This window comes from Blastocatellia bacterium (assembly GCA_035573895.1).
Taxonomy (GTDB): Bacteria; Acidobacteriota; Blastocatellia; order HR10; family HR10; genus DATLZR01.
The window spans coordinates 1-51,285 of record DATLZR010000173.1 but is presented as its reverse complement, the minus strand read 5'-3'; the positions used below and the strand labels follow the sequence as shown (position 1 = coordinate 51,285).

Genomic DNA, 51,285 nt, shown 5'->3' with positions numbered 1-51,285 from the left:
GGCATTGTCCGGGACTAACCGGCAGAGAGGCGTCCTCGTCGCTCCATCACTCGCTCAAACGCGAGCAGCGACGGAGGGGGAAAGGAGATCATCGCCGCTCCACTCACGTCGGACGACGGCTGCTTGCCCCTTGCCTCTGGCTCGCTCATCTTCCGCTTCCTGGAACCAATGCGATACCAGCTCAACCAGTTCCTCGCGGAAGAGATGACCTGGTTCTTCCCTTAAGCCGACATCATCCCTGTCTCTTTTATCAATCTCCGGTCCCCTTTTTGTGCGGAAGATATTTTCTCCCGGAGGTGTGACCTTCTCTCCTTGTTCTTCAGCGGGAATTGCTGACGGGGTAACTCCTGAGGTTATTTTTGCAGCACGGTCTTCCTGCACAATTGGTCTCCCGGTAATCCGTCACCACTGACCGGGGAGTTACGTGGGGAAAAGGGATGAGAGCGCCTGGAACAGCGCTCTCATCGAATGACCGGCACGAGCAACAGAGTTTTTTGGTGTAGGAGGAACGCCTCCATCTGTGGCGACAGATCAGAAATTAAACCTCAGGGCCAGTTCAATGCGCCGAGCCGGCATGGCCGAATTGGCGCGGCCGAAGAAAGGCGATGTGAGCACGCCGCTGTAGTTGGTGAAGTTGACCATGTTGAAGAGATTGTTGAATCGCACCGAGAGCGTGAAGCTATAGCGGTATTCGCCTCCGCCGAACCCTTCAAATCCACCGCCACCGAAACCACCTCCGGGACCGCCACCCGGACGGCCCTGGCCACCACCGAATCCTCCACCGCCACGACCAGGACCCCCACCCGGAGGCCCTTGAGGGAATCCTCCACGCCTACCGAATTCACCGGGTTGTCCTCCCGGAGACGACACTTGACCCGCCGGCCCCTGCGGTGGCATCGGTCCTTGCTGACCCAGTTGGGGAGAGGGGGTTCGTCCACGCGGCTGGCCGAAGCCAAATGTGCGGCTGATTTCCATGCTCACGTTCTTGAAGTTCGGTCCGATGCCGAAGTTGCGTGGGATGATCTTCTCTCCCGGCTGAGGATTCGGATTGAAGGCGCCGAAGGGAGTGACCACAGCTCCAGGCATGGACGGATCCACCAGTGACGGTCGGTCAGAAAACAGCGTATCGAAGTTATTGTCACGGCCCGTGGTGATGTTAAACGGTCGGCTCGACCGGAAGGTGATCAGCGGGGAGACGCGCCACTTCCAGGGCAGATTGATGAATCCGCCCACGAAGATCTGATGACGAGAGTCGAAGGAGGCGCGGCCCCATTCGCTTCGGAGGTCGTACTGATTGGCCGGAGTGGAGCCGGAACCATCGGCATCGTTGCGGTTCCAGGACAGGACGTAATTTCCAAAGACGGTGAACGTGCGACTAATCTGTCGTCGCACTCCCACTCTCAGCTCATGTCGTTTTGAATTAGCCGTTGACTCGTATTGCAGGATGGCTTCCTTCTCGGGGATCGGGCGAAGGAGGCTTCCCGGCAGGGGAGCATTGATGTTGCGGCTGCGGTAGAGATGCACGCCCCGAATCCACGTATACCCGGTGCTCAAGACAAAACCGCGCGGAAGTTGACGGTCAAGCTCGACAGTAGCCTGAAGCGTATAAGGGGCATTCAGGTCGGCAGCCAGCGTGCGCAGGCTCGTTGGACGAATGAGCTGCTCCCCGTTGCCGCTGAAGGGATCGGGGAAGCCCGGATTGAGAATGATGAGTTGCTGCTGGCGCTGCCCATCCAGACGGATCGTCGAGAGGACAAGTCCCTGTCCCAGCGCATCATAAAAGAGACCGGCCCCCCCGCGCACAACCGTCGTGCGACTGTTGCGCGGCGACCAGGCAAAGCCGATGCGCGGTGCGAAATTGACTTTATCGCGGAGCCAGGTCTGAAACTCGTGCCGCACTCCCAGCGAGAGCGTCAGATTCGAGCGCACGCGCCAGTCGTCCTGAATGAACCAGGCGAATTCCCACAGCGTGAGCCCCGCCAGCGGATCGCCCCGGTTGATGGAAAATTGTGACGGTCGCGCTCCCGGAACACCGAGGAGCACATCCCGATACTGGTCGAGGCTGGAGAAGGTGAACGTCCCGCCAAAATTCGAGCGGCTCTCCTCCACCAGGTGTGAGGCTTCTACTCGAACGCCCATCTTGAGCGTGTGACGACGATGTGCAATGGAGAGATTGTTGGTCATCTCCAGGTCATCGCTGGAGCGACGGCTGAAAAGCGAGCCCTGATTGCCTCCGCCGCTGAAGGCATCGAGGACAATGATGGCGGGCTTGTCCGAGAGAGCCCGGCTGCCGGATCGTTCTCGTTCGAGCTGAAGTCGCAATTCATTGACCATGCGCTGATGAAAATACGAGGTCAGGGAGAAGCGGAGCGTGTGTTCGCGGTCCTCGCTGGTGGCGGCACGTTCGGGAAGATTGAATCCACCGACACCTTGATTTTCCCACGTATTGATCCCGTATCGGTAACTGACGCCCATGGTGTGGGACTTCGCCAGTTGCCACTCCGTGCGCAGGTTGAAATCGGTCATGCGCTGCGGCGTTTGAACGACGGTCGCAAACGGTGTCGGCAAGAGCGTGATCGGGTCGAGTACCGTGGCGCTGACGGTTTCGTTCTCGTCAATCTCCCGACGCTGCACGTCAGCGAAAAAGGACGAGCGCCGACGCAGCAGAGGCCCGCTCAGCGTCCCTCCATAGCGACGCACCTGAAGCGGCGCTCGCACGGGGGCGAAGGCATTGCGGGCGTTGAGCGCTTCGTCGTTGAAGTTGAAGAAACCGCCCGCGCGAAACTGATTCGTTCCCGGTCGGGTGAGGATCTCGATTCGTCCGCGTCCCGGCTCACGAAACTCCGCCGAGAAGGGATTGGAATTGATGCGGATCTCCCGAATGGCATCGCGGGGAGGAATGCGCCCCTGCTCGCGAAAGCCGTTGACGAAGAACTGAGCCCCTCCCGGCCCCGCACCCGGACCGGCCATCTCGCGCAAGACCTCGGCCAGTTGTTCGGGATCGTCGGGTAAGGCTTCCAGGTCTTCGCCTTTGATCACAACAGCGGACATATTGCTGTCGGGTTCGACCGAGATCTGGGTCTCGTTGGTCACTTCGATCTGTTCCTTAATGATCACCGAGAGGGTGATCACCAAAGGATAGGGCTGCACAGCCGCCTCCGGACCGAAGCGAACAACAGTTCCCGAGGGTCCCGCCTCAATGAGGGTATCGGCCTGGTGAAAAGCCTCAAATCCTTCCGCCGTGACGATCAGGTCATAGCGACCCGGCGTGAGATTGGGGAAGCGAAACTGGCCCCGACTATCGGTCGTGACTGTGATCCGGTGACCCTGCGCGTCGGTCAGATGAACAGTCGCTCCGACGATCAAAGCCCCCTGCTGATCAACGACCTGCCCGTGCAACTCGACCGAAGAGCGAGTCCCTTGCGCCCAGGTGCTCATCGGCGTCCCCATCATCGCCGCGAGGAGTACCCAGCAAAGGACACGGCACGCCCGTTTGGCTATACCGCGATGCCATGTCGCTCCTTCTCTCCTCTGATACCGCATTCTCTTGTTGTTCATCACGACTGCCACTCCTTTCTCGCCCCGTGTCGCTGTTGAAAATCGCGCCCGCTTCTGGCGGCGCTTCTCATTTTTTCCGCCGAGGCTGATGCGTGCCATCAGCCCTTCTCTCGCTCACTGGCAAAAGACGAACTGATCGGCCCATCGGTTTCAAAAAAAGCCACGTTCCCGATCTTACTGGACGTTCCGCTTCGAGCCCACCAGATTCGGCCTCGGGAATCAACCACAGGTGGCACACGGCCGTGCCGGGGGTCGGGATGGGAGTGGGGGTGAAAAAATTCGGTCCTGGGGCTGAATCACATCATTTTGCTGGCTCCGAATTCGTCATATCAGATGATGTCCCTCTGATCCGACGCAAATCCCATAGGGCCAGGACGTCGGCCCCGATGGCGAGGGTCACTCCCTGGCTTGAGAGGTGACGGGATCGAAGCGGCCGAGCCGTCCGCCCTGAAAATCCGTGTACCAGACGGCATCGTCGGACGCGATGGCGATGCGGTGGGGACGCGCATCGGCGCGGGGCAAGGTGAACTCCGTGATCTCTCCCGTTGCCGGATTGACGCGGGCGAGCTTATGTGTCCCGAACTCGCAGAACCAGGGATTTCCCTTGGAGTCAATCATGAGCCCATAGGGTCGAGAGCGCGGCGTGGGAAACCGTATTGAGGGTGATCTGACCCGTCGCGGGATCGAGCTGGCCGATGCGATTCGCCTGCTTGAGGGTGAACCAGAGGATTCCCTTTGGGGTTGAAAATCGGTGCGCGAAGATCACGAGCCGCCGGATCCGGCAACGGGTATTCGACGATCTCACTCGTTTTAGGATTCCGCTTTCCGATTTTTCCCACGAAGTTTTCGGTGAACCAGATATTCCCCCCACGGTCAGCGACCAACCCATGCGGTTCCCGAATCGGGTGCGGGGATGGGATATTCTCTGAACTCGGCGGTGGCCGGATCGAACCGCCCGATCCTGTTGGCGTTCATCTCGGTTGCCCTCCCGATGTGGGGTGGCATCCACCGCCGGATCCTGAGGCGGGGAATTCGGTGTGGGAACGTCATACTCGGTGACCTTGAATTCACCTGCTGAAGAGAACGTGCGACCGGCGACGTCATCGTGATGCGCCACGCCCGACAGTCCGGATGCGGCCCTCAAGACGCTCCCGCCGCGAGCATAGCGGGAGGTCGGATTCTCGCTTCCGTCGAGCAATAACGCTCAAAGGACGACCACAATGCTGTTTCGTACCTCGGGGGAATCATTCATGTACTCACGCACGTCACGAACGATGGGGCGCTTGGAGAAGGCGTATCTGGCAGGCCAGAGGCCCGCACTCCCGGGAGATTTTCGGAGGGGATCGAAGTGCTCCACCGCCGAGCTTTCGTCGGCGCACTCGAAAAGAGAGGCCCTCTCCTGCGAGCACCATTGGGAGAAGGATCAGCAACTGCCGTAAAGAAGCCGAGCGTCCGATTGACAGATGCACTGACTCTCGGATAAAACCCAAAGGTCATGAAGATTTTGATCGCCGATCAGATTGCGCAGGCCGGCGTTGATCTGCTTCGAGCCGAAGGATGGACCGTTGACGTGAGGCCGACCATCTCCTTCTCAGAGCTTCGAGCGATCATCGGCGGCTATGATGCACTCATCGTTCGCAGTCGAACGCAGGTATCGGCTTCGGTGATCGAAGTGGCTTCGCGCCTCAAGGTGATCGGTCGGGCGGGAGCTGGGGTGGATAACATTGACGTTGACGCCGCCACCCGTCGAGGGATCCTGGTGATGAACACGCCGGGAGGAAACAGCGTCAGCGTGGCCGAACATACCTTCGGATTGATGCTCTGCCTGATGCGTCACATCGTTGAAGCCGACGCTTCGCTCAAGCGCGGGGAGTGGGAGAAAAAGCGATTCACCGGAAACGAGCTGAAGGGAAAGGTGCTCGGCCTCATCGGACTGGGAAAAATCGGGCAGGAAGTAGCGCGCCGGGCCCGGGCTTTTGGAATGCAGGTGATCGCTCACGATCCCTTCATCTCCGAACGTGTCGCGCGCGATCTCGATGTCGCGCTGGTGGACCTCGATGAGCTGTATGCTCGATCGGATATTGTGTCGCTCCACGCCGCGCTGACCCGAACGACGCAGGGGATGATCGGTCGGGAAGCGATCGCCCGGATGAAAGACGGCGTCATCCTCATCAACTGCGCACGCGGTGAGCTGGTGGACGAAGCGGCCGTGCTCGACGGCCTGAATTCGGGCAAGATCGCCGGAGCCGGGCTCGATGTTTTTGTCGAGGAGCCTCCGACCCGGTGGGAACTGGTGAAGCATCCCCGCGTGGTGGCGACGCCGCATGTTGCCGCTTCGACCGTCGAGGCCCAGGAGCAGGTCGGTATTGACATCGCCATGTCTGTACGGGAGTACCTGCGCTCGGGCGTCATCACGACGGCGGTCAATTTCCCCGCCATCACGAGAGAGGAATTTCAGCGCCTCCGCATTTTCCTCCTGCTGGGAGAAACGCTCGGCTCGTTCATCGCTCAGGTCGGGCGCGTCCGGGTGAGCGAGATCGGTATCCGCTACTACGGTGAGCTGACTCATCTCACCGTTGATCCGATTTCCAGCGCCGTCGTGTGCGGCGTGTTGAGTCATACCCTGGGCGAAGAGGTCAATCTCATCAACGCGCGGGCGAAAGCCGGCGAGCGACAGATCGAAGTCATCGAGACGCGGAGCACGCGACCGCGCAGCTACTCCAATCTCATCAGTGTTCAACTGCGCGATGGGCAAGGCCATACCGATTGGGTCGAGGGAACCGTTCTTCATCAGGGAAGCCTGCGGTTGGTCTCGATGGATGGAGTTGATGTGGAGATCCCCCTCGCTCCCTACATGTTGGTAGTGCGAAACGAGGATGTCCCCGGCGTCATCGGGCGGATCGGAACGATCCTCGGAGATGCCCGGGTGAACATCGGCAATTTCGCTCTCGCTCGCAGCGATGGCGAAGCGATCGGAATCCTCACGGTTGATTCCCCTTTGAGCGAGGATCTGCTTCGGGCCATTCGGTCTGTCCCGCCGATTAAGGACGCCAAGTTTGTGACGCTGACGCGACTGGGAGACGCGCTGTCAAAAACCCCCAGCGCCCGACCGGATGTCGAGCGCTGAGGGGAATATTCCCGAGCAGGCTTCTCTCGATGATCCGCGGTCGAGCCGGGAAGGTCAACCGCGCGCCACTGGGCTACCGAATCGGTCCGGGGTCTTCTTCCACAACGACGGTGGTGGTCAGTTCCTTCCCATCCACCGAGAGTTTAACCAGATAGACTCCGGGAGCGACGGGTTGACCCTGAGCGAAACCACCAAATCCCCCGCCGCCTCCACCACCACCAAATCCCTGGGGCGGAGCCCCTGCCGGGCGTGGCGGTGGCTCACCGCGCAGGTTCCACTGAACGCTATTCACCCCCGGATCCTTACTGCCGGTGAGCGTGCGCACGACTTTGCCGGTGATGTCGGTGATGGTGATCTTGACCTCTCCCGAGGCCGGCGCTTTCAGATAGTAGCTGATGGCCGTCCCCGGCGGGGGATTGGCTCCCCGGAAGTGCTTCGCTCCGCCCATGTAGCGGCTGAGCGTGACATCCTGGACCCATTGCGTTCCCGGTCGCACGGCGAACAGATGGACGTCGCTCGCGATGACAGCATCGCTCAACTGTTGCAGCGGGGTGATGTCATCCATGATGTAAATGCCTCGCCCATGCGTGCCGGCAATGAGGTCATTGTCACGCGGATGGACGAGAATGTCATCCACCCGCACCGTCGGCATCCCGTTCATGAACCGATGCCACTCGGCTCCCCCGTTGAGCGAGATGTAGAAACCGAATTCCGTTCCCACGTAGAGGAGATTCTTGTTCTTCGGATCTTCGCGGATGACATTGACATTTCCCATCGGAAGATTACTGGAGATTGAGGTCCAGGTCTTGCCGAAGTCGCGGGTGACGAAGACGTAGGGTTTGAGGTCGTCGCTCCGATGTCCATCAATGCTGACATAACAGGTGGCCGCATCGAAATGCGAGGGTTCCACGCGAGAGATCTGATACGTCTGCAACGCCGGGGGAAGCGTCTCGGCAACATTGGTCCAGGTCACCCCGCCGTCGCGGCTCAATTGAATGTTGCCGTCATCCGTTCCCACCCAGAGGACGCCGGGAAGGACGGGCGATTCGGCGATGGTGGTAATGTTGCCGTAATTGAGCGTGCCATCGTGCTTGGAAGGCATCGGTTGGTCGCCCGGAACGCCCATGATGGGTAGCGTGTTGCGATCAATCTTCTTGGTGAGATCGGGGCTGGCCGTCCAGGTCTCTCCACGGTCAACGGACTTGAACAGCTTGTTGGCTCCAACGTAGACCGTGCGCGGATTATGCGGAGAGAGATGAATCGGCGTGCTCCAGTTGAAGCGATACTGCTCGCCCGGTGGCGGGGGAGGAACGATATTGCTGGTCGCCGGCTGGAACTGGCCGAATCCCTGAGCCGGTGAGGGCTGGTTCGACCCGGATTCACCCTGCGCCGATTGTCCCGCACCGCGCGGCTGCTGAGGAGGACGTGCCGACCGGGGTCGAATGTTGACCGTTCGCCCCGTCTTCAGATCGAGGCGATTCATGTTACCGTTTTGCGACTCGACGTAGATGGTGGTGTAGTCGGTCGGATCAATCTGCACGTAGAAGCCATCGCCTCCACCGATGCGATACCAATCGGCATTAGTGATGCCCGCCGGATTGCGCGTCGCGCTCGGACCACACCAGCTCCCATTGTCCTGCAACCCGCCGCACACGTAATAGGGCTTGCGCATGTCCACAGCAATGGCATAGAACTGGGCCGCCGGAATCGTGTTGAGGTGCTCCCAGGTCGCCCCCTGATCGTAACTGACGGCGAGTCCCCCGTCGCTTCCAACGAGGAGGTGATTGCTGTTGCGCGGGTTGATCCAGATGGCGTGATGATCGCTGTGCGGCAGTCCTTGAACGACCTGAAAAGTCTTGCCTCCATCGGTGGATTTGAAGAACGGAGCGCCGCCGGTGTAGACAATATCGGGGTTGTTGGGATCAACGCGAATCTGGCTGTAGTACATGGGGCGGTTGTTCTGATTGCTGACGATCCGCCAGGTTTTCCCTTTATCGTCCGAGCGCCAGATGCCGCTGCGGGTGGGATCCGGAGGACGCGGCGGCTGCTGTGCCTGCTGGCCGCCCGGGCCGCCCCCTCCGCCCGGGCCGCCCACTCCACTGCCCGTTCCCGGACTCGGCCCGACTTCGATCTGCGCATAGACGATGTTGGGGTTCGAGCGAGAGACATCTAATCCGATGCGACCGAGAATCCCCGACGGCAGGCCGTTGCCCGTCAGTCGCGTCCAGGTCTTCCCGGCATCGGTCGTTTTCCAGATCCCGCTGCCCGGCCCCCCTCCGTTGAATCCCCACGGCGTCCGACGCCGCTGATAGGAGGCCGCATAGAGCGTCTTGTTATCCACCGGATCCATCACAATGTCGGTGAAGCCCGTGTCCTCATCAATGAACTTCACCAGCGTCCACGTCTTGCCTCCATCGGTTGTTTTGTAGATCCCCCGCTCCGGATTGGGGCCGAACAGATGGCCGAGCGCGGCGACATAAACGGTGTTACAATCCTTCGGGTCCACCACGATGCGCGCAATCGTTTGAGTCTCCCGCAGTCCCATGTGGGTGAAGGTCTTTCCGCCATCGGTGGATTTGTAAATGCCATCGCCGAAGGAGGAGCTTTGCCGATTATTCGGCTCGCCCGTTCCCACCCACACGATGTTCGGGTCCGACGGGCAGAGAGCGAGGTCTCCGATGGACGCGCTCGAATACGTATCGAAAATAGGCTCCCAGGTTGTGCCGTTGTTGACCGTTTTCCACACACCGCTTGTGGCGAAGCCCACATAGATGATCGAGGGATCGCTCTCGACCACAGCGATGTCGTCAATGCGACCTCCCATGCTGGCCGGTCCGATGGATCGCCAGCGGAAATTCTTCAGCAGGGGATGATCGGATTGATTGATGATCGGTTGCGGCGGCGGAGGCGATGGCGCCTGAGCCCATGCTCCCGCCGAGACCACCACGAGGTGTACAAGACACACCACTCCGAGTGCAAACCGTATTCTCATTTTCATAGGCGACTCCCTTTCCCGATGTTAATCGTCGTGTAGGAGTACGACAGTCTGACTTACCCGGTCACAGGAAATCAACCCGGAATCTTGTAATGACCTGAGGGGACGGAGGACGTGGATCCCCTCCACAGAGGCGACGCCGTGATCCCCCGCCTGCCGGTCCTGACGACAGAACGGCTCGGATCGGCCTCCCGTCAAAAAGATTCGTGAGACCCCTCAGGCGGGGCCCACGTGCGTGGCAACACGAGAGAGCTGCGCCCGTCGTGTGCAGGCGAAACATTTTTCTTCCCGCGCGGGCCGGAGCTTGCGGCGGCCGCTAGAGATCGGGCCCCCTTCGGGCTGCCGCCACGCAAGCGGAGGATTCCCCTCACTCGTTGTACATGTCTTTACGACGACGGGATGACGGTGAGCGCGTCCACCTTCAGATACCGCTTGCCTTCCTGTTCACGAACAGTTCCCTTGGCCTCTACCTTCTTTCCGATATAGGCGAGCCATCCTTTCTCGGTTTTCTGCAGCTTTCCGTATTCGAGCAGATAGAGCGTCGTCCCGTTCTCATCGGTCACGGCCAGTGCTGTAGGAACACCCCGTTTGCTGCACGCAGTGGCGCATTGAATGTCGGCTTCACTGCCGTAAGGTTTTGTCTTGCGATCCGCTTCAAACCAACAGGACGAGCACACAACCTGCCCCTTCAGAGTGACCACCTGGCTTTGAGCCAGGATCCGGAACGTCAGCAGACCCGAGAGGGCGATCACGGTACTTATAACGATCGTTCTCCTCATAGCTCACCTCCGCTCGATGTTCTTTTTCGAGAGCGGTCGAGTCTACGATTCGTGAAAAGAACAGTCAAGCTCCAGGACCGACCTTTGAGCAAGGCTCGTTGAGACCGTGCGACCCTCTGCTTCCATTCGCGTGGAGGACGTGGGCTTCACCCCCGACATTTAATTGTGCTTGCGGAAGTGAGTTCGTCTGTTTTTTCTCAAGCCGGAAGGCCCTCCGGGAACGGTTCGTGCTATACTACAGGCTCGGAACTCGCGATGATGTGGGGCATCTACATTCACATTCCGTTTTGCCACTACAAATGCATCTATTGCGACTTCGATTCCGGCGTCTACTCCCCGTCGCTCATCGCCGATTATCTTGCGGCCCTGCAGCAGGAGATTCTCCGGGCGGGAGAAGATGACGCGCTCTCCGGTCTTGTGGCCGACACGATTTATTTCGGCGGGGGCACGCCATCGGTCCTCAGGGGCGAGGACATCGAAGAGATTCTCGATACGGTGCGCCGGTGTTTCGCCCTCCGCGAGCCGATGGAAATCACTCTGGAAGCGAACCCCGGAACGCTGACGCGAGAGAAAGTTCGCCGATATGCCTCCGCCGGAGTCAATCGCGTGAGCGTGGGCGCTCAATCGTTTCATGACGAGGAGTTGAAGATGCTCGGTCGGATTCACACGGTGGAGGAGGTTCATCGGTCGGTGGACGTTCTGCGCGACGCGGGAATCGAAAATATCAACCTCGATGTGATCGCCGGACTCCCGCACCAGACGATGGACCGATGGCAGCGCACAATGGATGCGCTTTTCGCTCTGCATCCGCCGCATGTCTCGATGTATCTGCTCGACGTACATGAGGAGACGGCATTGGCGACTCTCATTCGCAAAAACGTTCTCCCTCCCCCCGATGAGGATCTCATGGCGGCCTTCTATTACGCCTTCGTGGATCGAGCGACGGCCGAAGGCTATGAGCATTATGAGATCTCCAACTTCTGCCGGCCGGGACATCAGTCGCGACACAATCTGAAATACTGGTCTGACCAACCCTATCTCGGATTTGGCTGCAGCGCCCACTCTTACGATCTGACCCGCCGATGGTGGAATATTCCGACGCCGACGGCCTATATTGGAGCAATGCGAACGCAGGGGATCGCTCGCGCGGGGGTCATTCCCCTCACTCCCGAAGAGCGCGCCCGCGAGGCTCTCTTTCTCGGATTGCGGCGGCGAGAGGGAATCAACCTGTCGGATTTTTCTCAGCGATATGGTGTGGATGTCCTGACCCGCTACGGTCCCGATCTCGAAAGCTTGAGGGAACACGGCCTGATCGAGTGGGAGGGCGGGCAATTGAAACTGACGCGGAAGGGGCTCATCCTGGCCAATGAAGTGTTCACCGTCTTCGTCTGATACCACGTCCAGGCCGCTATTATTGTCCCGGAGGAGCCGAGTGCGTGAGTGGATGATGCAGCCATCGGTGATCGTCCCTCATGCCGAATTCCAGCGACCTCTCGGCACAGACGCCTTCGTTGGAAAAGGGCCGGTCTGGAAGGATTCAGTACTTCTTCAGCCTGAGCCCTCGAAGGAGCCAGGGAAGCGCCCTGATTTTTTCGATAAGCGACGGCGAGGTGAAGTATCGCGCCAGGGCGATGAACAGCCGGTAAACTTCTTCTGAGTAGCCGTACCACCAGAAATCCTTCAGCCGGGGGAAGCGATTGATGTGAACGTGTTCGAGACGAACAAGCTCCCTCAATCCCAGCGGCGAATGGGTGATTCCGATGCCACTGCTTTTGATCCCGCCCCAGGGAGTCTGCGCCAGCGCGTAGGTGTAGGTGCATTCGTTGATCATGACGGTACCGGCTTCGATGCGAGCGGCCAGTTTCTTGGCCCGTTCGATATCTTTCGTCCAGATGCTGGCCGTCAATCCGTAAGGGCTGTCATTGGCCCAGCGAAGAGCCTCCTCCTCGGTGCGAAAAGGAATGATCGGCAGGACCGGTCCAAACGTCTCCTCCCGAAGCAGGGTCGCCTCAAGATCCACATCGGTGAGCACAGTGGGTTGATAGAAGAAGCCTTCCCGGGCGCGATTGCGCTCGCCGCCACAGAGGACGATAGCCCCGCGTCGGACGGCCTCATCCACGTGCTGTTGGACCAGACGCAATTGACCCTCGCTGATCATGGCTCCGACGTCCACATCCGGATCGTCGGGACTTCCCTGTCGGAGCCTCCTCGTTTTCTCCACGACCTTAGCGATGAACTGGTCGGCGATGGTTTCATCAACATAGCAGCGTTCGACGGAGGCGCAGACCTGCCCGGAATTGCAGAAAGCTCCCCAGACGGCGGCGCTAGCAGCCGCCTCCAGGTCGGCATCTTTGAGCACGATCATGGGATCCTTGCCGCCGAGTTCCAGAATGACGGGCGTGAGCGTGCGAGCGGCAGCCGCCGCGACCTTCTTCCCCGTCGCCACGCTCCCGGTGAAAATGATCTTATCCACTCCGGCTTCCACCAGCGCCGCTCCGGTCGAACCATCCCCCTGAAGGAGAGTCAGCACTCCCTCGGGGAGTCCGGCGGTGCGAAAGAGTTCTCCGATGAGAAATCCCACAAGCGGCGTATGCTCGCTCGGTTTGAGCACCACCACGTTACCCGCCATCAGCGCCATCACAATCTGGCTCAGGGGAATGCCCAGGGGAAAATTCCACGGCGCGATGATGCCGATGACGCCCAGCGGATGAAAGCGAAGAAACGACGTGCGCCCGAGAAGATGATATTTGCCCAGGCCGATCCGCTGCGGTTTGAGAATCCGTTCGGCTTTTCGAGCGAAAAAAGTTATCGCTTCCAGCGCCGGGATAATGTCACAGGAGAGCGCTTCCACCTTCGGCTTGCCCGTCTCCATGGTGATGAGCGTTGCAATTTCCTCGATCTGGCCGAGTATTCGTTGACGCACGTTCAGGATGATCCGGCGCCGTTCGGCGAAGCTCGACTGCGCCCATTCCGGAAAGACCCGACGGGCCCGGGCGACGGCATCGTGTACTTCCTCCGGCGTCGTGATACGGACGTTGCCCAACAGTTCCCCCGTGGCTGGGTTGATGCACCGGAGAACATCTGTTATCTCGATGCAGCTCATTCTCCCCTCCGAAAAATGTCGCGTGGACTCTCAGCCTGCGCTTTTTCGCGGACTCGAAAGTCCGCGCTACGTCTCCTCCCGAAATTCACCACCAGAGGCGCGCGGATCGTGTGACGGATCGGCCCCGATCCATCCGCGAGAGGGGTTCGGGGTATGACCGGCGTGAAAAAACTCCTCTCAAAGAGCATGCCGCTGCTTGCGTCCTCACATACGCCCGAGCTGGAAGCGCCCACCGTAACAAATTTCCTGAAAGAAGCAACGCTCGCATTTTCGCCGGTCGGTCGTCATGGGGAAATTCTCAATGCGTCCGCGATTCTCGCGCGGATCATCGAGCAGGGCGAGCATCTCGGCCGCGCTCTGGAAAATTTCTTCCTTGGTGTTGATGATCTCCTCGGCTGTGAGCGTATACTCGCGGACCGCATTCTCCCGGAGATAGAACGGAACGATGGTGATCCGATCGGGAGGGATACCCCATTGGTCAACGGCATAAAGCGCATAGCATACGAGCTGTTTCCGATCCTCTTCGTCTTCCCTTCCCGATTTCCAGTCGTAGATGAAGAGGTGGCCCTGATCGAGGAGCGCGAAATCAATCTTGATCCAGATGGGGATTTCACCCAGGCGAAAGCGAGTGAGCTGTTCGATGGCTTTCCAACCGCTGCGATCAACCGAGCGAATGAACCGGAGGACCGGCGAGTTCCAGAAGTTCTCCAGGCAGGCCAGGACGCGCGCTTTCAACTCCGCCGTGCGTTCGGGGGAAATCTCGATCCGGTAGTAATGCTCGAACAAATTGACGAACTTTTTGGGATTTTGCTCCCAGAGCCGCTCTTTGGACTGCGTCCATCCGTCGCGGAGGTGCTTGATGGCCTGCTGCTTCATCGCATCGAGGTTGGGCGATTGTCCCTGCCACAGGCGCTTGAGCGCCGCCGCAATCGTGCGGTGAATGATGTCACCCGCCCAGCTATCGAGGGTGTGCATCTTGGTGAAGAGATAACACTTTTTGGCCTGCTCATCGGCTCCGTACTCCCAGCCGCCCCAGTGGGCATAATGGTGGAGAAAATACAGCCGCCGACAGGTTTCAAAGGCGCGATGTCGGCTCACAGACCAACTGAATTCGTTCTTCAGTTCGGTCATCGAACGAGCCTGATGAGGGTGATCTCCGGCGGCGCATTGAGACGGACGGGGGGCCCCGTCGTCCCCAGCCCCCGACTGACGTAGAGTTTGGCTCCTCCGTGTTCGTAGAGACCGGCCACGTAGGGGGTGATCAATCGCGCCGGGGAGAGGCGAATCCCGGCGAGATCGGCCACCATCTGGCCCCCATGCGTGTGACCGGCAAGCGTGAGATCAATCGCGCGCCCGGCCGCTTGAGGAAAGACGTTCGGTTGATGCGACAATAGGATCGAAGGTCCCTCCAGGCGAAGCCCTCGAAGAGCCCGAGCAAACCCCCGCCCCGATTGCCCGATATAGTCAATCCCGATGAGATTGATCCGTCCTCCAGGGGTTCTCACCCACACCTGCTCGTTGTAAAGAATCTTCATCCCGTGTCGGGCAAATCCCTCGACAAGCAGCGGCACCGCCTCGGTGAAGCGATCGTGATTGCCCAGGCTGCCGAAGACGCCGTACCGCGCGCGCAACTCCGCCGCCCCCCGCACAAAGGGAATCGCCGAGCGTGCCGAGGATGCCACATAATCTCCCGTGAGGACGATCAAATCCGGTTCCAGCCGATTGACCACCCGCACGTACTCGCGCCATCGCTCTTCGCTCATGAACGGCCCGACATGGATGTCGGTCAGATGAACAATCGTCAACCCGACGAGCGCATCCGGCAGATTCGGCAGTGGAATATCCACGCGCTCGATGACGAACTGATCGGCGGCTTGAATCGCTCCATAAGCGGAGGCGATGTAGGGCAATGTGGCGATGCTCACGCCCGCCGTTTGGATGAACCGCCGTCGGGACAGAAGGAGCCGAGATTCTTGCCCAGACGGCCGTTCCTCCGGTCCCTGTCCGTGCCCGTGCGGAGCGGAGTAAGACGCGGTGACAGTCAGCTGCTCAGGGGAGGTTCCTGCGCCTCCCTCCGGCTGAGGAGGCACAGCCGCCATGCTCCTTGGCCACCGACCGAGGAATCGAAGAGCCGCTCGACTCCATCGCCAGATCATTCGGACAACGTCGAGGACTACCAGCACGACAAAAGCGATCACCGAGCCGTATTGCCAGACCGCAAACGGATAGACCACATAGGACGCCCACGATCCTAACCTCTCCCACGAGGAAAAGAGCGACCAATCCAGCAGGAGTGACCCACCGATTCCGATCACCCAGGGGAGGTTCATGATCAGCAACAAGACGCGAAGGATGAGCAACACCCGTCGTTGCCCCAGAGGACTCACCCCCATCGCCTGGAGATGTCGCCGCGCTCTCACATAAAGCCGATACTGGATGAGAAAAAGAACCGTAGCGATCACCAAGCCAAACAGGGCGAAGCGTGACAGGCGCATCCACATCAGTATCATGGCCATTCTCCTCACAAGCAAAAACAAAGCTACCAGCAGCCGTTTTTGAACGTCAAGCAGCAGCTATCATGCCCGGCCCTGACCGAACCGGGGAACCTTTTCTTGGGACAAGCCACCAATTCCCTCGGCGTGTGCTTGTTAGTGCCGGCGGTTTTGGCCTATACTCTGGCCCTTGCGGTGGACCTTTTGAATAAGGAGTGCTGAGAGCCAAAGGGAGTTTCCCTCCCGGCAGGCCTGCAGCACTCACCGCTTCCAGAGGGCTGACCGAGCACATGGCATCGCACGTTCTGCCGTGCGTTCAGTATAAACCAGAGAGAAAGGAGTCCAACGTATGAGACTCTTCGTCCCGTTGCTTCTTCTCGCTCCTTCGTTGATGATCCTCTTCCTCCCATCTGTCCGAGCCGATGACCTCGATCATGCCGCCATCGAGGGATTCGTTCGAGATCCTCGCGGCGATGTCATCGTGGGAGCGATGATCACGTTGACGGAGAAAACAACGGGTTCTCGTCGCTCGGCGCTGACACGAGAAGACGGGTGGTATCGGATCACAAGCGTCAACGCGGGGACTTATAGCGTGCGGGCAGAGGCCCCGGGATTCACCGCCCAGGAGGTCACCGATATTATTTTGCGGGCCGGTCAAACCTATCGCCGGGATTTTCAGCTCTCCGTGGCTCCGGTCACCGAAGCCGTCGTCGTTCTTCAGGCCGATCCTCCGATGATTGATCCCACCCGCACGGTCGTCGGTTTGACTCTCGACGGTCAGGAGATCGCCCGTCTCCCCCTCAATGGTCGGAATCCGCTCGACCTCGTCTTCCTTTTTGCCAATGTGCAGGCGGAACCGTTCGAACTGCGTGATCTGGGGGATCCGGCCACCGCGGATGCGTTGCCGGAGACGCCCCAGGAAGCGGGCATCTTTTCTCTCTCCGGGGGACGCGCCTACTCCAACAACATCACCATTGATGGTCTGGATAACAACGACGACCGCCTGGCGCGAGAGCGAACGAGTCCGAGTCTCGAATCCATCGCCGAGGTCCAGATCATCACCAACCAGTTCTCCGCCGAGTACGGACGTGCTTCAGGCGGACGGATCAACTTCCTCACCCGTCGTGGCGGCAATCAATTTCGCGGCGCGGGCTTTGGCGACTTTCAGGACGAGAGTCTGAATGCCAACAGCTTCTTTCGCAATGCTCGCGGTCAGAAGCGACTACCGTTTCAACGACGCGAGTACGGCGGTCGCCTCGGGGGACCACTCCTCAAGAATCGCCTCTTTTTCTTCGGCGTCTACGAACGGCGCGATGAACCCGATACCGATTCGATCGTGGCGCTGCTGCCCGTTGATCCACAGGCCAACCCTCGCTATCCCTTGAGAGAGGTTCCGACCGGAAGGCCTTTTGTCCGCGACGGCGTTCCCGTGGCTCTGTTCGAGGAAGACGTCAACACGCCGGGCCGCCATTCGTATGTGAGCGGTCGGCTGGATCATACGCTGTCAGCCGATCACACGCTGACCTTTCGCTTTGATGCGACGCTGACGAATCGGCTGCGGGGGCGCGATCAAGGAGCGACCCTGTTCGAAGGTCTCCTCGACCGCCGCCGCAACTCGTCCAGCTATGCCGTTCATGATACGCTCGTCCTCGGTCAGAGGGCGGTCAATCAATTTCGCCTTCAGTATTCCCGGCTGGATCCACGCAACAGTCCCGCGACGGAGCGACCGGGTGTGATCGTCGGCAGCAGTCGGGGATCGAGTCTGCCATTCGCCAGTGGATTCATTGCCGGGGTGTCGGGATTTCCCGACGCCCGGGCCGAACGGAGATGGCAGGGGACGGAAACGCTCCAGTGGCAAATCCACCGGCACACCATCAAAGTGGGCGGGGATGTCATGCGTCTGCGCTCGGCGACGCGGCAGGAGAGTTTCTTCTTCGGCTTTTACAACTTTCCCAGCTTCGGCGAGTTCGTCGCCGGCACGCCCTCGCGCTATCGCCAGCGCATCGGCCAATCGGAACGGACCCTTGTGAACACCATCCTCGGACTGTTCGCGCAGGATGAATGGCGCATTCACCCCACGGTCACCCTCAGCCTCGGCGTGCGCTATGACCGCGAGACCCTCATCAACCACGACGACAATAATGTCAGTCCCCGCCTGGCCTTCGCCTGGGATGTACAGGGCCATCATCGCACAGTCGTTCGAGGCGGGTTCGGCGTCTTCTACAATCGCGTCCTGCTGCGCACCTATGAGGACTTCGCCGTCCAGTCCCGAGTCTATGAGATTGATCTCGGCAGCGGTCCCGGATCAACCGGCCCGATCGAGGAACTGATGCGGATCGGCGGATTTCCCCGGGTCTTTCCCAACGATCCGACGCATCCTCTCGTTCGTGACCTCATTCGCCCGCTCGGGACGGCGCGGAGCATCAACCCGAACCTTCGCATTCCCTACAGCCTGCAAGCGAGTTTTGGTCTCGAACGGGAGATCGCGCCCCGGCTCGCCGTCGAAGTGAGCTATGTCTTCAACCGCACGGTGAAATTGTGGCGGGATCGTAATCTCAATGCGCCGATTCCTCCACCCGGAGGGCTCGTCTCCTTTTTGCTCGCCCCTCCCGCTGGGTTTCCCGGAGTCGTCATCGCGCCCGACGGAGGCACGGCCTTCGACAACAGTTCTCGCCAGATTGTTGATGTCGGCGTGCGGTTCGTCCGTTTTGATCTGAGCGCTCAACGATTCCGCGATGTCGGCAGCGGAGCCAGTCGCATCCGCATCTTCGGATTGAACGGCCAGGGCGGTGGGGCGACGACGACCGATCCTGTTCTGGCCGCCCTGAATGCCGTTCGGTTTCTCCGACCAAACCCAACACTGGGCGAGGTCGAACAACTTCAATCCGACGGACAGGCGACCTATCACGGATTGAACGTCATCGTCACCCGGCGCTTTCACCGAGGATTTTCGCTGCGCGCGTCGTATACCCTGTCCAAGCTCATTGACACGGTGGACGTCAATACCAGTTCACCACAAGACGAGTTCAACCTCCGTCTGGAGCGCGGTCTCGGTCGAACTGATGAGCGCCATCGTCTCGTGGTCACGAGCACGGTTGAGCTGCCGCGATTTCTCGGCGGCATCGAGCTGACGTCAGTCGTGACGCTGTCGTCGGGGCGTCCGTTTACCATCACCACCAATGGCCAGGATCGTAATCTCAACGATAACGAAACGGACCGCCCGACCTTCCTCGGCATCGGCCCCATTCGCTTCATTCGGCCTGGTCGGATCGTCGAATCGCAGGCGATGGCCGGACAGTTCTCTTTTGCGACGATTGGCACCAATGGAACGCTCGGCCGGAATGTCGCTCAGGGACCGGGGCAAAAGCGATGCGACGTGAGGTTTGGGCGCCGGTTTCGTCTGACCGACGGGTGGGAGCTTCAGCCCTGGATCAACATCTATAACCTCTTCAACACGTCGAATTTCATCATGGCCGGATTCATCGGACCGCTCGATACGCGGGATGGCGTCTCCGTCTTTCTTCAACCACGGGCAACGCGGCGCCCGCGCACGCTGGAACTCGGCCTGCGGCTCGAGTTTTGATGCTCTCGTCTCAGGCAGGAGAACTCATCCGAAGGCAGCGGGCGGTTGGGATCCCGTGTTCAGGTCGTGGAGCGCAGCACGTTCCTTCTCGTTCGGAACACAAGAAAAGTGCGGAGTGACAGCGCGCCTTCCTTCGGGGACTGGATTCCGCTAGCATATCCACCGATGACCGAGCGACTTTACTACACGGATTGGCGACTGCTCACATTTACCGCGCGCGTTGAGGATCTCATCACGATGGGGGATCGAACCGCCGTCGTACTGGATCGCACGGCGTTCTACCCAACCGGAGGAGGTCAGCCTCATGATGTCGGTCTTCTCGGCGGGCTTCGTGTCGTTGATGTCGTTGAGGATTCGCAGGGGGAGCGGATCCTCCATATCGTTCATGGCCGACCCGAATTCACTCCGGGAGATGAGATCACCGGTGAGGTTGATTCCCGGAGACGGACCGACTTCATGCAACAACACACGGGCCAGCATATTCTCTCGCAAGCTTTCCTGCGGGTGGCCGGAGCGGAAACGCGCAGCGTACATTTCGGCGAGGAGACGTCCACGATTGACCTCACCCTGGAGTCGCCGGACGAAGACGTGATCCGACGGGCCGAGGAATTGGCCTCGCAAATCGTCTTTGAGGATCGTGAGGTTCGTTGTCACATCGTGGCGCCGGAACAACTCGTGCAGTTTCCTCTGAGAAAAGAGCCCGCCGTGACCGGATGTGCTCGCATCGTTGAAATTGCCGATTTCGATTGGTCGCCCTGTGGAGGCACTCACGCGCATCGAACCGGCGAAGTGGGGTTGATCGCCGTTCGCGGCTGGGAGCGAGCCAAGCGAATGTGCCGCGTTGAATTCGTCTGCGGCGGTCGTGCCCTGCGCGACTATCGCCGGGCCAACGACGCGGCCAGAGCCGTCGCTTCCCTGCTCACGACCGGACGGGAGGAGATTCCCGCCAGGGTCGCTCATCTCCTCCAAGAGCACAGACACTCGCTCAGGCGATACGCGAACTGACGCGACGGCTCGCCGAAGAGGAAGCCGAACGACTGACCCAGGAAGCCTCGATGATCGGTGCGATCCGGCTCGTGGTTCGCACCTTTCGTGATCGAACAAGTGATGACGTTCGCCTGCTCGCTCGCACTCTCATCAAACACAATCAGATCGTTGTCCTGCTTGGCGTGTGCGAGCCTAACGGCGCTCGGCTCATCTTCGCCCGGTCAGCGGATCTCCCCGTGAACATGGTTGAATTGCTTCGATCCGTGTGCCTGTCGCTTGGAGGAAGCGGTGGCGGCGCGCCCGACTTCGCTCAGGGGGCGATCAGAGATGGTGACCGGGTTGATTATGCCCTCGGCCTTGCTCTGGACGCTATCAAACGGGACCTCTCTTGATGCGCGGATCGAGAGCGAATCACCACTGCGCACTCGACGCGAGATACGATCCCCCGGATCAGGCAGAGGAAGCTTCACTCTCGTCCGGCGGTTAAGGGGAATCGCCTAGTTTCCCTGAAATCTCTCCTCGCGGATTGGTGGGCACTTTTCCATCCGTCGGGAGGACTCTCATTCTCGGTTTCCGGGTGTCGCGGCAGTTGTCCACTGGCGCACCACGCGCAGCTTTTCGGAAAATCACGGCGGTGTACGCGGATGTGCGGGGATTGTCTCACTGCTCCGTGCATCTGTGACGATCGGTGGTGAGATTTTCCTCGGTTCCGGACACGCAGTCTGCCTTCCGTGAGGATCCCCTCTCTTTGGAAGGTTCATTCCGAGCGCTTTTCTGCTAAAGCTCCCGGCTTTTTTGAGGACGAGGAATTCCCGTCATGAGCCGGAAATTCCCTTTCTCGAGCCCCACAGGGCGCAGGCCGCACTCTCACCGGCGGAGGCCCCCCACACCCTCTTGATCGTCGGGGATGCCCTCAGTAACGGCCATATCCACGCTCTGGGTATACGATAAAGGGTTCCCGGTCTGAGCAAAAGGGGTTGACAGTCCATCGAGTTTGAGATAAAGTGGAATTGAAAACCGTTTTCAATTTCTTAGAGGAGGGACGCGAAAATGAGATGCAGAGGGTGGTGGTTGATCGGCCTCATCTTCATATGGGCAAGCAACTCGAACAGGGCTCAGGTCCGCTGGGGAGAGATCAGCGGACGCGTGCTCGATCCGGCTGGCGCCGTCATCCCGGCAGCCAGCGTTCAGCTCTGGGAACAGGAGAAAGGGGTTCACCGGATGGTTCAGACAGATCCTTCCGGAACCTTTCGATTCGAGCGGCTCAGTCCGGGCCACTACCATATTCAGGTCTCGGCGGAAGGCTTCGCCACTCAATCCCGCGATCTCACGCTCACATCCGGCGCCCATCCGCACGTCGAATTCGCACTCTCGACACAGCCTCTTGTCGAGGAAGTGGCCGTGCTCGCCAGCTCCATCGTGGATACGCCCGAAGTGCTCACGCGGGTTCCCGGATCGGTTGAGATTCTGGATCGGCGAGCGCTCGATGCGAGCCGCGTCTTCACCGTGAACGAGGCCCTCCGCAAGGTCACCGGCGTGTTCGCCCGCGACGAGGAAGGGTTCAGCCTGCGCCCGAATATCGGCATTCGCGGACTCAATCCCACGCGCTCGACGAAAGTCCTGCTCCTGGAGGACGGCATCCCGCTCACCTATGCCCCCTATGGCGACAATGCCTCGTACTATCACCCTCCGGTGGATCGGTTCGAGAGCATCGAAGTCATCAAAGGATCGGGGCAAATCCTCTACGGCCCGATGACCATTGGCGGCGTCATCAACTACATCACGCCGAATCCCCCCGAGAAACCACGCGGCGCTCTGACGCTCATCGGCGGCAATCGCGATTACCTCAATGGGCACCTCACCTATGGCGGGACGTGGGGGGGCACCGGATTGCTCTTCGATTACATGCGCAAGCAAGGCGAAGGCGCGCGCGAGAACACGCGCACGGGTCTCAATGATGCGAACGTGAAGATCGTCACGGCGCTCGGCTCCAGGCACGCCCTGACGATCAAGGGGAATTACTACGGCGAGAACTCCCAGGTGACCTATTCGGGCCTGCGGCTCGATGAATACCTCGCCAACCCGCGTCAGAATCCGTTCCTCAACGATCGCTTCCTGGGAGATCGGTACGGGGCGTCCGTCACTCACGCCTATGTCCTGAAGAACGACGTCGTGCTCACGACGAGCCTCTACGGCTCGATGTTCTTCCGCGACTGGTGGCGACAGTCGAGCAATTCCGGTCAGCGCCCGAATCGGCGAGGCGATCCGGGCTGCCGCGGCATGGAGGACTTGCTGACGACCTGCGGCAACGAGGGGCGGCTGCGCAAATATTACACCTGGGGGATCGAACCGCGCGTGCGCGCCTTCGACCGAATCTTGGGCATCCGGGGCGAGACCGAGTTCGGATTCCGGGCGCACTTCGAGCGGCAGGATCGCAAACAGATGAACGGCCAGGCGCCGACGGCCCGCACGGGCATCATCGTTGAGGACAATGAGCGGAAGAACCAGGCCTATTCGGGATTCCTCCAGCATCGGTTTCTGCTCGGCCGATGGACGATCACGCCGGGCCTGCGCCTGGAGCACGTGCGCTATGAGCGCACCAACCGATTAGCGAATCGCGGGGCGGGCGCCGCCGGGCGCACGCATCTGACGGAGGTCATCCCGGGCATCGGCATCACGTTCGCTCCAGCGTCGCACACGACGATCTTTGGCGGGGCGCATCGCGGATTCGCTCCGCCGCGCACCGAGGACATCATTGACAACGCGGGGGGAACGATTGATCTCGATCCCGAGCGGAGCTGGACCTATGAGGTGGGCGTGCGAAGCTGGCCCATCTCCGGCTTGAAACTCGAAGCCACCTTCTTCCGCATGGATTTCGAGAATCAGATCGTCCCGGCGAGCGTCGCCGGCGGCCTCGGCGCGACCTTCACCAATGCCGGAGAGACTCTCCATCAAGGAATGGAATTCACCGGCCGGGTGGACATGGGATCGCTGCTCAGGATGACGCACAATGTCTATGCCCGCGCCGCCTACACCTATGTCCCGACGGCGAAGTTCGTCGGCACGCGCCTGAGCAGCATTCCCGGCTTCGGTACTGTGAGCGTGAGCGGCAATCGCCTCCCCTATGCGCCGAAGCACCTTGCGAATCTCCAGTTCGGATATGCACATCCGCGGGGATTTGACGCGTTCCTTGAGGCCGTTCACGTGAGCGATCAATTCGGCGACGATTTGAACACGATCGCGCCGACGCCCGATGGCCAGCGGGGTTTGCTTCCCGCCTATACGATCTGGAACCTGACGATGAACTACCGCGTGGAGTCGCGCGGTTTGACGTTCTTCGTCGCGGTGAAGAACCTCTTCGATCGCCTGTATATCGCCGATCGAACGCGGGGAATTTTGCCCGGGCCTCCGCGGCTGGTCCACGGCGGCCTGCGGTTCCAGTTTTGAGCGGGGGATGGTTAAGACCGCCGGTCAGATGAACCATCAAAGGATGCTCGCCATGAGTGAGGAAAACCAGGAGCGTTTGCTCTCGGCATCGAGCATCCTGCAGGCGCTCGCTCCCGGCCCTTCCCGTGAGCACAGATTGACTGATGAACTGATGCGCCACGAATCCGGGCGCACAATGGAATCACCAATGTGCTTTTGCACGTCACGAACGATGAAAAACCTGAAAGCGCACGCATCTCGCGCGATCAAATCCGGCGGGCGAGAAGCCTGCGTTCTCAGGGACACTTTCAAGGAGGGGAAATATGTCACAACGTCGCTTTGATGGAATACAGGTCGCGTGTTTGGTTGCATGTCTTTCGATGGTGTTTTCAGGGACGTTCTCTCCGGTTAGCGTCTTTGGCGCTGACAGGGAGCGCGTGGCCGTTGTCATCGTTGGACATGGACTTCCGGCAAAGGACTTCCCGCGCGAGAAGCTTCGAGAGTTCCGCCGTCTGATGGGACAGGTCATGGAGGCTGGCGGCGAGGAGAAAGCTCCGGCTGAGCTGGTGGCCCGGCTTCACGCTCTGGAGCACGAGATGCGCCGATGGCCGCGCACGCCGCAGAACGATCCTTACGATGCGGCCGTGCGCGAGCTGGCTTCTCGCATCAAGCAAGTCGGAGGGTTTGACGTCGTCGAGGTCGCGCACAACGAATCCTGCGGGATGGATGTCGGCGAAGCCATCACGAGCGCCATCCAGAAAGGAGCGACCCGCATCGTCGTGCTGACGACGATGCTCATCCGGGGCGGGACTCACGCGGAGGTTGAGATCGCTCAGAAAGTCGAGCAGGCGCGGAAGGCTCATCCCCGGGTGAAGATTGTGTACGCCTGGCCCTTCGATGGGGAGGAACTGACGCGGCTGTTCGTCGCGCAGGCGACGCGCTTTCTCCCTGCGGCGAAGGCGGAGCCCGAACCGCATAAATAGCGCCGGGCGGACTAGCTCGCTTCCGGTTCGGGGCCATGGCGAGCGCGTCCGCCCCAACCCAGCCGTGATCGCTCGCGGTGGGTCGTCCTCATTGTAGGCAACCCACCCGAGCACAGCAAGCCATTTCGATCCCGTAATTGCCCTGGCGAAGGAGACGGCAACCGCCTCCCTTCGCGGCCAGGACTTAGAGTCGCTCAGCGCGAGCGACGCTTTCTAGAAAGGAGGCATCTATGAGGCGTATTTCTCTGCTCTTCGCAATCGCATTATCCCTTCCGGCGAGCGCGCAAGGATCGCGGGCGACCATTCGCGGGACAGTCGCTGATCCTCAAGGAGCGGTGATCATCAACGCGATGTGTATCCTGCGCGACCGCCGCTCGGGCCTGGAGTTGAGCGCGCTGACAAATGACAGGGGAACGTTCATTTTCACGGTCAATCCCGGAGAGTATCGCCTGACAGTCGCGCGGTCGGGATTTGCGACCGAGACCAGAGACATTCAGGTCACAGCGGGGGAGAACCTGGCAGTGGAAGTCGTGCTATCGCCCGCGCCGATCTCCGAGCAAGTGGTTGTCGTCTCCGGCTCGCGCCAGGAGGAGCTGCGCGAGAGTTCTACAGCCACCGTTTGGGTCATCCCTCAGGAGGCGATGCGCGACACGGGATACGAACGAGTCGGCGATGTGCTCGCTGAGCTGCCGGGAGTTCTCATCCGGCCGACCGGTCGGTTAGCCAGTTCGGGCGTCGCTGGCGAGCAGATTCAAGGGATTGATTCGCGCCAGGTCCTCGTTTTGCTCGATGGGCTGCCGCTTGTGGGCGCGCGCGGCATCAAGTCGGGCATCATCAATTTGAATCGTCAGTCGGTCGGACGACTCGATCGCATCGAGGTAGTCAAAGGAGCGTCTTCGGCGCTCTATGGTTCGGATGCTATTGGAGGGGTCATCAACCTAATCACCCGCGAGCCTCGATCTCCGCTGGAGGGCAATTTGGTCATCTCTGGCGGAAGCTTCGGCACACTTGACGTTCGTGGCGGTATGGGGTTCGCTTCGGGCAAGCTCAGCGGGTACGCGGAAGCCGAGCGACACCGGGCCAACGATCACGATCTGACTCCGACGACGTTCGATACGACCAGTCCAAAATTCCACAGGAATGATTTGCTCCTCAAGCTCAAATACGAGCTGACGCCGCGTCTCGCCTTGAGCTTTCTGGGCAACGCCTATCGCAATACGGAAAGAGGGCGTTCGATCGGCGAGCAAGGGCCACAGGTGAGCGCGGCGGCCGACAGCATGCAGAACTATGCGCTCGCGGCCGAGGCATCGCTCGGGCCGCTCACGCGGCTGACCCTGCGCGGCTATTTCGCCCGGTATGATGAGCGTTCGGAGATTGACGTCATCGCGCTGCCTGCCGCAATAGATAGCGTGGCGAACCTCAACGAAAGATATGCTCGAGGGGAGGCGGCGCTTGAGCAAGTGATCGGTCGGCATCAGTTCTTGCAAGGCGGGATCGAGTGGTCTCAGGATCAGTATCGCGGCTTCAATCGCGTGCTCGGCGACAACGCGGGGCAGCAGGTCAGGATGACGGATATTTGGCTCCAGGATCGGTTGGCGCTTCATGATCGTTTGGTCCTGGCGCTTGGCGGAAGGTACCACACCCATTCTCGCTATGGCTCCCACGCCGTGCCGCGGATCGGCGCCCTCTTTCGGCTGAGCGAGAGCGTCCGCGTGCGCGCCTCGTTCGGTCGCGGCTTCCGCGCGCCGGATCTCGGCCAGCTTTACTTTCGCTTTTTCAATCCCACGAACCTTTATCAGGTCATCGGGAACCCGAACCTGCAACCGGAAACCTCGCGGACATTTCAGCTCGGAACCGATTACAACCGGCGCGGGCTTCGCCTCGCCGTGAACCTCTTTCGCAACGATGTGTGGAATTTAATAGACACGCAACTTCTCGGGCGTCCTTCGACGCCGGAGCAACTGCGAGCGATCATGGCGCAGTTTGGCATTGATCCGAGCTTCAGTCCGGCGCTCAATCGGCTGCTCTTCCTCTATCGCAATCTTACGAACATCCGCACCTCGGGCCTGGAAGCCGATGCTGAATGGCGCTTGCCGTGGGGATTTGGGATCGCGGGCGCTTATACCTATCTGGATGCGCGCGATAAACAAACCGGCCTCTATCTTCCACAACGGCATCGGCATCAGGGCGTCGTGCGAATCTCGTGGGGAGATGAGCGGATCGGGCTCCGCTTTGATATGCGCGGGACATACTTCAGCCGGTGGTGGCTCTCGCCGACGACCCGGGCCGAGGGCTATCAGATCTGGGATTTGTATACAGCGAAGCGGCTCCGGGGAGGCGCGGAAGTTTTTCTGGCGGTGGATAATCTCGCCGACAGCACCGATCCGAAACTGAAGCTCGTGCCGCCGACGTTCGATCGCGCCGATCCCGGGCGCACGGTGCGCGTCGGGTTCAGGCTGGAGTTACGCCGATCTCGGGAATGAGAATAGAGCGAGCGGACGGACGGATTGGACGACGCGGAGGATCATTCGTGGAGTGCGGGCTGCCGCCCGGAAACCACGGAAAATCCTCTGCGTCCCCTTGCATGCCTGGCGGGGCTCTTTTTGGAAAAAGAGGGAAAATACGTCAGACCGTCGCTTTGATCCACGACGCGGATCCCTCCCGCTGCATCCCTATGACGCAATCACATTCGAGGTGGGTTCAACGCGTAGCGGCGGCACATTCACTTTTTGATGAAAGCACGAATCAAAGAGTTAACCAGGTCGGGCTTTTCGTGAACGATCCAGTGACCGGCATCAGCGACACGATGGATCGTGAGCGAGCTGACATACCGATCGAGGCCATTCAGGTTTCCCGTGAGCAGAGCCGTATCCTGCTCTCCCCAGATCACGAGCGTAGGAACTGTGATGAGGCCCGGAGGAAGATTCTGGTTCAATCCCGTGTCACTGATGTCGTCAGCCGACGAGGGCGGACCGACGCGGGCAGCACGATAATAGTTCAGTCCGCCGGTAAGGGCTCCCGGTTGCGACCACGCTTCGAGATAGGCTTTTCGATCTTCCTCCGTGAAATACCCTCGTTGAAGTCCTTGAGCGAGAACGGCCTGAACGAGCGCAGCATATTGATTGGCCGAGAGAAGTTGCTCTGCGTCGGGACGGCGAAAGAGCAGCATGTATTGACTGGCCTTTTGTTGGGCGGGGTTCTCTCGTAACTCCCGTTGAAAGATCGCCGGATGAGGAGCGTTGATGATGATGAGCCTCTCCAGATAATGAGGGTACGTCAGAGCGAAGGCCCAGGCCACGACGCCTCCCCAATCGTGACCGACGAGGATAAACGGCTTCGCTTTGAGGTGGTCGGCGAGAGCTTTAACGTCTTCGACGAGGATGCTCAAGCGATAGTCGTCAACGGAGGCTGGTTTTTCCGAGAGGTTATATCCTCGCATATCGGGAGCCACAGCCCGGTATTCCGTGCCGAAGTCTTCCAGTTGATTTTTCCAGGCGTACCAGAACTCGGGGAAACCGTGAAGGAAGAGGATGGTTCGTCCTTTGCCGGCGGTGACGTAGTGGAGGCGGACGCCGTTGACGGTGGCGTAGCGATGGGTGAGTCGAGGTTTTTTACGAGATTTCGCCATAGTCGTCGGGGTTGTCATCAGGAGGCCAAGCAAGACCATCGCGAGCGCGGGAATACATGTCATGACCGGTTCCTCTCCTAAAACCTCTGCGTTGTGCCCTCTGATGATGCCGAGAGATTATGTCACTCAAAGCTGACCGGACAGCCGAGCCCTGTTCCCGGCAGGAGATTCTTATCCGCCGCCGGAGGTTTCATCGTATCGGCTTCCTTCTTCGGCGGTGAGGATTCATCATCCGGACAGGGCTCCTCTTTCTGCAGCCGTGGTCGTTTCCTGGCCTTCTCTTTTTCCTTCTCCAGAGCTTCCTTGGCGAGTTTCTTCAGACGGTCCTTGATCTGATGGAACTCCGTGCTATCGGTCATGTATTCCTCTTTCGGAGGAAGGAAGGCGAACTCACGGAAGCTCTGAAAGATGCGATCGGCAAACGCCGGGTGGGTGCGGAAGAAGCTCGTGTTCCGCGCGTAGCCTTGCTTGCTCGCCATTTTGTCGAAGAAGGTGACGAAGGAGCGAGGATCGTAACCGCTCTTCCACAGGTATTGAGCGCCGAGCTGGTCGGCCTCTATTTCGAACTCCCGGCTGACTCCCAGCAGTTTCAGGTCAATGAGCAAGCCGAGTCCGGCCAGTCCATACTGCAAGAGGTAGTAGCCGAGGAGCCCCACAACACCGCCGGTCGCAATGTAGGCGGCGATTTGAGCGGCCTGATAGAGGATCGAAGCGATGGCGGCGCGTTGGGAGAGACGATGGCTGTGACGGGCTGCAGCGTGAGCAATCTCATGGGCGATGACGCCAGCGAGTTCAGATTCCGTATCGGCTTCCAGGATCAGCCCCGTGTTGATGAAGAGGAATCCACCGGGAAGTGCAAAAGCATTGATTTCCTCCGTCAGCAGGACGGTCGTTTTGACGGGAACACGAAGATCGGAATTGCTGGCGATATACTCAGCGAGATGACGAATGTAGCTCTCGACCTGTTCATCCTTGAACTCAGCGGGAATGAGGCCCAGGGCTTTCAGTTCGCGAATGGCTTCCTCTCCTGCCTTGATGTCTTTTTCCTGCCCCTCGCCGACCTCGCGGATGCCGATATCTTCGACGTTTCCAAAGCGACGCTGGCGGGCGAGTCCGGCGCGGATCTCCTGATCAATCTTTTGCTTTTCTTGCGGCCATCGCAGCAGGAGGTCGAGCTTGGCTTCCTTGTTCTCGTAGTTGACGTCAATGGTTTTTCGCTCAACGGCCTCCTTCTCGACGAGTTTCTTTCGCAGGCGTTGAATCTGGCAGTGAATCTCGCGGCGCTCTTTGGCCGCGGCCTCATCGTCGCGGGAGGCTCGCCGATTCAGGGCATCAAGCTTTTTCTTTTCCGTTTCGACCTGGCGCTTTAACGTCTCGATTTCCTGCTTGAGAGCAGCTTGCTTGGTTTCTCTCTCTTTCTCCAGTTGAGCGCGAAAGGCTTCCACCTCCCGGGGGTTGATCGTCACGGTGGGAGCCAGCGTGAGGATATCCAGGTAGGACATCTCGACGATTTGCGCGAGCGACGGAGCCGTTTGCGGGAGCCGATGGGCGGAAGTTCGCGGGGGCAGGAATGTCAGAGAGAGAAAGGCAGCTAGTGTTACTGTGGCGATGAACTGTTTGAATTTTCTCATCATGGCATCGTCACCTCGCTCATGACAGGGCTCATCGGTTAGATTCTGCCGCCCGGCGGAGCGTTGGTCAACCGGGGAGGAGCTACTCTGCCGAGAGCCGACCGAGCCTCCCTTTGGGATGCAAAAGGTTGTACTGCTGTTTGGTGAGCCCTTTGCAGACCTGGAGAGCCACCGACAGAGCGGCCAGGACGTAAATCTCCGCCAGCACGCTGGTGCGAGGTGGGAGATTGAGTGGATCCCCCTCACTTGTGACACCGGCGAAGAGGAAGACATCGGAATGCCGAGCCAGCCAGGAGTCGGCATGGCCACTGACCCCGATGATGGAGGCTCCAATGCGCTTGACGGCGGTGACGGTTTCTTTCAGCTCGTCGGTCTCACCGCTGTTGGAGATGGCGATGACGACATCGCCGCGAACCACCTGACCGGCGCTGCCGTGGACGGCTTCCGTGCCGTGCAGGAAATAGGCGGGCGTCCCCGTGCTGTTGAGCAAAGCGGCAATATAGGTAGCCACATACTCCGGTTTTCCCACCCCGGTGAGGTGGACGCGCCCACCGCTCTTCTCGGCCGCCATGATGAGGTCAACGGCGCGATCAAAATATCCCGGTCCCAACTGCTGTCGGAGCATCTGAAGCTGCTCCAGGGCTGTGTCCAGAAACGTTCGCACGGCCGATTCATAAGAGCGGCTGGCCGCAGCCGCTGGAGCATCCGAACTGCTGGGTTGAGATGGGCTGTCCAATCGTTCCGTCATGGTCATACTCCCCCGCGAAGATCAGTCACCACATGGGAGAATCGTTGAGCGAATTCCTCCGGCGTCATGGCCTTTTGCGGCGTCGAAGCTGCGGCCGCGAGCTGGCGAAGCATGTCGGGATCTTCAAAGTCTTCCCGCTCGAGCCGAATCATATACTCACGGGCGATGCGATAGGTCGGTTTGCTCACATCCACCAGTCGGACCTGCGTCCGACCGGTGCGCGGGTCCATGAGCGTCTCGAACGGAGCGTAAGTGAGTTGACCCTCGCTGACATAGACAAGCGCTCCGGTCAGATGCGCCCATTGAGGGGGCGGATTGAGAAGGAATTCAACTGCTCCATAGCCCAGTGTTTTCACATACTCGCAATCGAAAGCCACCGGAGGAGCAGATCGAACTTCATAGCCAATACTCTTGTGAACGATAGCAATCGAATCGCCACGAGCAGCAAATCGCCGTTCCACGACCGTCTTGAGAATGTGGGCGAGATCCATTTCGGCCAGGCGCAGATGGCCATACTCATCGCGGGTGATGCGAACGCCTTCAATCTGTGTCAGTTCAGCCTCGGGGATTCGTTCCAGCAATCCCTCAGCGATAATGGCCACTCCATCCCGCCGTTGCCAGCGAGCGCGGCGCTTGAGAATAGCGCCCTCGAGCACATCAGCGATCGTGTCCAGATGCACGGGACCGGGAAACTCCTCCGGAATGATGATGAGCGTCGCTCCAGCGGCCTTGCCGATGCCGAGCGCCAGATGTCCGGCGGATCGCCCCATGACCACCACGAAGTACCAGCGATTGGTCGTGCGGGAATCTTCCATTAAGTTTCGCACAAGCTCAAACCCCAACTGCCGGGCCGTTTCAAAGCCAAACGTGGGAGTTTCTCCCGGCAGAGGCAGGTCATTATCAATCGTCTTGGGGACGTGACAGACGCGGATTTTCCCCTGAGCTCGTTCGGCGACCCGGCTGGCAGCAAACATCGTATCATCGCCCCCAATGGTCACGAGATAGCGGATCTGCAAGGCTTCCAGCGAATGGATGACGCGATCCAGGTCCTCAGTGGTTTTCGTTGGGTTGGCCCGCGAGGTGTTCAAAATAGAGCCACCTTGAAAGTGAATCCGCGAGACGACGTCTCGCTCCAGAAAGGTGACGTGCTCGATATTTCCTTTCATCAACCAGGAAAACCCATCATAGATGCCGACAACCTGGCATCCTCGATTGCCAGCTTCGAGCGCAACGGCGCTGATGACGCCATTGATTCCCGGCGCGGGTCCCCCTCCCACGAGAATTCCCAGGCGCGGTGTCGCTGACGATTTCGCCGCCGTTGTCACGGGTGATATCCTCCTCTTTGTGTTGGTGAGCGTCTAATGGTAGCACAATACTGAATCGCGGGAAAATTTTCTCACTTGTCACAGGACCTCCCGGCGAGAAGCTGATTGTTCCAGGTGGAGTCGGCCTCCGGACCTTGAATTTTACTCTGTAGCCTCGCCGCTTCAACAGCCAGAAATCGGCTTCTGCACTAATAAAGTACCTCTTCCCCCGATTCGCTCCACGCAACTGTTGTTTTTGGCCGGTAACTGGTGACCTTCGCCCACAGTAATCGTAGACTTGAGCTGGTTCATGCATGACCGTGAGGAGCAATAGCAGGCGAGGATGGAAAGGTTAGATCATGCCTCTGACGAGACGGGTAGCGGAACTGCTTCAGGTGGAGGTCTGACCACTTGCGAGGAGGTTTACCTGAGGTGGTGCGAAAGGGGGGACTCGAACCCCCACGGCACGAGGCCACCAGATCCTAAGTCTGGCGCGTCTACCAGTTCCGCCACTTTCGCAGAAGCGGAAAAGAGCCAGCGGCTTCGCGCGATCTCTCCAGAACAGTCAGCAGCCCTCCCGTTGGCTGACCTAAAAGTCGCACGGGCTTTCCAGCCTGCCGTCGTTTCCTCATCTGCTGAGAGCCCATGCTGCCAACAACTCTCCGCCCACTGTGTATGAGAATGGTGAGCCGTGGAGGACTTGAACCTCCAACCCGCGGATTAAGAGTCCGCTGCTCTACCAGTTGAGCTAACGGCCCACCTCAAGATGATGACGAACGCAGCACGTTTCTCCCCAACATTCGCTTCCCACCCATGCCGCGCCCGGCAGGACAGGCTGGAAAAACCCTCTTCCACCGCTGACTCTCTGTCAAAGACCACCGGCGAGACTGTAAATCTATCCATTGGTAGAGAGTGTGTCAAGATTGCGTGATGAAGCACTCGATGATCTCCCGTACGGCGTAATGGATCGGAGTCCAAGCGTCATTTCGGTCAAGAACCCGGGAAAATTGTCTGCCATCCTTGCAATGTGAGTGGAATTTTGCTTAACTGTCGCCGTTTTTACAACCGGTGAGGTGGAGTAGGAAGAGACGTACTTTAAGGAGCGAGCCGCGGAGTGAAAAAGCCAGCCATAACTCCCATCATCTTGATCGTCATATCGTCCGCTCCCATCTTCGACAGTGTAGCAGGGGGCGCGAGGATGCTGCCGCCAGACATCCCCGTCATGCTTCCCCCTGCCGGCCGCATGCAGTGGCAACGACTCAACGCGGTGGCTGAAGGGAACATTGACGTTCGATGGGATTTGAACGAGCGGAAACCTGTCGTTCTCGTTGGGAAAATCCCGTCGCCCACCGGTGATATATCGGAGACAGCGGCACGGCAGTTCCTCGCTGACTATGCCGATCTCTTCCGGGTTGATGGGTCAACGGATAATCTCCTGCTCGTCCGCCAGGTAAAAAGTTTGGTGGCAACACATTTTGTCTTCGAGCAGAAGTACCAGGGAATTCCTGTTTTTGGAGCGAGCGTCGCTGTCCACTTCGATTCCGAGGGATATATCCGTGTGGTGACCAATGACGGCGTCCAGGAGATCTCACTGGAGACAATCACTCCCACAGTGACGGCGGAAACGGCCATTGAGGCAGCACGCGAGCACGTGGGTCTCCGGGCGCTCCGTCAGGGAGAGGAGGAATCCGCTGATCTTGTCGTTTATCCTCTGGTGAAACCACCGCGACTGGCCTGGCACGTTGTACTCCCCGCGCTGGTTCCTCTGGGAACCTGGGAGGTTTTCATTGATGCTCGGACAGGGGAGCTGATCAATCGTCCTCAGGATGTGAACCGTTACCGTGAGGGCCAGGGGCGCGTCTATGGTTTCGTCAATGCCGTCATAGCAACGCAAAATAATAAACTCTCGGATCTCCGTGACAGCAACACGGCGGTTCCGTCCACGTCGTATCGGCTCGTTCCCCTCCTCGATTTGAATGACACCGGTTATCTCGATGGACTGTATGTTTCCACCAGCGCGACACCGCGCGTGCGACGGGCTTTCAGCCGCACGGCCCAGTTCCTCTACTGGCGAGCCGACGGTCGGTTTGAAGAGGTCATGGCCTACTACTACATTGATTACAGCCAGCGGTACATTCAAAGCCTGGGTTTCAAAACGGTGAACAATCGTCGGCAGATCGTCGGCGTCAACACCATCGGTGAGGATAATTCGTTTTACGATCCTCGCACCAAGCGCATCACCTTTGGCAGTGGAGGCGTAGATGACGCCGAGGATGCCGAGGTCATCTGGCACGAATACGGTCATGCGATTCAGGATGACCAGGTTCCCGGTTTTGGCCTCTCGCGCGAAGCCGGTGCGATGGGCGAAGGCTTCGGCGACTATTGGGCGGCTTCTCTCAGTGCACAATTGAGTCTGGGATTCCAGGATGAATGCATCGCTGACTGGGATGCCATCTCTTACAGCGACACCGATCCCCCCTGTCTCCGGCGCGTGGATGGGAAGAAGCATTATCCTGAGGACCTGATCGGGCAGGTCCATGCTGATGGGGAGATTTGGTCCGCCGCACTCTGGGAAATTCGTTCAGCTCTCGGCAGTGTGAAGGCCGACACCGTTATCCTGCAATCTCACTTCTTCCTTTCCCGCAGCGCGACATTTCGTGACGGCGCTCAAGCCCTTCTCACGGCGGCCGCACTCTTAAAGTATTCGGATGCCGAAAAAGAGCAGATTCGGTCTGTTTTTCGTCGCCGCGGTATTTTGTAACCTCCATCTTTTGAATCCCGTCAGGTGGGCACAACAAGAGACACCAGCTAGCGCGCTCAAACAAATGTCACCCGCCCGACACCTTCGTCGCACGTAAAGAACGAGTGGTTCGATGGGGAACATGCACTGACGCTCTCCTTTCAGGCGAGAAGGATTGAGGAGTGCAAAGGGTGTTGTTCACCGTCCCGAGGATGTGATCAAAATGACCCCGATTGGCGCGCTGCGTCTCGCGCGGTAACGGGCGTCCCTGGAAGGGCTGAGGCCAATCGCTCAACTCGGGCGAGGGCGGCTTCCACATCTCGACTGTAGATGCGACTGCGAACCTCGCCGATGATAGGAACCCGTTCTTGATCGCGCCATCCATTGCCGTGGAAACCGATCTCCACCTCATCAATCGTGAAGTAGTGCCGTTCGAGTTCGCCGATCTGAATTCCACGGTGCTGAGCGAGATGAGCGGGCGTTGCCTCCCGCGCCGAATCTTCGAGCGTGACCTCCCATCACTTCGCTGAGTCATCCGACCTGTGGGGCAAGCGCACGGAGTTCCCGCTCGGTTCACGCTTGTGTTCCAGCTCGCTCGGCCACGCGCTTGTCCGTGCGGGTCTGGGCGTCCGCGAGTTTCCGCCACGCGCGCGTCTGAGCCTCCGTCAGCTCTCCGATCCGTCCCTCAGTGCGGGCTTGGCCTTCGGGTCAAAGATGGCCATCCGCAGTTTCCTCGATGAGGTGACACATTCCGGTTGATCGCACCAGTCAAGCGGTCAGGCTTACCCGGCAGCTCTAAAAGTTCGCCGGTGAGGAGCAGTCGCCGTACCTCATCACGGACGGTGTGATCTGTTCGCAGTAGGTGTCAGAATTCATCGTGCCTCATGCCTCATCCTCGTTCGGGAATTATGCCCGCTGGATACTTCGTGGAGTAGCGGCTTTAACGTCTTCCTGCAGGCCAGGTATTCGGTGGCCCGGCCGGGATTAACTGAGAGGAGCTGTTCGTGCGGCGGCCTCGTGATATTCGCCAAAGACGCGGCGCAAGGCATCGCTGATCTCGCCTACGGTGGCGTAGGCTTCCACGGCATTGATTATTGCAGGCATGAGGTTCTCTTGACTCCGAGCAACGTCTTCGAGAGCGCGGAGGGCGCGTGTCACACGAACGGAATCGCGCGCTGCCTTGATACGAGCCAGTGATTGTCGCTGCTCCTGCTCGATGGAAGGATCAATACGAAAGACGGGGATCGGCCGCTCCTCGGACAAAACGAAACGATTGATGCCCACGATGACCTGCTCGCCTGATTCAATGGCACGTTGATATTCGTAGGCTGCATCCTGAATTTCCTTTTGCACCCAGCCTCGTTCAATCGCGCGGAGCATTCCGCCGAGGGCCTCGATGCGCTTCAAGTAATCGAGGACGCGCTGTTCGATCTCAGTCGTCAGGCTTTCGATCGCGTATGACCCGGCCAGAGGATCAACGGTGTCAGCGACGCCAGATTCGTAAGCGATGACCTGCTGGGTGCGCAGTGCCAGCAGAGCTGAATCTTCAGTGGGTAAAGCAAGAGCTTCATCGCGCGCGTTGCAGTGGAGAGATTGTGTTCCTCCGAGAACGGCGGCGAGGGCCTGGAGGGTCACTCGGATGACGTTGACTTCCGGCTGCCGGGCCGTGAGAGTTGAACCCGCCGTCTGGGCGTGAAAGCGCAGCATCAGGGAGCGGGGATCGCGCGCTCCAAACCGCTCTTTCATCAGCCGGGCCCACAGTCGGCGGGCCGCTCGGAATTTGGCAATTTCTTCGAGAAAGTGGTTGTGGACGTTGAAGAAGAAACTGAGGCGAGGAGCAAATTCGTCAACGGCCAGTCCCCGTCGGCAGGCCGCTTCGACGTAGGTGAGAGCGTTCCCGAAGGTGAAGGCGAGTTCCTGCACGGCCGTCGCGCCCGCTTCGCGGATGTGATAGCCGGAGATCGAGATCACGTTCCATCGAGGCACCTCTCGGGCGCAGAACTCAAAGATATCGGTCACCAGCCGAAGGCTCGGTTCTGGGGGATAAATATACGTTCCCCGAGCGATGTATTCTTTGAGGATGTCATTCTGAACAGTTCCGCTCAGCCGATCCCAGGACACGCCCTGCTTCCGGGCTACGGCCAGATACATCGCCAGTAAAATCGCAGCCGTCGCGTTGATGGTCATGGAGGTCGAGACCTTCTCCAGAGGAATTCCGTCCAGCAGGACCTCCATATCGGCGAGCGTGTCAATGGCAACCCCCACTTTCCCGACCTCGCCTTCGGCCAGAGGGTTATCCGAATCCAGACCCATCTGCGTCGGCAGATCGAAAGCGACGCTCAGGCCGGTCTGTCCTTGCTCCAGGAGATACTTGTATCGGCGATTTGATTCCCGCGCCGTGGCGTAACCGGCATATTGACGCATCGTCCAGAGTCGCCCGCGATACATTGTCGGATAAATTCCCCGGGTGAAGGGATAGGCGCCCGGATCGCCGAGATCGCGCTCGGGATCGAGATGAGCTATGTCCTCGGGCCGATAGACGGTTTTTAGCTCGATATGCGATGGCGTCTCAAATCGCGTTTTTCTCTCGCTCTCCGCCATAGTTTTTCCTCACGTGTGGGATCATGAGGAATTGTACTGCGCCACAGTGCTATTCCCAAGCACAGGGCTCAGCCCCTGTCGCTCAGATCGGGGTGAGAAGGGAAGCTACTTCTTCGATTCCGATGGGAGTTTTTCCAGCGCCGTCGGATCCAGCCACGCAAGTCGCTCGACGGCTTCTCGTCCTTGATCTTCGTCCCGGTGATCGGTAGCCAGCTTGAGGTAGAGATCAACGGCTTCCTGTCGCTTTCCCTGATATTCGAGGCAACGGGCGAGAGCCAGACGGATGTCGGCTTCAGGAATGTCGCCGGGATCGCTCAGCAGGTGGCGATAGTGTCGTTCAGCTCCGGCGTAGTCGCCCCGGGCGAAGAGGTGTTCGGCCAGCGCCATCCGGGCCAGTCGCCCCGAGCGCGTTTGTCCGTTGGCCAGCCGTTCGAGTTCGGCTTTGCCTTCGGGTTGATTCAGCTTCATCTTGCACACGGCGGCGTAATAGGTCGCTATCTCACGATGACTCCGGTAGCGGGAGGCCACGCGAGTGAAGGCCTCCAGAGCCTCACGGTATTTCTGCTCTTCGCTCGCGTAGGTTCGTCGGGTTGGATCCCCACTGGGCGTTTGCGTCACTTCCGCCGTGAAGATCTCATACGCTTGGGCAAATGCTTGCTGAGCACTCTCTTGCTGATACCGCAGGTAGAGAAGAACTCCACTGACGAGCACAACCGCGGTTCCGATGAGGAGACTGATTCGAATCAGCGACCGACGATGACGCAGCGCCCATTCGGCTAGCTTTTCGTACTCATCGCGGAGCTTGTCGTGTTTCAGTTCGCGGGTTGTGACTTTGACCTTTTTGGCTTTGGCCACGCCTCATCCTCCTTGAGTCTCAGCCCGTCGGCAGGGGATTATCGGCCCAATTGTGCGGTTGTTCGTGCCGCGCTCGAATCGTCTTCATGGTTTGGCTGCGAAGTGCTATAATGGATACCAGCTATGTCCGGACGTTGTCAAGGCGTCAGGCCGTAGTGAGACTTTGCGAGGAGGACGCATGGATGTCTCAGGTGCAAAGTCAGGCCGTTGAACACGCCCCCAGCGCTTTGGGCGTGCTGGAACAGTTCATCAGAGAAGAGGGCCGCGAGCGGCGGCGGATCCTGTGGGCCTTTGGCCTGGCCTTGTTATTCCATCTGGTGGTTTTTGTTCTTCACCTTGAGGGCCTTTTTCCCGATCGCCCGCTGCCGGAGACGGAGCCTCCGGAGCAACTGATCGCGGTTCAACTGGAGTTGCCCGAACTGGAAATTGCCGGGGGCGGGGGGAATCGTGAACTGAGCAAACCGCCCGAGCCGACTCCGCAGCGGTTACCCCTGAAATCAGAGCCGGTGCCGGTGGCCCTTCCGGTTCCCTTCAAAGCCCCTCCGCCACCGCAGCAAACTCAGCTCCCCTCGCTTGACACGCGGACACAGATCACGGCTCCATTCAGCTACGGTCCGGTGGAAGCCCCACCGGGAACCGGTGGAACCGGCGGCGGTAACGGAGCGGGTGAAGGTCGTGGGATTGGTGATTACTCCGGCCCTTCCGTGGGCGAAGGGATTGCAGGACGCGGGGGATTTGGCCATCCGATCATTACATTCAAGCCCCGTCCGGAATGGACCGAGGAAGCCCGCCGTAATCGCATTCAAGGAACTGTTGAGCTCTCGGCGACATTTGGCGCCGACGGCGTGGTGAGAAATATCAGGGTTCTGAAAGGACTCGGCTACGGCCTCGACGAAAAGGCCATCGAAGCAGCCAAGATGATCAAGTTCATCCCGGCTCGTGGACCGGATGGGCGACCGGCCAGCGTGCGGGCAACGATCAAAGTGGAGTTCAATCTCCTTTAGTTATTCGGGTTGTGCAATCTGAACCCTGAGGCGTCCTGCGCGACACTCAGGGTTTTTTCTTTCGCCGGGAACATTCCTCGTCCGATGGTGTCTAATTCGGAGGGTGCTCGACCGATGCTTCGTGCTGGTGGAGAACTGGCGTTGACTGTCGGTGTGTCTGACCGGGTGCAGGCTCGGACCGCCGATGGGGATCTTGTTGAGCGCCTGCAAGCCGGTGAGCGCGAGGCGTTTGAAGAGCTGGTTCGTGAGTATCAGGCCGGCGTCTACGGGCTCCTCTATCACCTTCTGGGAGAAGGTGAAGATGCCCGTGATGCTGCCCAGGAGACCTTCCTCAAGGTCTACCGGCATATCGGGCGATTTCGTGGCGAATGCGAACTGAGGACATGGATTTATCGAATCGCCGTGAATCAAGCGGTCAATTACCTCCGCTGGTGGCGGCGGCGCCGCCGTGATCGCACCATCTCCCTTGATGCGGGCGAAGAAGACGGCAACGGGTGTCCCTTGCGCGAGTCCCTGGCTGATCCTCACGCCACACCAGAGCAACAGGTGATCGAGCAAGAACAACGACGCCGGGTGCAGCAGGCGTTGCACCGGCTGAAGCCCGCCTTTCGTACCGCTCTCGTCCTGCGGGACATCGAAGGTTGTTCTTACGAGGAGATCGCTGAGATGCTGGGCATCTCGCTGGGAACGGTCAAATCGAGAATTGCTCGAGGCCGCGAGATGCTCCGCCAGCAGGTCTTGGAGATGCAACGTCATTCGAGCAACTCCACGCCAGCCCCACGGGACCGTGGACATGACCCGGCCCGCGGACCTCGGATGAATGACCAACTCCGGTTCGGAAAAACGCCTGTCGCCGGTGGGTCTGACGGCGATGGAACAAAAAACCAGGTCAGCAACGCTCAATCTGCCTTCGGGCAGACCGAACCGGAGTTGGTGAGTCATCCGAAACTGTTCAGGAGTTGAGCATGAAGTGCCAAACGATCCGACGGGACGTCTCTGCCTACATTGACGGAATGCTGGAAGGGACTCGTGCGCAAACCCTCAGGGCCCATCTGAGGGAATGCCCGGAGTGCGCCCATTATGTAGAGAACCTGCGTTCTCTCGTCTCGACTCTCAGAGAGCTTCCACATCCGGCTGTTCCTCCCCGACTCACTCAGGACATCCTGGAGGCGGTTGGTGCACTTCCGATAGGACGATCACACCGGCGCGATCGTTTGATCTCTCATCTCGTCCGGTTAGCTATCGCGCATCCGCAGGTTGTGTCTCTGGTGGCCAGCGTCGTGATCACGTCCTCTTTGATGCTGGCCATCCTGGCGAACTTCACGCCGCTGCCGGTGATCCCGGTTGTCTCCCACAAACAACAAATCACGCTGACGCCCGTTGAATATCGGTTGCTCAATCAGGGAATGGTTCCTCCCTCGGCCACCGGCGTTTACACGCTCCCTCGGCTACGACAAAGCGGCAATTTGGACGCTCTCTTTGCAGCCACTCAAAGCGATGAATTTGCCCTCATCACCGTGGTTCATCCCGATGGTCGAGCCTCTGTCGTTGATGTCCTCGCTCCTCCGGCCAGCTCCCGTCTCCTCGCCCAGGCTAATGAATCGCTTCAAGGGTTGCGGTTCCAACCGGCCATGAATTCCGGTCGTCCGGTGAGCACCCAGCTCGTCATGCTGGTTCAACGCCTTGACGTGGTGTACTGAGGCGCACTGTCCCTGCTCGAACGTTTTGCTTTCTCGTGAGATCGGTTTAACCACCCGAGAACCTCGCGCCCCGGTTCCTGCTCAGAGGGTCTCTCGTTCGCAGTGAAACAAGAGAGGCGGGCTCGGTGGCAAACCGATTCACGCTTCGCGGCTCAAGCGCAGAATCTGAGCGCCGCCTGGCGCAAGCGACCAACGGTGCGGTCCTTGCCGAGCGTGACAATCACATCGAAAATTCCCGGCGTCACCGCACTGCCCGTCAATGCCGTCCGCGCTGCGTTGATCAGCACTCCGGCTTTGATCCCCCTGTTTGCGGCCAGCTCGCGCAGTGCCCTTTCCGTTGTCTGCAAGGTGAAGGGATCCACCTCGGCTAATCGGTCGGCCAGCTCCAGGAGAAGTCCCTTGAGTCCCGGCTCCTTCCTGAGATTCTTATCCACCGCCTGAGGATCGAACTCGAATTCCTCGGCGAGATAGGGGCGTCCCGCCGCGACGAAGTCTTTGAGCGTGCGAGCACGCACTTTCAGCAAATCAATCAGACCGAGAAACCATTCGTGTTCCTCCCGGGCAAGCGTCTCACGCCAGAGCCCGGCTTTCTCCAATTCGGGTCGCACGAGGGGATAGAGTTCCGCCGCGCTCATCGAGCGGATGTACTCGGCATTCATCCACAGAGCCTTGTCGAAATTAAAGACGGCATTCGTTCGACTGATACCACCAAGCGAGAAGGCTTCGATCAGTTCGGGGGTGCGAAAGATTTCCCGATCCGGGTGACCCGGCGACCACCCCAGTAGCGCGAGAAAATTACGCATCGCTTCGGGAACAAATCCCATGTCTCGATACGCCGTGATGCTCGTCGCGCCATGCCGCTTGGACAATCGCGTGCGGTCCGGTCCCAGAATGAGTGGAACATGAGCGAAGATCGGCAGTTCCCACCCAAAGGCGCGATAGAGGAGCACCTGCTTGGGTGTGTTCGATAGATGATCGGCCCCGCGAATGACGTGGCTGATCCGCATGTCGGCATCATCTACGACGACGCTCAAGTGATAGGTGGGGAATCCATCCGATTTCAATAACACGAAATCCTCGAGGCTCTCATTCTCGACGGTCACTTCGCCGAAGACCTCGTCGGTGAAGGTGGTGACCCCTTCCGGCGGAACCTTGAAGCGAAGCGCATGAGGGAGACCCTGGGCCAGTTTTTCTTCGACCTGCTTCGGCATCAGCCGACGACACGTTCCCTCGTACTTCCAGGCTCGTTTCTGACGCGCGGCTTCCTCCCGCCTGGCCGCCAGTTCAGCGGGGGAGCAAAAGCAGTAATATGCCTGACCGGAGGCCACCAGCGCCCGGGCCCGTTCCTGATAGAGAGCGATCCGCTCGGACTGAAAATAGGGTCCTTCATCCCAATCCAGTCCCAGCCACCGCAATCCCTCGATGATCCCCTCGACCATTTCAGCCGAGGAGCGTTGCACATCGGTGTCTTCAATGCGCAGAATAAATGTCCCCCCGTGCTTGCGGGCGAAGAGCCAGTTAAATAAGGCTGTCCGGGCTCCTCCGACATGGAGATACCCTGTCGGAGAAGGGGCGAATCGAACACGGATTTGCGTCATAGTCTTTCGGCATCAAGATCGGAGGGTTTGAGGAGAAGCGCGGTGGTCCCTGTCAAGTCGTGGTCTCATTTTTAGACCCGCTCCTACTCCCGCGACGCTGCTTTTCTTCCCATCGGCGAGAAACTTTTTCGGCGATGGGCGCCGCCTTCCACCTGCCCTCGCCAGGAGCAGGAAAAAGGCTTGTTTACTTCACGCCACGCCCCGGCATCCGTTGCAGACGGCACTCACGGTACGCCGAGAGGAGAAAAGGTGGCGGTGAGGGTGGGATTCGAACCCACGGTAGAGCTTTTAATGCCCTACAACGGTTTAGCAAACCGTCCGTTTCAGCCAGGCTCACGCACCTCACCGTCTCTCACTCGCGCATCACTCCGTCCCGTCACGCGCTTGCTCGCACGCTTCGCTCCGGAAGCCGATGCTCGCCTGTGACGCCGGCGTCATATCGCTGGCAAAACCAAAGTATTTCTGAGCACTCCGTATCTGTCAAGCCGCGACGCGAACCGAGGGAGAGGCTGTCGCGGAAGTGCGACTCTGGTAAGGAAAAACCCACGACGTCCCGGGAACGGGTGCACAGCCCGCCGGGACGCTAGTCAACGAGGACCTTCAGCTCTTCGACCCGACGGCTGATCTCCGCCGGTGTGAGATGCCGATACTTCGGGGGAATCATCTCGCGGGAGGTGGCTTCGAGGATGGCGACGAGCGTTTGATATTCCAGTTCCAGCTCATCGCGGGCCGGGATGAATTCCTGAGCGACGCGCTCGAGGTCCTCCTGGGTCACTACAGAGCGGCCCGCTTGTCGGGCCAGACGGCGCGCTCGAATCAGCATGGATTCGATGTCCGCTCCCGATAATTCCATCGGATGACGGGTGAGCGGCGACCAATCGGTGATCGTATGAGCGATTTTATTCTTGCGGATCATGGCTTCGGCGATTTCCCGCCGTTCCTCTTCCGTCTGAGGATAAAAGAGCGCAATGTGTTCCTCGCACCGGCCCTGACGCTTGAGATCAATTGGCAGCAGGTCCGGGCGGCAGGTCATGAGAATCCACAGGATGCGCCCGCGATTGCTGGTGTCCCCCATTGCCGAAGCGATGCGAGAGAACACCCGCGCATTCACCCCGCTATCTCCCTCGCTTCGGCGCGTGCCCAGAGCGGCATCAGCCTCATCAATGAGCACGACAATCGGAGCCAGCGTTCGCAGCATGTTGAGAATTTTCTCGAGATTGGCCTCGGTCGAGCCCACCCACTTATCGCGGAAGTTTTTGAACTCGACGACATTCAATCCGCAATCTTTGGCGAAGCACTCGGCCAGAAACGTCTTGCCGGTGCCCACCGGACCGGCGATGAGAATGCCCATGGGCGCTTCTTCCGTGCGACCCTGACGGATCGTCTCGGCGATGGTGCGGAGAAATTCCTTGGCGCTGGCCAATCCGCCCACGCTCTCCAGCCCGTGCTTGGGCGTGACGAACTCGATGAGCCCGAAGCATTCGCTCTCGATCAATTCTTTCTTCTTCCGGCGGACGGCCTCCAGTGTCAGCCCTTGAGGATCGAGCAGGGCGCTGCGCAGCAGGGCATTCAGATGAACGCGATTGAGACCCGAGGTGAGCTGAGCCAGTTGCTCATCGGTCATCTCCATCTTCAATCCGGGATTGGCGGCCCGCACGTAGCGGATGAAGGCGAGCCGTTCCGCCTCATCGGGATAGGGAATGGCAATCGTCGCCAGCCGCGAGTTCTCCCGAATCCGGGTGTTCACATCGGCGAGGTTCTCGGTGATGAGGATGACGATGTTGTCGGAACTGAGCAGGCGCGAGCTGGTGATCCACCGTTGCAGGGTCACCAGGTTATTGCGATCCTCCCCACTCATGTAACTGATCTCGCCCGAGGGGACGATCGTCTCCAGGAAATTGATAATGACGGCGACCTGATCACCGTAAAACAGATACCGTTCGATGAGCGGCAGTGCGCGGCCCGGCTCTCGCGGCAGGCTCCTCAGCGATTCCCGCGTCACGAGCGGATCGGCCACGCGAAGCTGAGCGAGAAACTGTCGTTCCACCTCCGGCGAGCTGAAGGTGATGCCCTCACTCCGATTGTAGAAGACGACGTTTTTGTTCCCCAGCAATTTCCGTTGCAAAAACGTGAGCAATCCGGTGAACTGACCGTTGGAGGGGACGAGATCATGAATGTTGTTGTGCAACAGAAAGTGACTGGCTTCTCCGGCGTAGTACTTCCTCACCAGTTCGGCGGCCCAGGACGGGAGCCGGCCGATCTCCTCGAGCGAGAGAAAGGGTTTCGGGCGCGTCATGGCATCACGAGCGTTCCGACGTCATGCTGCGAGGTCGCACCGGTTCCTCCTCGGCGCTGGACAGAGCTTCGAGCGCACTCATGATTGGTGCGGTTTCTTCCAGGACCGAGCGCGTGACCTCAATCGAGGAGAGGATCGAATCAAAATCGAGCGAGCTGATGCTGTCAACCGAGGACATCGTCATCACCTTGTCGTTCACGAGTCCAAAGAAGTTCTCGATGGACTGAAGCTGAACTTCGAGCAGCTTGACGGCTCGTTCGACGCTCTCGTACTCGGTCAGTCGCTCGCGGAGAATTTGCAGATTTCCCTCAATAATCCGGCGGGTTTTGTCATCGGCGGTCTGAAGCTGGCGTTCGGCCAGGGCGATCTGGTTCTGAATCGCCTGCCGGTTGAAGGAACGCAGATGGTGCTTACACCGACGATAGATGTCCAGGAAGTCAACGAATCGGTCCCACATCGCATCGAGGGAGCGGATCTCCGGCGGGATCGTCCGCGAGCGCGTGAAGCGCATGTAGTTGGAATAGATCTGTTTCTTCAGCCAGCGCAGGTACTCGACGGCTTCGCGCTCCCGGGGATCGAAGGTTTTGATCATCTCCTCGCGGGCTTTTCGTCGCTCGGCGGCCGCGCGTTTCATCTGACGACGCTCGACAATGCGTTTGTAGGCCGGCAGAAACGGGACCGTGAGCAGATAGATCCCCTCCGCGACGAGCCCGCCAAGCGCGATGAAAAGACTCATCGGCTCACCCATGTAAACGGCGATCCCCAGAACAGCGACCAGACTCCACAGATTGAGTGGCTCTTTGAGAGCTTCGACAAAGTAATTTGGTTTTTCGTCCATTGTCGTACTTTCCCGGCGACGCCTTCACACAATCTCCGGCACAGGACCCGATGAGGGGCTCACCACAGTGCCATGAACTACTCGGCGACTTTCGTCGGTTCAGACCGGGAGGCGAGTTCTTCCTCCGCAGGACCGAGTGTCTTCTCCGGCGGCAGGGAGACCCCCGCTGGCGTGGCTGCCGGTGCCTCCGGCAGCAATCCCATCTGCCGTTTGTAGGCCAGCAACGTGTCCTGAACTTGCATCGAGAGGGCCTCCTTTTCGATCTCCGCGATCTGAGTCTCGACGCCGGTGGCCGCCAGCTCCATCTTCGCTTCGGCCGATGCGACCCGACGCGCGACCTTCTCTCTCATCTCCTCGAAGGTTCCAGCTTCATCTCCCACCTGGAAACTGGCCATCGTTTGCGCCAACTGTTCCTGAATGCGAGCCCGCCGATGCTCGGAGATGAGCTGCATCGCTTCTTGCTGGCGCTTCTTGAGCTGGAGAATGTAATTGTCGCGGAAGCGAATGGCCTGTTCGGACGCCCGGCGAGCGGCCTCCAGTTGCTGACGCGACCGCTCCAGAGCCGTCTGCTTCTCCTGCATGGCACTGATGAATGCCGTTGCCAGATCATCACGGCCCTGCTTGATGGATGCTCGAATCTTGGCATCAAATTCAGTGATTTCCCGTTCGAGCGTGGCGACCTCTTTTTCCAGCAATTTTTGCGTCGCCATGACCTGGGCGACATTTTCGTTCATCTGCGGCACCTTGTCGCGCATGTCACGGATGACTTGCTGAAGGATCAACTCCGGGTCTTCGGCCCGCTCGATGATCCCACCGAAGATGGAGCGAAGGAGCCGCTTCAATCGCTGCCACATGATGGTTTTTATCCTCCCCTGGTTTTCGCCATCATATCCCGTGCATGTCCGATTACGATCCGTGCGGGTGGTAAGTTTATCACAAGCCGGGGGCAGGAGACACCTCGGAGTCGCCCTCGTCCACGGATCGCGGCGAGCAATTGTCTTCCCCGGCCCTGTGTGGTAAAAGAGCCTTCCCTAAATCCTGGAAACCGGGCATGACGGGCAAAATGCAAGTGGAGAAAAGGCACGGACTTCGGCGGCTCGATCCCCCCGCGGACGGCGTGACAAACGATAAATGCTGTCGCGGTACTGGCATCTCCGTGATGAGATCCGGCAAACAGCTCTTCAGATGACGGGGCGAGGAAACCCATGAGAGCACGATCCTTCATACGTCACCCACTGTTGAGCAGAACCCTGATCCTCCTTATCGCACTGGCGCGGGCCGGCGATTCAGCTCCTCCGGGAGTTTTCCCGCAACCGCCGGAGCGTTCTTCCTCTCTTGTCATCATCGGCGGAACGATAATCGCCGGGGACGGTCGCCCAGCCTTTCGCGCCAATCTGCGCATCGAAGGAGATCGCATCGCGCGCATCGGGCGGTTTGATCCAGAACCGGACGAGGAGATCCTCGATGCCCGGGGCCTGATCGTCGCGCCGGGATTCATTGACCTGCACAATCACTCGGATCGAGGGCTCGACGGTGACCCGACGGCCATCAGTCAGATCTCTCAGGGAATCACCACAATCGTCGTGGGACAGGACGGCAGCTCAGCGTGGCCCGTCGGCGAGTTTCTCGCCAGGCGTGAGAAGCAGCCCTCAGCCGTCAATTTGATCACGCTCGTCGGCCATGCGACGGTGCGCCAGCAGGTGATGGGTCGAGACACGGGGCGCCCGGCCAGCGAAGCGGAGATCGCCGCCATGGCCGATCTCGTCGAGCAGGCGATGCGCGAGGGGGCGTTCGGCCTCTCCACCGGATTGGAATACGACATCGGCCACCCCAGCACGACCGAAGAGGTGATCGCGCTCGCCCGCCGGGCCGCCCGCCAGGGCGGAATCTACGTGAGCCATATCCGCGATGAAGGCGATAAGGCGTTTGAAGCGCTCGACGAGGCCCTTCGCATCGGGCGCGAGGCGAGTATTCCCGTCCACATCTCCCACATCAAGCTGGCGACGGTGAGCGTCTGGGGCAAAGCCCAAAGGGCCGTCGCGCTCATCGCGCGCGCCCGCCGCCGGGGACAAGACGTGACCGCCGATTGCTACCCTTATGACGCCTGGGCTTCGACCATCACGGTTCTCGTCCCCAGCCGCCGCCATTCGGATCGCGCGGCCGTCGCCAGGGGCATAGCCGATGTCGGCGGGGCGATGAACGTGCTGGTGACCAATTGCCGCGCCCATCCCGATTACGAGGGGAAAACGCTCCTGGAAATCGCCCGCAACCGCAAGACGACGCCGGTTGACATCTACATGGAGATCGTCCGGGACGGCGGAGCGAGCGTCGTGTGCCGCTCGATGAAAGAATCCGACATCCGCATTTTCTACCGCCAGCCCTGGGTGATGGTGGCCAGCGACGGAGGGATCGGGATGCGCCATCCGCGGGCTGCGGGCGCGTTCCCGCGCGTGCTCGGCCAGTATGTGCGCACGCGCGGCTGGCTCCGGCTCGAAGAAGCTATCCGCAAGATGACGTCGGCTCCGGCAGCCCGGCTGGGACTGAAGGATCGCGGCCTGCTGGCCGAGGGGATGAAGGCGGATCTCGTCATCTTCGATCCGCAGAGGGTGAGCGATCGCTCGACGTTTCGCGAGCCACATCTGCTCTCGGTCGGAATCGAATACGTGTTCGTCAACGGCGTGCGCGTCTGGGAGAGAGGCCGCGCAACCGGCCACCTTCCCGGCGCGGTGATCCGAAAGAACATCTCGAGGTGAAGTCTCACTCGTCTTCCCGGAGGCCGGCGCGATCTTTTTAGGTGCGCTAGTTGAGGGCCTCATCGCGTCTGTTCGTGCGGGCGATCTGCTCCCATCGCCCTAGAAAATGGCCAGCGCCCGGTGCGCCAGACCGGTATGAGGAGGCGTTTGAGCAGCCGGCGAAAGGCCAAGTTGAGCCGATCAATTTTCCTCATCCTCTCAATCGGCAACCGGTGAGGATCGGGGTATCGGTGCGTCAGTGCGCAACGGAGCGCTTCCAGAAATTTGGGGATGAGTTCTAGATTTTGGGATTGACACTTGTTTGAACATGCCATGCGGTATATAATCCCTGCGCTTTCAAAGAGTCGAGGCGATGGGCCAGCTATGGAATAGCATTTGCTTGGCTCGAATCGTCTCACAAAAACGTGTGCCGAACGAGGTCTTGGGGGCCGTGCTTGAAGCGAGGGGAAAACAGGAGAGCGTCCGGCAGCCGCGACTTATGCAGCCTTGCCCCGGAAGAATTCGTTTGGCCCACACCACCCAAACCTTAAGGAGGGACATCGTATGGGAAACAGAAAAACGCCTCTCTCCAAGGAGCCATCCCGTCCTAGCGGTGCCTGGCGGATGACTCTTCTGGTGATTTTGGTTCCACTTGTGCTTTTGCCGGTGGCCGTGTGGTCACAGACAGCGACGACGGCTACCGTCCTGGGAACGGTGACTGACCCGCAAGGCGCGATCATTCCGGGAGCAGAAGTTGAGCTGGTCAATATCGCCACCAACGAACGGATGAAGCGAACGACCAATGAAGCCGGGCAATATGTTTTCCCGACGGTTTCGCCCGGTGTTTATAGGATCACCGTCACCATGCAAGGTTTTCGCCAGGGCATCGTCCCGTCGCTCAAGGTGGACGTGGCCAAGTCCTATACGGTGGATGTGACGCTGGAAGTGGGCGAGATGGTGGAAACCGTTGAAGTGACTGCTACGGTGGGAGCGGAGTTGCAGAAGACCGACTCCACTGTGGGGAACGTGATCTCGGGTCGGCAACTTCCCTACCTGCCCACGGTCACCCGTCAGGCAAACGAGCTGTTGACGCTGCAACCGATGGCAACGCCAACCGGCGAAGTGGCCGGGTCTCGTCTTGACCAGAGCACGTTCTCTCTGGACGGCATTGACGTTACCAATCAGTCCATCGGAGGCCTTGGAACCTACGCGCAGCTTCCCGTTGATGGCATCGAAGAATTTCGCGTGGCTGTCGCCAATCCCAATGCCACTTTCGGTCGAGGGGCAGGCGGTCAGGTTTCGATCATCAGCCGTCGGGGCAGCAACGAGTTCCACGGCGCCGCCTACTGGTACCACCAGAACGATAACCTCAACGCCAATAGCTGGACCAATAACCGCACCAGGATTCGAGAGGCTGAGGAAAAAGATCACCGCTTCGGGTTCAATCTGGGCGGTCCCATTTTACCCTGGCGGAACAAGCTGTTCTTCTTCCTCAACTACGAAGGCCGGCGTTTCCCGCGGAGCGAGTCGGTTTTGCGTTTCGTTCCTACTGATACATTGCGCCGGGGGATCCTTCGGTTCCGGGATGCGTCCGGCAACATCGTCTCCTACGATCTCGCCCGGTCCACTCTCTGCGGGCCAACGGGGGATCAACCCTGCGATCCTCGGGGAATCGGGTTGAGTCCGACGATCTCGGCCCTGTGGTCGAAGTTGCCCGCGGGCAACGATCCCAGTCAAGGAGACGGTCTGAACACCATTGGCTTTCGCGGCAATGTCAGCACCCCTCTGAACAACAACTACTACAATGCCCGATTTGATTATAATCTGAGCAGCCGGTGGCGACTGGATGTGGCCTTCCGGTATCTTGGTCAGATTCAGAGTGGCTCGACGCTCCTGTCCATCATCGGGGGAGACGTTCAGAGTCGGGAACAATTTCCCTTGCGACAGAACATGCTCAACATCGGGTTGACCGGAAGCATCACCTCGAACTTCACCGGTGAGTTCCGCTTCGGCTGGGTTCGGAATCGCACGGCGACCGATCGCCTCCGGCCGAACGCTTCAGCCGCGCTGCTGAACATTCCGGGAACGAACACGTCTGCCGGACATATCGCGCTGGACCTAGGAGCGCTCGGGGGAACACAAAGCCTGCTGTCGGAGCCCATTGACGTGGGCACGCAAGTGGCGCGCAAGCAGATCACCGATGCCCGGAACTTCCAGTGGAATGCCGATATGAACTGGCTCAGAGGACGGCACACCTTCCAGTTTGGCACACACGTTCGTTACCTTCCCTTCCTCCATCTTCGCGATGACAAGGTGTTGGGCGCGCTGGGTGCCCTCGTGGCGCAGATTGATTCGGACCTGGGGGCGGTGACGATTCCGGGTGCCGTGCGACCACCGACCTGCAGCGCAACGATCACTCGGAATTGCCTCTCTTCAGCCGATGTGCGTCAGTGGAATCGGCTCTACGCGTCGGCCCTGGGGCTCATTGACAACGTCAGCGTCATGGCGGTGTGGGATGGGAACTTCAAACCGCTTCCGTTTGGCGAACTTCTGGCAGCCGATACCACGTCGTGGTCT

General features: G+C 59.5%; 33 protein-coding genes and 3 tRNA genes. 14 read left to right on the top strand and 22 right to left on the bottom strand.

Annotation, left to right across the window (positions count from 1 at the left end):
- Positions 1–14: 14 nt before the first annotated feature.
- The 4 genes from VNM72_15365 to VNM72_15350 form a co-directional block, all read right to left on the bottom strand.
- The gene (locus VNM72_15365) at positions 15–149 is read right to left on the bottom strand and encodes a hypothetical protein (GenBank protein ID HXF06772.1); all 135 of its coding nucleotides are present in this window, start codon (positions 147–149) and stop codon (positions 15–17) included.
- Positions 150–531: 382 nt separating this feature from the next.
- Complete coding sequence (locus tag VNM72_15360) at positions 532–3,657, bottom strand: carboxypeptidase regulatory-like domain-containing protein (protein ID HXF06771.1); 3,126 nt, start codon at positions 3,655–3,657, stop codon at positions 532–534.
- A gap of 297 nt (positions 3,658–3,954) precedes the next feature.
- Positions 3,955–4,176 (bottom strand): hypothetical protein, encoded by a 222-nt coding sequence (locus VNM72_15355; GenBank protein ID HXF06770.1) that lies wholly within the window; start codon positions 4,174–4,176, stop codon positions 3,955–3,957.
- Positions 4,169–4,363 (bottom strand): hypothetical protein, encoded by a 195-nt coding sequence (locus tag VNM72_15350; GenBank protein ID HXF06769.1) that lies wholly within the window; start codon positions 4,361–4,363, stop codon positions 4,169–4,171. The genes VNM72_15355 and VNM72_15350 overlap by 8 nt, the downstream gene beginning before the upstream one ends.
- Positions 4,364–5,053: 690 nt before the next feature.
- On the opposite strand from VNM72_15350, the gene serA reads away from it, so the two are divergent.
- Positions 5,054–6,685, top strand: coding sequence for a phosphoglycerate dehydrogenase (gene serA, locus VNM72_15345; protein ID HXF06768.1), 1,632 nt, complete (start codon positions 5,054–5,056; stop codon positions 6,683–6,685).
- A 73-nt stretch (positions 6,686–6,758) separates the two neighbouring features.
- Here the strand turns inward: serA and VNM72_15340 are convergent, their stop codons facing one another.
- Both VNM72_15340 and VNM72_15335 read right to left on the bottom strand, forming a co-directional pair.
- Positions 6,759–9,683 carry a hypothetical protein gene (locus VNM72_15340; GenBank protein ID HXF06767.1) on the bottom strand — a complete coding sequence of 975 codons (2,925 nt, stop codon included), beginning with the start codon at positions 9,681–9,683 and terminating at the stop codon, positions 6,759–6,761.
- Between the two features lie 383 nt (positions 9,684–10,066).
- Complete coding sequence (locus VNM72_15335) at positions 10,067–10,459, bottom strand: hypothetical protein (protein ID HXF06766.1); 393 nt, start codon at positions 10,457–10,459, stop codon at positions 10,067–10,069.
- 255 nt (positions 10,460–10,714) lie between these two features.
- On the opposite strand from VNM72_15335, the gene hemW reads away from it, so the two are divergent.
- Positions 10,715–11,851, top strand: a complete 1,137-nt coding sequence (hemW, locus tag VNM72_15330; protein ID HXF06765.1) for a radical SAM family heme chaperone HemW — start codon at positions 10,715–10,717, stop codon at positions 11,849–11,851.
- Positions 11,852–11,996: 145 nt separating this feature from the next.
- On the opposite strand, the gene VNM72_15325 is transcribed toward hemW, so the two are convergent.
- From VNM72_15325 to VNM72_15315, 3 genes are all read right to left on the bottom strand, one after another.
- Complete coding sequence (locus tag VNM72_15325) at positions 11,997–13,562, bottom strand: aldehyde dehydrogenase family protein (protein HXF06764.1); 1,566 nt, start codon at positions 13,560–13,562, stop codon at positions 11,997–11,999.
- Positions 13,563–13,766: 204 nt separating this feature from the next.
- On the bottom strand, positions 13,767–14,693 hold the full coding sequence (locus tag VNM72_15320; GenBank protein ID HXF06763.1) for a PD-(D/E)XK nuclease family protein: 927 nt from the start codon (positions 14,691–14,693) through the stop codon (positions 13,767–13,769).
- Positions 14,690–16,072 carry a metallophosphoesterase gene (locus tag VNM72_15315; GenBank protein HXF06762.1) on the bottom strand — a complete coding sequence of 461 codons (1,383 nt, stop codon included), beginning with the start codon at positions 16,070–16,072 and terminating at the stop codon, positions 14,690–14,692. Before VNM72_15315 ends, VNM72_15320 begins: the two co-directional genes overlap by 4 nt.
- Positions 16,073–16,403: 331 nt before the next feature.
- Between VNM72_15315 and VNM72_15310 the strand changes: the two genes are divergently transcribed.
- From VNM72_15310 to VNM72_15285, 6 genes are all read left to right on the top strand, one after another.
- Positions 16,404–19,637 (top strand): TonB-dependent receptor, encoded by a 3,234-nt coding sequence (locus VNM72_15310; GenBank protein HXF06761.1) that lies wholly within the window; start codon positions 16,404–16,406, stop codon positions 19,635–19,637.
- 165 nt (positions 19,638–19,802) lie between these two features.
- On the top strand, positions 19,803–20,642 hold the full coding sequence (locus tag VNM72_15305) for an alanyl-tRNA editing protein (GenBank protein HXF06760.1): 840 nt from the start codon (positions 19,803–19,805) through the stop codon (positions 20,640–20,642).
- Positions 20,630–21,016: a DHHA1 domain-containing protein gene (locus tag VNM72_15300; protein HXF06759.1), complete on the top strand. Its 387-nt coding sequence runs from the start codon at positions 20,630–20,632 to the stop codon at positions 21,014–21,016. Before VNM72_15305 ends, VNM72_15300 begins: the two co-directional genes overlap by 13 nt.
- A 658-nt stretch (positions 21,017–21,674) precedes the next feature.
- Positions 21,675–24,071 carry a TonB-dependent receptor gene (locus VNM72_15295; GenBank protein ID HXF06758.1) on the top strand — a complete coding sequence of 799 codons (2,397 nt, stop codon included), beginning with the start codon at positions 21,675–21,677 and terminating at the stop codon, positions 24,069–24,071.
- 302 nt (positions 24,072–24,373) lie between these two features.
- Complete coding sequence (locus VNM72_15290; protein HXF06757.1) at positions 24,374–25,033, top strand: CbiX/SirB N-terminal domain-containing protein; 660 nt, start codon at positions 24,374–24,376, stop codon at positions 25,031–25,033.
- A 230-nt stretch (positions 25,034–25,263) separates the two neighbouring features.
- The gene (locus tag VNM72_15285; GenBank protein HXF06756.1) at positions 25,264–27,516 is read left to right on the top strand and encodes a TonB-dependent receptor; all 2,253 of its coding nucleotides are present in this window, start codon (positions 25,264–25,266) and stop codon (positions 27,514–27,516) included.
- A gap of 239 nt (positions 27,517–27,755) precedes the next feature.
- Here the strand turns inward: VNM72_15285 and VNM72_15280 are convergent, their stop codons facing one another.
- The 6 genes from VNM72_15280 to VNM72_15255 form a co-directional block, all read right to left on the bottom strand.
- Positions 27,756–28,724 (bottom strand): alpha/beta hydrolase, encoded by a 969-nt coding sequence (locus VNM72_15280; GenBank protein ID HXF06755.1) that lies wholly within the window; start codon positions 28,722–28,724, stop codon positions 27,756–27,758.
- A 59-nt stretch (positions 28,725–28,783) separates the two neighbouring features.
- On the bottom strand, positions 28,784–30,295 hold the full coding sequence (locus tag VNM72_15275) for a M48 family metalloprotease (protein HXF06754.1): 1,512 nt from the start codon (positions 30,293–30,295) through the stop codon (positions 28,784–28,786).
- Positions 30,296–30,374: 79 nt separating this feature from the next.
- A complete protein-coding gene (locus VNM72_15270; GenBank protein ID HXF06753.1) occupies positions 30,375–30,917 on the bottom strand; it encodes an SIS domain-containing protein in 543 nt (180 codons plus the stop codon).
- Positions 30,918–31,042: 125 nt separating this feature from the next.
- On the bottom strand, positions 31,043–32,365 hold the full coding sequence (gene pfp / locus VNM72_15265; GenBank protein HXF06752.1) for a diphosphate--fructose-6-phosphate 1-phosphotransferase: 1,323 nt from the start codon (positions 32,363–32,365) through the stop codon (positions 31,043–31,045).
- A gap of 412 nt (positions 32,366–32,777) precedes the next feature.
- Positions 32,778–32,863 (bottom strand) — tRNA-Leu (locus VNM72_15260).
- Between the two features lie 163 nt (positions 32,864–33,026).
- Positions 33,027–33,102 (bottom strand) — tRNA-Lys (locus VNM72_15255).
- Positions 33,103–33,542: 440 nt separating this feature from the next.
- On the opposite strand from VNM72_15255, the gene VNM72_15250 reads away from it, so the two are divergent.
- Positions 33,543–35,105: a M36 family metallopeptidase gene (locus VNM72_15250; GenBank protein HXF06751.1), complete on the top strand. Its 1,563-nt coding sequence runs from the start codon at positions 33,543–33,545 to the stop codon at positions 35,103–35,105.
- 963 nt (positions 35,106–36,068) lie between these two features.
- Here VNM72_15250 and VNM72_15245 read toward each other — a convergent pair.
- Both VNM72_15245 and VNM72_15240 read right to left on the bottom strand, forming a co-directional pair.
- Entirely contained in the window at positions 36,069–37,685 is a 1,617-nt protein-coding gene (locus VNM72_15245; GenBank protein ID HXF06750.1) for a methylmalonyl-CoA mutase family protein, read from the bottom strand.
- 105 nt (positions 37,686–37,790) lie between these two features.
- Positions 37,791–38,540: a hypothetical protein gene (locus VNM72_15240; GenBank protein ID HXF06749.1), complete on the bottom strand. Its 750-nt coding sequence runs from the start codon at positions 38,538–38,540 to the stop codon at positions 37,791–37,793.
- 182 nt (positions 38,541–38,722) lie between these two features.
- Here VNM72_15240 and VNM72_15235 point away from each other — a divergent pair, with 182 nt between their 5' ends.
- From VNM72_15235 to VNM72_15225, 3 genes are all read left to right on the top strand, one after another.
- Positions 38,723–39,544, top strand: coding sequence for an energy transducer TonB (locus VNM72_15235; GenBank protein HXF06748.1), 822 nt, complete (start codon positions 38,723–38,725; stop codon positions 39,542–39,544).
- A gap of 114 nt (positions 39,545–39,658) precedes the next feature.
- Positions 39,659–40,507 carry a sigma-70 family RNA polymerase sigma factor gene (locus VNM72_15230; GenBank protein ID HXF06747.1) on the top strand — a complete coding sequence of 283 codons (849 nt, stop codon included), beginning with the start codon at positions 39,659–39,661 and terminating at the stop codon, positions 40,505–40,507.
- A gap of 2 nt (positions 40,508–40,509) precedes the next feature.
- Positions 40,510–41,244 (top strand): zf-HC2 domain-containing protein, encoded by a 735-nt coding sequence (locus VNM72_15225; protein ID HXF06746.1) that lies wholly within the window; start codon positions 40,510–40,512, stop codon positions 41,242–41,244.
- 152 nt (positions 41,245–41,396) lie between these two features.
- On the opposite strand, the gene gltX is transcribed toward VNM72_15225, so the two are convergent.
- The 5 genes from gltX to VNM72_15200 form a co-directional block, all read right to left on the bottom strand.
- Entirely contained in the window at positions 41,397–42,842 is a 1,446-nt protein-coding gene (gene gltX, locus VNM72_15220; protein HXF06745.1) for a glutamate--tRNA ligase, read from the bottom strand.
- Positions 42,843–43,092: 250 nt separating this feature from the next.
- Positions 43,093–43,189 (bottom strand) — tRNA-Ser (locus tag VNM72_15215).
- A 236-nt stretch (positions 43,190–43,425) separates the two neighbouring features.
- Positions 43,426–45,138 carry an ATP-binding protein gene (locus tag VNM72_15210; protein HXF06744.1) on the bottom strand — a complete coding sequence of 571 codons (1,713 nt, stop codon included), beginning with the start codon at positions 45,136–45,138 and terminating at the stop codon, positions 43,426–43,428.
- A 4-nt stretch (positions 45,139–45,142) separates the two neighbouring features.
- Complete coding sequence (locus tag VNM72_15205) at positions 45,143–45,976, bottom strand: hypothetical protein (GenBank protein HXF06743.1); 834 nt, start codon at positions 45,974–45,976, stop codon at positions 45,143–45,145.
- A 77-nt stretch (positions 45,977–46,053) separates the two neighbouring features.
- The gene (locus tag VNM72_15200) at positions 46,054–46,830 is read right to left on the bottom strand and encodes a PspA/IM30 family protein (GenBank protein ID HXF06742.1); all 777 of its coding nucleotides are present in this window, start codon (positions 46,828–46,830) and stop codon (positions 46,054–46,056) included.
- A gap of 351 nt (positions 46,831–47,181) precedes the next feature.
- On the opposite strand from VNM72_15200, the gene VNM72_15195 reads away from it, so the two are divergent.
- A complete protein-coding gene (locus tag VNM72_15195) occupies positions 47,182–48,729 on the top strand; it encodes a D-aminoacylase (protein HXF06741.1) in 1,548 nt (515 codons plus the stop codon).
- Positions 48,730–49,272: 543 nt separating this feature from the next.
- The coding region (locus tag VNM72_15190) for a carboxypeptidase-like regulatory domain-containing protein (GenBank protein HXF06740.1) at positions 49,273–51,285 on the top strand (2,013 nt) is incomplete at its 3' end.

Excerpts from the sequence above, each read along its gene's own strand:
- VNM72_15355 (HXF06770.1), bottom strand. The coding sequence starts at position 4,176 with ATGATTGACTCCAAGGGAAATCCCTGGTTCTGCGAGTTCGGGACACAT.
- VNM72_15320 (HXF06763.1), bottom strand. The coding sequence starts at position 14,693 with ATGACCGAACTGAAGAACGAATTCAGTTGGTCTGTGAGCCGACATCGC.
- gltX (HXF06745.1), bottom strand. The coding sequence starts at position 42,842 with ATGACGCAAATCCGTGTTCGATTCGCCCCTTCTCCGACAGGGTATCTC.
- VNM72_15245 (HXF06750.1), bottom strand. The coding sequence starts at position 37,685 with ATGGCGGAGAGCGAGAGAAAAACGCGATTTGAGACGCCATCGCATATC.
- VNM72_15335 (HXF06766.1), bottom strand. The coding sequence starts at position 10,459 with ATGAGGAGAACGATCGTTATAAGTACCGTGATCGCCCTCTCGGGTCTG.
- VNM72_15280 (HXF06755.1), bottom strand. The coding sequence starts at position 28,724 with ATGACATGTATTCCCGCGCTCGCGATGGTCTTGCTTGGCCTCCTGATG.
- VNM72_15325 (HXF06764.1), bottom strand. The coding sequence starts at position 13,562 with ATGAGCTGCATCGAGATAACAGATGTTCTCCGGTGCATCAACCCAGCC.
- VNM72_15340 (HXF06767.1), bottom strand. The coding sequence starts at position 9,683 with ATGAAAATGAGAATACGGTTTGCACTCGGAGTGGTGTGTCTTGTACAC.
- VNM72_15250 (HXF06751.1), top strand. The coding sequence starts at position 33,543 with ATGCTGCCGCCAGACATCCCCGTCATGCTTCCCCCTGCCGGCCGCATG.
- VNM72_15235 (HXF06748.1), top strand. The coding sequence starts at position 38,723 with ATGTCTCAGGTGCAAAGTCAGGCCGTTGAACACGCCCCCAGCGCTTTG.
- VNM72_15365 (HXF06772.1), bottom strand. The coding sequence starts at position 149 with ATGAGCGAGCCAGAGGCAAGGGGCAAGCAGCCGTCGTCCGACGTGAGT.
- VNM72_15205 (HXF06743.1), bottom strand. The coding sequence starts at position 45,976 with ATGGACGAAAAACCAAATTACTTTGTCGAAGCTCTCAAAGAGCCACTC.
- VNM72_15295 (HXF06758.1), top strand. The coding sequence starts at position 21,675 with ATGAGATGCAGAGGGTGGTGGTTGATCGGCCTCATCTTCATATGGGCA.
- VNM72_15210 (HXF06744.1), bottom strand. The coding sequence starts at position 45,138 with ATGACGCGCCCGAAACCCTTTCTCTCGCTCGAGGAGATCGGCCGGCTC.
- VNM72_15360 (HXF06771.1), bottom strand. The coding sequence starts at position 3,657 with ATGGCACGCATCAGCCTCGGCGGAAAAAATGAGAAGCGCCGCCAGAAG.
- VNM72_15305 (HXF06760.1), top strand. The coding sequence starts at position 19,803 with ATGACCGAGCGACTTTACTACACGGATTGGCGACTGCTCACATTTACC.
- VNM72_15200 (HXF06742.1), bottom strand. The coding sequence starts at position 46,830 with ATGTGGCAGCGATTGAAGCGGCTCCTTCGCTCCATCTTCGGTGGGATC.
- VNM72_15310 (HXF06761.1), top strand. The coding sequence starts at position 16,404 with ATGAGACTCTTCGTCCCGTTGCTTCTTCTCGCTCCTTCGTTGATGATC.
- VNM72_15230 (HXF06747.1), top strand. The coding sequence starts at position 39,659 with ATGCTTCGTGCTGGTGGAGAACTGGCGTTGACTGTCGGTGTGTCTGAC.
- VNM72_15225 (HXF06746.1), top strand. The coding sequence starts at position 40,510 with ATGAAGTGCCAAACGATCCGACGGGACGTCTCTGCCTACATTGACGGA.
- VNM72_15315 (HXF06762.1), bottom strand. The coding sequence starts at position 16,072 with ATGATACTGATGTGGATGCGCCTGTCACGCTTCGCCCTGTTTGGCTTG.
- serA (HXF06768.1), top strand. The coding sequence starts at position 5,054 with ATGAAGATTTTGATCGCCGATCAGATTGCGCAGGCCGGCGTTGATCTG.
- hemW (HXF06765.1), top strand. The coding sequence starts at position 10,715 with ATGATGTGGGGCATCTACATTCACATTCCGTTTTGCCACTACAAATGC.
- VNM72_15270 (HXF06753.1), bottom strand. The coding sequence starts at position 30,917 with ATGCTCCGACAGCAGTTGGGACCGGGATATTTTGATCGCGCCGTTGAC.
- VNM72_15285 (HXF06756.1), top strand. The coding sequence starts at position 25,264 with ATGAGGCGTATTTCTCTGCTCTTCGCAATCGCATTATCCCTTCCGGCG.
- VNM72_15275 (HXF06754.1), bottom strand. The coding sequence starts at position 30,295 with ATGATGAGAAAATTCAAACAGTTCATCGCCACAGTAACACTAGCTGCC.
- VNM72_15290 (HXF06757.1), top strand. The coding sequence starts at position 24,374 with ATGTCACAACGTCGCTTTGATGGAATACAGGTCGCGTGTTTGGTTGCA.
- VNM72_15195 (HXF06741.1), top strand. The coding sequence starts at position 47,182 with ATGAGAGCACGATCCTTCATACGTCACCCACTGTTGAGCAGAACCCTG.